Raw genomic sequence first — 56,615 nt, 5'->3', positions numbered from 1 at the left:
ATCCCCTCGCCGGTGGCGGACGAGATCCAGAGGATTTCTTCGACCTCGCCCTTCAACCCCTTGCGAAATTTCTTGAAAAGCTTCTCCCGTGCCTTTTCATCCAGAAGATCGCACTTGGTCAGCACCGCCCAGCAGGGCTTGGAGGCGAGGGTGGGCGAATAGGCGGCCAACTCCTCCTCGATCAGCCGGAAACGGGTCAGGGGATCCTCCTCGGCCAGGGGCGAGGTGTCCACCAGATGCACCAGAATCGGACAGCGTTCGATGTGACGCAGGAAGGCCCGTCCCAACCCCTTGCCGGACTCGGCACCCTCCACCAGACCAGGGATGTCGGCCACGACGAAACTGTTCTCCTCGCCGGCCCGTACCACGCCCAGATTGGGCACCAGGGTGGTGAAGGGGTAGTCGGCGATTTTGGGACGCGCCGCCGAGATCCGGGAGAGCAGGGTGGATTTGCCGGCGTTGGGCATGCCGACCAGACCCACGTCGGCCAGAAGCTTCAGCTCCAGCCACACCCAACGCTCCACGCCCGACTCGCCAGGCAGACACTGCCGGGGCGCGCGGTTGACCGAACTTTTGAAATGGACGTTGCCCAACCCGCCGCGACCGCCCGGCGCGATGACGAACCGCTGCCCGGCCCGCCACAGGTCGCAGATGACCGCGCCGTCGGCGTCGTCACGGGCCACGGTGCCGACCGGCACGCGCACCTCCAGATGGGGCGCGGAAGCGCCGGTACGACATTTGCCCATGCCGCCCGTGCCGCGCCTGGCCTTGAAATGCTGCTGATAACGAAAATCGATCAGGGTGTTCAAGTGAGGATCGGCCACGAGAACCACATCGCCGCCACGTCCGCCGTCGCCGCCGTCCGGACCGCCGAGGGGAATGAATTTTTCACGGCGAAACGAGGCGGAACCGTTGCCGCCGTCGCCGGAGCGGACAAAGATCTTGACCTCATCCAGAAAACGCATGTCGTCTACCCGACCGGGCCAAAAAGGAGGGTACGAAAAAAATGGGATGGAAGGGATCCTCTCACCCCGAACCATGGCACTCCCCCGCAGGAGTTCCACGCCAAACGAAATATGCCCCTGGTCGATCGCAAGGGATCAACCAGGGGCATCGGAACGCGAAGGAACGTTGCCGCGCATCACAAGCGTGGGTGATGCCGGCGGGAGTTGGTCACGCCGGCGGCCCGTCGCACCTGAAGGTCGCGGCGGGTGGGAATCAGGCGGCGGCCACGACGTGAACGTAACGACGATTGTTGCGCTCGGCGAAGGTCACGATCCCTTCCACCAGGGCGAAGAGGGTGAAATCGCGTCCCATGCCCACGCCATCGCCGGGATAGACCTCGGAACCGCGTTGGCGGATGAGGATGTTGCCCGGCACGACCTTCTGTCCGCCGTAGCGCTTGACGCCCAGTCGGCGTCCAATGGAATCGCGTCCGTTGCGGGTACTGCCGCCCGCTTTTTTATGTGCCATGAGTCGTCTCCCGAACTCGTCGATGAACAACCATCCCGCCGCGATGACTGTTTGGGCGGTGGTCAGTAACTTGTCATGATGGGGGAAAAAAACCTTGCCCCCGACCGTGGACCTCCCTTCGGGATTCCCACGGTCAATCAATCACGCCGTGATGTTGGTGATGCGCAGCTCGGTGAGCTGTTGGCGATGACCCTGGAGGCGGCGATAGTTCTTGCGGCGCTTTTTCTTGAAGACCAGGACCTTCTTGTCCTTCATCTGGCGCAGGATGGTGCCGGTAACCTGACCGCCGGCGGCCTCGCCACCGATTTTGATCTGGTCATCGACGGAGATCAACAGCACTTCGCCGACCTGGACCGAATCTCCCTCTTCACCGGGCAGTTTCTCGACGCGCACGACATCATTGACCGCCACCTTATATTGTTTTCCGCCCGTGCGGACCACTGCATACATGTCAACCACTCCTTGAATGTCTTTATGCCGTCGGACAACCTGCGAAACGTGCCTGGATGGGGGCCAGGATGCACAAGCCCCTCCACACCCCGGACTCCAGGGTGATCGGAAACTGTTTATTATCACTCTGGAGCGGAAAATGTCAACCCGAAATCACGTAACAGTTCCAACGTCTCGAAGAGGGGCAGCCCCACCACCCCGGAATAGGATCCGGAAACATGCGCCACCCATGCCGCGCCGAGCCCCTGAATGGCGTAGGCCCCGGCCTTGTCGAACGGTTCGCCGCTTTGGATATAGGCCAGGATCTCCACGTCGCTCAACCTCTTGAAACGCACGCGACTCTTCACGACCACGGCGTGTCCTCGTGGTCGGTCCGGAGAGCAGAGCGCGACCCCGGTCAACACCCGGTGCTCGCGACCGGAGAGACGGGTGAGCATGGCCATGGCATCGGCCTGGTCGCGGGGTTTGCCCATGATCTCATCTTCGAGCACTACGGCGGTATCCGCGCCGAGCACCAGATCCACCTCGCGGGTGACGCCGGCGCGGGCTTTTTCCAGGGCCATGCGCCGCACATAATCCACGGCGTGCTCATCGGCATGGCGCGATTCGTCCACGTCGGTGGGGTGAACCTCGGGGTCGAGCCCTACCTGGCGCAGCAACATCAGACGGCGCGCGGAGGCCGATGCCAGTCGCAAGCGCGTGCCGACCGGTTTCCAAAAGGATCCCGGCGTGTGGCTGGTTGCCTCACTTTCAAGATTATTTAACAAAAACCGCCTCCCGGTTGGTCAAGAACACTTGACGATTTTGCCCTCGCGACCCTATTGTGTGCAACCAGTTTTTCAACTTTCTCCAGAGACGGTCGCGCGCGGGACCGGCCCCGGTGTACTTTTCCGCGCCATACTGATGATAAAAACCTCACCATGAAACCCACCCCAGCCAATCTGCCGCCAGTCCTCAAACGCCTGGGCGAACTGATCGGACCGGATCTGGAACGGACCAACGCCATCATCCTGGAGCAACTGAACTCCCAGGTGGAGTTGATCCCCAAGTTGGGTGCGCACATCATCGAGAGTGGTGGCAAACGCCTGCGCCCCGTGCTGACGCTGTTGTCCGCCAAGCTGTTCGGCTATACCGGTCGCGACGATGCCCTGCTCGCCGCCGTGGTGGAGTTCATCCATACCGCCACCCTGCTCCACGACGACGTGGTGGACCGCTCCGATACCCGGCGTGGTCGCGCCACCGCCAATTCCGTGTGGGGCAGCAAGGCTCCGATCCTCGTGGGGGATTATCTTTTCTCGCGCTCCTTCCAGATTCTGGTCGCCCACGCCGATCTCAACGTGTTGCGCATCATCGCCGATGCCTGCGCCGTGATCTCCGAGGGGGAGGTCATGCAACTGGTGGCCACCAACGATCTGACCACCACCGAAGAGCACTATCTGGAGGTGGTGCGTCGCAAGACCGCCACGCTGTTCACCGCCGCCGCGCAGATCGGCGCGGTCCTCAACCACCGCTCCCGCGCCGAAGAGAATGCCCTGGCCGAATACGGCACACTCCTGGGAATCGCCTACCAGGTGGTGGACGACGCCCTGGACTACTCGGCCAGCAACGAGGCGCTCGGCAAGAATGTGGGCGATGATTTCCAGGAGGGGAAGATCACCCTGCCGGTGATCCACGCCTACCGGCAGGGCACCCCGGAGGAACGCGCCTTCTGGAGCGACTGCCTGGAAAAACGGGAGTTCCCGGAAGGGGCGTTGCAACGGGCCATTCAACTGGTGCGCGAGCGCGGTTCCCTGGACTATACCCTGGCGCGCGCCAAGACGTTCGCCGATGAGGCCAAGGCGCAACTCGCCATTCTGCCCGATACCCCGGAACGTGAGGCCATGGCCATGCTCGCCGATTTTTCTGTTGCACGCAGCTATTGACCTTTTCGAACGACTCTGTTAACATTATTGGATTGGTCGGCGTATCGGGGTGTGGCTCAGTCTGGTAGAGCACAGCGTTCGGGTCGCTGGGGTCGTGAGTTCGAATCTCGCCACCCCGACCAATCAAATCAAGGGGTTGGGTGAATTTCACCCGACCCCTTTTTTTTGTTGGGGCTTCCCAATGCCTGCCCGTCTTGATTGGCAATCCTCCATTGTGTATCCTCTGGCCAATAGGGTCGGGAGGAGGGGTGACGATGGCAAGAGCATGGGTGCTGCATCCAAACAAGGATGTGCCGTTGCTCATCATCAAGTTGATTGAAAAAAACAAGCCGGAATGACGATCCGTCAGGGGGCGTGCCATGGAGATCAGACACTATCCAGCCATCATGATTCCGGCGCGGTGGATCCGCTCAATCGCTCCATGGCCGCAACCCCGGTGGCGCGGATCGATCGCGCGGCCAGGGAGATCGGCATGAGCCGCTCCGGGTTTCTGGCCGAGTCGGCCAGACGCATGCTGGATGCCCGGATGTGAGCAACGATTCCCAGGAGACGCGGGGTCTGTCCGGGGACACGGGTGTCCAACCCGTGCCGAACCGTCGTCCGGATGGCTCCGGCAGACGCATCCTGATCATCCGCAAGGACAACATCGGCGATCTGGTCTGCACCACGCCGTTGATCGCGCGGTTGCGTCTCCAATACCCGGATGCCCATCTGGCGGCGCTGGTCACCGACTACAGCACCCCGGTGCTGTGGGGCAACCCGGATCTGGATGCGCTCCACGCCTACAAGAAGGCCAAGCATCGTCACACGGGGGAGAGTTGGCTGGGGGTCTATGCCCGACGCGCCGGCCTGTTCTGGAAACTGCGGCGTCAACGATTCGATCTCATCCTGCTGCCGGGTGGCCCCCATCCCAGCGCCCTGCGTGCCGCGCGCCTGCTCAACCCGGAGCGGATTCTGGTGCGTCACGAAACCCCGTTCGGGGCGCATGAGGTCGAATGCGTGTTGCGGCTGGCGCGTGGTCTGGGGATCGACGATGCGATCCCTCCCGCACCGACGCGCGTGGTTGCCGATCCGCACCATCTGGCCCGTCTCCCCCGCCTGCCCGAGGAGGGCACGCCCCTGATCGGCGTTCACATCAGCGCCCGCAAGCCACCGCAACGCTGGCCGTGGGAGCGGTTTGCCGTGTTGATCGGCTTGTTGCGACAGAGGGGGTTCCTGGTGGCGCTGTTCTGGTCGCCGGGGGCCGAGGACAATCCCCTCCATCCGGGGGATGACGACAAGGCCGGGCGGATTCTCGAGGCGGTCAACGACCCGCGGGTCATTCCCCATCCCACCCAGGCTCTGCCGGAGTTGATCGCCGGACTCTCCCGCTGTCGGGCGGTGATCTGTTCGGATGGCGGGGCGATGCATCTGGCCGCCGGGCTGGGCAAACCGATCGTCTGTTTCTTCGGCAACTCCGACGCCAGGCGTTGGCATCCCTGGGGGGTGACGTACCGGTTGCTGCAACCGGCGAGCGAGCGGGTCGAGGAGATCTCCGTGGACGAGGCCTGGGGCGCGTTCGAGGCGTTGCTGGAGGAGGGCGGATGAGCGCGCCGCCCGAGCCAAACCGGGATCCGGGCGGGATCCTGCTCATCAAGTCGCGCCACATCGGGGACGTGCTGCTGATGGCCCCGCTGATCGCCACCCTGAAGCGGCGTCACCCGTCAAGTCGCATCGCCGCGCTCGTCAAACGCGAATGCGTGCCGATGCTCGAGGGCCATCCGGATCTGCACGCGGTCGTGACCTTCCCGGAGAAACGGCCCGGTCAGGGCCGGTTGCCGTTGCTCATCCGCCAGATCCGCGCCTGGTGGCGGTTGTGGCGCGGTCCCTGGGAGTTGGCCATCAACACCACCGAAGGGGATCGGGGGATCCTGAACGCCTTTTTCTCGGGCGCGAAAAGACGCATCGGCTTCATCAATGCCCGCGGGGAGAAGGCCTGGCGGTTGCGACTGCTCACCGATCCCGTGCCGTTTCGAGGCGGCAAGCGGCACATGGTGATCCACAATCTCGATCTGGCCGGCGAGGGGATCCAGGATCGGGTGGTGCGCCTGGTGGCCTCGCCTGACGAGGAGCAATCCGCCCTGGCCAAGCTGAAAGCCACGGGATGGGATGAAATGCGCCCTCTGGTGCAGATCCACCCCACCTCGCGCTGGAGTTTCAAATGCTGGACCGACTCCGGCATGGCCCAGGCCGCGGATTTCATCCATCATTCGGGACGCATGCCACTGTTCACCTGCGGACCGGGTGCCGAGGAGCGCGGGCGGCTGGATGCCATCCTGGCCTTGTGCCGGGAGCCGTATCTGGATCTCGGGGGCAAACTGACCCTCAAGGAGTTGGCGGTGATCAGCCGGTCGTGTTGTCTCTATTTCGGGGTCGATACCGCGCCCATGCACATGGCCGCCAGTCAGGACACCCCGGTGATCGCCCTGTTCGGACCGACCGGGGTGTACGACTGGGGCCCCTGGCCGAATGGCTGGGATGGGGAGGATACTCCCTATCCGGAACTCAAGGGGGTACAGTCGAGCGCGCCCCATCTGGTGATCCAGAAGGATTGGCCGTGCGTTCCGTGCGGCAAGGCCGGCTGCGAGGGGAGCAAACGCAGCCGCTGCCTGGAGGAGCTTGATTTCGCCACCGAGGTGCGACCGTGGCTGGCGAAACGATTACCCGCCGGGGATCCGTTCCCCTGACCGGTCCCCACTCGGTTGCCTCCGGTCGCGCAGGAAAAACACCGCCGTATCCCCGTCCAGGACCAGATTCAGCTCTTTGACCAGCGCATCGATGGCGCGTCGCATCGGCCTGGTGAAGGGGGAGTGGATCCCCCCGTCGCCTTCGGGCCACGCCTTGCGCGGTATGTCGCGTTGTTGATACTCGCTGCCGATGATCCCCTCGGCGCCGGAGTCGCAATAGAGGTGGAAGATCTCGAAGCCGTGTTTTTCCGCCAGCAGGTGGATGCTGCGCATGGTGTGCAGATAGAGATGACGCGGCGCGTCCCAGGAGGCCCAGTGGACGCCGTAGCGACGGTGGGGGTAGGAGTTGGAGAGCGGAATGCGCAACAGCACCCCCCCTCCGGGGTTGAGCCGACCCCGGATCGCCTTCATGGCCGCGTGTTGATCCGGCATGTGCTCCAGGGAGTGGTGCAACATGATCAGCTCAAAGGTGCGTTCCACCTGATCCAGAGGTTTGGCGATGATGCGCACCCCGTTGCCGTGATCCAACGGCGCGGGCAGGAACGGATCCACCCCGGTCAGATCGGTGAACCCCTCGCGACGCAGCTTCAGCAACAGTCCCCCCGACCCGCATCCGACATCGACGATGGAACTCTCCAGCGTCAGACCGAACGGGCGCAGCCAGTCGAAGTAGCCCGGTCTGCGGCTCACCAGCGCGATGGCCGCGCCCAAAGGGTCCGACTGGCCCAGGTAGTGGCGGGTGCGTCGGGCGCGCAGGCCGGCGGCGAAGGGGGAGAGTTTCTTGTCCCTGGCCTTCTTGAACGACGAGTACTCCGGACCGTAATGACGCGCCAGATCATCCGGAACCCGCGCGATCTGCAACAGTCCACATCGACCACAGGTGAAATACTCGAACGGCTCACGCTGTCCGAACATCATCTCGAAAACCAAGTGATGGGCATGGTCCTGGTCGTTCTGGCAGAGATGGCAATTCATGGTGGCTCCAGTGGTTGGCCTCGGTATGGATCCGGAAGGGGTCAGGGGATGAGGGCCTTGAGAAAGTTTTTGGCCACGCGTCGTTTCTGGCTGGTCAACATGGCGTTGCGCCACAGTGTCGCGTAAACACCCCGACGCAGCAGGTCGCGCCGACTCGCCTGGCGTACCCGGTGGCTGGACATGCGGTCGATCTTGTGGAACATCGACAGCCCGTCGTCCACCAGTTGCCAGCGGATCAGGTCGGCCAGTTCCCGATCCGAGACGCCTGCCGCCACCTGATCGAGAATTCGCGCGTTGGTGTCGTAGCTGGACACCGAGGATTGCAACTGCCGATCGGTGTTGTACATTTGGAGATTTCGCTTCCATTGTCGATAGAAGTAGCCCGGCTCATCCAAAAAACCGATCCGTTCGGCCACCAGCAGGAAACGGGTGGTCCAGACCACATCTTCGTGGCTGATTCCCAGGGTGAAGCGCAGGCCGATCGCCTCGATCAACCGGCGTCGATAGACCTGCATGCAGACCATGTGCAGCATCGACCGGCATTGCAGACGCCCGCGCATCCACGCCGAGCCGGTCATCATTCCGGTGGGCAGAGGGTCGGCATAGAGCGCATGGTCGGGTTGACGCCCTTCGAAGTGGTAGGTGGCGTTGCCGATAATCGCGTCCGCGTCGAACTGCTCGGCCAACAGGCGCATGCGGGTGTAGTAGCCCGGTTGCACGAAATCGTCCGAGTCGCAAAAGGCGACGTACGTCCCGCGCGCCTGATCCAGGGCGTTGTTGCGCGCCCCGGAGAGCCCCTGGTTGCTCTGGTGGATGGCCCTGAACCAGGGGTGGGCGAGACAGAAGGCGTCCAGCATGGCCGCACTTTCGTCCGTGGAGCCGTCATCGACCAACAGGATCTCGGTGCGTGACGGATCCTCGCCGAGCAGGGATTCCAGGCAGATGGTCAAGAAGCGGGCGGTATTGTAAACCGGTACGATGATGGTCAAAGGGATCATGAATCTACCGGTTTATGTTTGATCGTCATTCCGGATGAACTGGACGGGTGGAGGCGGCGTGATCGGAGCCACGCTGACCATTGAATCACGTTAAATCTGCTCAGCCATCCCCATACACCGTGGCGCGGATGCGCGTCAAGAGTTGATGCCCAGAAGTTCCCGGATTTCCCGCCAGGCCGCCGCCACCGGGATTTCGCCCAGGGAGTGACTGGCGTCGCAGTGTCCGTCGCGGGGGTGCAGGGTGAGGAACCGACAGCGCGGATGGTCGAGGGGGCCGGTCATCTCCGGGCCGGAGAGACAGTGATAGAAGAGCACCATCGGGATGTCGAAGGCGCTCATCAGATGGGTCGGACCGGTATCCACCCCGATGTAGAGATCCAGACAGGACATCATCGCCCCGGTGGCGCGCAGGGAGAGTCGTCCGCTCAGATCCTGGCCGGCATCGCCCAGGCTGGCCACCAGGGGTTGGTTGTGGGTCCGGTCGTCCGGCCCGCCGAAGACCAGGAACCGGGCCTGGGGTATCTGGTGTCGGATCTGCTGGCAAAGGGCGATGAAATGACCCAGAGGCCAGTCCCGGTAGGGCTTGGTGGGGAAGCTGCGGGGCTGGATGCCGATGAGCGGACCATGGGTCCGCAGGGGAGCCAGTCGTCGTTCGGCCTCCAACCGCTCCTTCAGCGTGACCCCGTAGGCGATGCGCGGGTTGGTGGTGGTCACCCCGAGCGGTTCGGCGTGATGGGTCAGTTGCCAGATGGCATGCTCGCTCTGGAAGGGAGGCGGTTCGATGAGATGAGCCAGGCGTCGGTTCAGCGCCGGATCGGCCTGACGAAAGGCGATGGTCTGGCTGGCCAGACGCAATCCGAGTTTGACCAGTGCGGCGTCGAATCCGTAAACCAGGCTATAATCGTAGACCGGTTTGTGAAACCACCCCCGCATCCAGGCGGTTCTCGGGGTCACGCCACGGACGTGACGGACAAAGGGGAGATGGGCGAAGATCTCGGCCCGTTTCGGATGGGCCAGAATGTCCAGGATGGCGCCGGGGAACTGCTCGGCCAGGGCGCGCAGGGTGGGCGTGACGAAGAGCGAATCGCCGATTCGCGAGACCTGGATGACGAGAAAGGAGGGCGGCGCCTGCATGACGGCCTCAGGAAGAGAGGGGATCGATGGTGGGTTCCGCCTTCCCGTCGCGGGGACGGGGCTTGATGAAGCGGGCCGGGGAGCCGGCGTAGATGCCGCCGGGCGGCAGATCCTGGGTCACGGTGCTGCCCGCGCCCACCACCGCGTCGTCGCCAATGGTCACGCCGGGCAGAACCGTGACCCCGGCGCCGAGCCAGCAGTGACGACCGATGGTGACCGGTCGGTGGAACTGGGTGTCGAAGGCCGCGAAACCGCGTTTGGCCACGTCGTGATTGGCGGTCACGATCAGGCAGTTGGCGCCGATCATGGTGAAGGCGCCGATTTCGATGCGGGCGTGGGCTTGCAGCATGCAGTTGACGTTGATGCGCACATGATCGCCGAGCGCGACGTTTTCCGGTCGCTCCACGAACAGGCCGGGAAAGATCCGCACATCGTGGCCCACCTCGCCCAGGCGGGCTTGGAAATGGCGCGTGCGACCGCGTTCCAGCCAGTCGAGAATGCGTGCGGCCAGCATGGCCTTGAAGGCGCGTGCGGTCATGGCGTCGGTGGGACGGGTGGCGCGAGGGATCTGGTATACCACCACCAGAGCAGCCTGGCCGGAATGCGGCGCCAGAAACGACGGCGCTTCTGATAGGGGTGATGGAGCATGTGACACTGGTTGCACGGCGCGATGGCGCCCATGCCGCCCGTCTGGGTGAGGTGGCGCAACCGCTGCATGGCCGGGCTGTTCCAGGCCGAGGTGATGGTGTCGCCGGCGGCCAGATCGCCGATGATGTTGTGTCCTTCCGGATCCAGACAGCAGGCGTGGACCTTGCCATCGAAGGAGATCACCAGCCGATGGTAGATCTCGTGACACGGCGAGGTGCCGGATAGCCGCATCGTTTCGAACCGCGACTCCGTGGAGGCGCCGGCGAAGCTGTGCAGAAAGCGCACGTCCAGGCGCACGTCGAAGCCGTCGAACAGTTGGCGATACTCCGGGGTGTTGACGCAGGGCTTGTCGGGCGCGAAGGGGATGATCTCCTGGAGAATCACCTGGGGTCGGCTGGCTCCCCGCTCCTGGCGCAGGGTGAGGAAGCGGCGGATGTTGCCGAGCACCCGATCGAAATCGCTGCGAATGCGCATGCGGTTGTAAAGATCCCGATCCGCGGTGTCGAAGCTGAAACAGATCTCCGACAGGGGGGTCGCGAGGATCCGATGCGCCATCTCCTCGTCGAGACGCTTGGCGTTGGTGTGGATGATCACCGGAACACCGGTCTGCTCGGCCTTGTGGATCATTTCGGGCAACTGCTGGTGGAGCAGGGATTCGCCGTAACAGAAGAGCTTGAGTTGGCGCGGCTTGAGCACCGCCACCTCGGCGATCACCCGTTCGAAGAGTTCCATGGACATGAAACCCCGTTGTCGTTCGCCCCAATGGCTTTGCGGGCAGAAGGTGCAGCGCAGATCGCAGATGTTGGTCGGATCGACGAAGATCTCCAGCGGTGCATAGGGGAGAACCAGGCCGCCGCGCCGTTTGGCTTCGGCGCACAGCCGACGACGCAGTTCCGGGCGGCTTTCGAGTCGGGTGGGAATGGTCCGCATGAAGGTCTGAATCCGCGTGCTGGCTGGCCATGGGTGGATTGAGCGGGCGTTCGATCCCGGCCAAACCTGCCGATGCGGGCCATGGAGGGAATCACCGGACAATCGGTTGGTTATCGCAATGGAGCATGATAGCGCGTTGCCCTCAAAATGCAATGAAAAGCCGTTGGCCCGACGCGCCCTTCACGCCGTGGATATTCGGTTGCCGGACGAATCGCCCCTTGACTTTGTGAGGGCGCATCGATTTGATTCGTGGGATCTGGTTGGGTTGGATTCTTTCAGGCGTGGGGTATACAGAGCATGCATCGATCAATGGAGGCGTGGATCCGCGCGGTGGGCGAGGAGAAGGCGCGGTTCGCCGCCCTGGTCGCCGGGATTCCCTATGAGAAAAAAGGGATTCTGTTTTCGGAGATGTTCTTTTTTCAGCTCGGCGCCCGCTCCGCGGGGGCGAAACGGATCCTGGAGTCGGGTCGCGCCAGGGGACAGAGCACGCTTGTGTTGTCGGTTTGTTTCCCGGAGGTGCCGATCTTGAGCATCGAGCACGATCCGAACTCGCCGGACGTGGCCGTGGCTGCGGCACGGCTGGCGGGACGTGATCATGTGCAACTGCTGTTCGGGGATGCCCGGCGGCGCATGCCGGAGTTGGCCGAGGCCGGGGATGTGGCGTTGATCGACGGTCCCAAGGGGTTTGCCGGGTTGCGTCTGGCGTTCCGGGTGCTGGCGACCGGCAAGGTGTCGATGGTGTTCATTCACGACGTGGGGGTGGGCACGCCGGATCGGGCCTGGCTGGAGCGGATCGCGCCGGAGGCGGTCTACAGCGATGATCCGGAGTTCGCGCGGCTCTGCCACGATCTGGACGGGGCGGCCCGTGACGATCTGCCCGAGGCCAACCGCTTCGAAACCACCTATCCCAGGCCGGGTTATGGCTTCACCTTGGCCTGTCTGCCCAGGATTCCAGTGGCGACGGCCTGGTGGCGGCTGGCGATGACCGCGATCTGGGGTGTGATTCACCGTCTGGCGGTGCGCAAGCTAACCTGACGCCGGGGCCTCCTCGTCCTGGAAGTGCATGGCATGCAGGCGGGCATATTCGCCATTTCTGGCCAGCAGCGCCTCGTGACTGCCCTCCTCGACGATGCGGGCGTCCTTCAATACGATGATCCGATCGGCGTTGCGGATGGTGGAGAGCCGATGGGCGATGATCAGCGTGGTGCGACCGCTCATGAGCCGCTCCAACGCCTCCTGCACCGCCCGTTCGCTTTCGGTATCCAGTGAGCTGGTCGCCTCGTCGAGAATCAGGATCGGCGCGTTCTTGAGCAGGGATCGGGCGATGGAGAGCCGCTGTCTCTGTCCGCCGGAGAGCCGTACCCCGCGATCGCCGATGTGGGTATCGAACCCCTGGGGCAACTGGCGGATGAACTCCAGGGCGTTGGCCGCCTCGGCCACCTGTTCGAGCCGCTCCTGGGTGTATTCGGAACGGCCATAGGTGATGTTGTTCTTGACGGTATCGTTGAACAGGATCACCTCCTGGGTGACCACCGAGATCTGATCGCGCAGGGAACGCATGGTCGCGGAGCGGATGTCGCGTCCGTCGATGGTGATCGCTCCTTGCGTGACGTCGAAGAAGCGCGGCAGCAGGTTCACGAGCGTGCTCTTGCCACTGCCGCTGCGTCCCACCAGGGCGATCTGCTCTCCGGCCCGCACCTTGAGAGTGATGTTTTCGAGTACGTTGGGCAACTCCGCGCCATAGGCAAAGGTCAGATTTTCGAAGGCCAGCTCGTTCTTGAGCAACGGCATCGGGGTGGCGTCGGGTTGATCCTGAATGGTCGCCTCGCGTTCCAGGGTGCCGAAGATGCGATCCATGGCCGCCATGCCCCGTTGCAGGGTGTTGTTGAGGTTGGAGATCGCCTTGATCGGATCGTAGGCCATGAGCATGGCGGTCAGGAAGGAGAAGAAGGTGCCGGTGGTGGTCTTGCCGTCGATCACCGCGCCGCCGCCGTAGAGGATCACCCCGCAGATCACCAGTCCGGAGATCATTTCGATGGAGGGTTTGGAGAGCGAATTGATCTTGAGGATGTCGAGATGGGTTCTCAACACCCGTTTGGTCAGTTGGCGGAACTGGGATTGTTCGTAACGTTCCATGCAGAACGATTTGATGATGCGCACCCCGGAGAAGGTCTCTTCGAGCTGGCTGACGATCGATTCATTGAGTTCCTGGGCGCGATGGGATTTGGTGCGGATTCGTTTGCCGAGGGAGTAGATCAGCAGCGCGGAGAAGGGAAAGCCGAGGATCGAGACCAGCGCCAAAACCGGATCGCGGTAGAAGAGCACCCCGACCAGCACGATGAGGGTCAGACCCTCGCGGATCATGCTGATCATGACGTTGGCGGTGGAGTCCTTGATGATGATCGGATCGTTGCTGATGCGGGAGATGAAGCTGCCGGAGCTGGCGGTGAGAAAGTAGTTCATCTCGAACCGGAGGCAGTGGTTGTAGAGCTGGCATTGCAATTTGCGGGCGATGCGTTGTCCGACCGCGCCCATGACGTAGCTGTTGGTGTAGGAGGCGATGCCGCGTACCAGAAAGACCGCGAGCACCAGCAGCGGCAGGGTATGGAACATGGCACGGTTCTGCTCGATGAAGATCTTGTCGAGGATGGGTTGCACCATGTAGGCGATGGCCCCTTCGGTGGCCGAGAGGACGATCATGCTGATGACAGCCGGGATCAGGGCGATGCGGTGCGGCCAGATGAGGCCGATCCAACGGCGCAGGAGTTGGCGATTTTTGCTGGCGTCGGGTGCGGATTGGGAGAACAGCGGAGGGGCCATGCGCGATTCCGGGGTGAGGGGTGGATGGGAGATCACGGATTCCATGCAATTTTCATGCTGAATCCAAAGGTGCGGGTGATGTTGTGGAGGAGAGGGGGGTTCCGTCATCGTGGGGGCCGGGGGCGGTCATCGCCCCCGGCGGAGGTTCGGAGGCAGCGCCTCCGAGGTGTTGTTTTTGACCCGAGCACGCTTTTCAAAAGAGCGATTTTTCGCGTTTTTATGCGAAGAATCGCGTCAGCGCGCGCCGTCTTTCGCACTCCCCGCCGTCGTCCGTCAGGGCGACGATGGGGAGTGCGTTTGCGTGACGGCAGGAGCGATCTTGCCCGCGCCGCTTGAATGGATCATCAAAGCTGGAGATCCCGCATGCGTATTCTACAAACCACGTTCACGATCCGCACCCAGGGGCAGGGGTTGTATGAGTTCACCGGAGAGGTTGCGCGCTGGTTGCAGGGCGAGCGGGCCTCCGCGGGCTTGCTGACGCTCTTTTGCCGGCACACGTCGGCGGGTCTGACGATTCAGGAGAACGCGGACCCGGATGTGTTGCACGATCTGGCATTTTTCTTCAAACGGTTGGTGCCCGAGGGGGCCAGCGGGTTCCGGCATGTGGACGAGGGGCCGGACGACATGCCCGCCCACATCCGCGCCACCCTGTCCGGCGTTTCCCTCACGATCCCGGTCTCCCAGGGTCGGATGGTGCTCGGAACGTGGCAGGGGATTTTCCTGTTCGAGCACCGCTCCCGCCCGCATCGCCGGGAGGTGGTGGGGTGTTGGATGGGGGAGTGAACGGGCTGGAACAGAGTGGGAAGATTCGGCGCACGGAACGGTGGATCGCTCGCGCGTGCCTCTGCGTCTACCCCTCCACCCACAACGGCAGGCCGGTGGTGGGGTCGAATCCCCGGCGCGGGGGGGTGCCGAGCAACTCCTGAATCAGCACCTCGGCGGCGAACAGGATCGTGCCTAGCGCCAGATGACCGCCAAAGGCCTGTCCGGAGTGGTCCGAGAGGGTGATGTGGACATGCACGAAGGGTTTCTCGTCCTTCAACGACACATTCCCCACCATCTGCACGATCTCCAACGGTTCTTCATAGGTCAGATAATCGTATGCGTGCCGGGTCTGGTCGTAAAATCCCAAACAGGCCCGCTTTACCGCGCCCACCCCCTCGATCCGTCCAACCTGGATCCCCTTGGCGCGGCAAAAGGCGTTCAACTCCGCCAACAGATCCCCATCGTGGGGGAGACGACCCAGCCAGATGGTTCCAGGTGTATAGGAGGTGTTCAATTTTTCACCTTTCGTGAAGGATGTGCGTGGATCATGGACTTCTCTGAACCGGCATGAAGCCTAAATTCTGGTTCCACGTTTCCAGATTCATGACTGCGCAGGCGGAAATCAAAGGTCTTTTCCAGGACTTCGGCGGAACGAGCGGAATCAACCTCTTTAACGCATCGGTTCGTGTTTGCAGGTGTTGTTTCGACATGACGCTCGAGCCAATCAGAACATAATAATGGATTGGTTTTTCTGATAAGTTTCCGGACGCCCATTCGTACAACCAGGTATCTCGATATTTTGTTTTCAGTTTATGATCTATTTCTCCGCTCATGAACTGTCTGATCCATTCAGGACTGTCTGGATTGTTCTGAACGGAATCAGGATCTTTGAATTCAATAAAGACAAGTCTGTCGGAAAGTTCCACGATAAAATCGACGGCTTTCATGCAATGGCTCAAACCATGGGATGGGCTGTCAAATTTTTTTCCGGAAACCCCTGCCGGGAGCGTGATTTGTAGATTCTTTTCCTGAAGGGTGGTCATGAATGGAGACCTCCCAACGTGATCTGGAGTTCGCGGTCGTAAAGCGCGTTGAATGTATCGGCGATGGCATTGTGATCTATATTGGCAATACACGTGCTGCTGCTCGATGAAACGGCGTCGGAACGGTCTCGGAACAGGGCATGAAAGAGAATCTGATCACTGGGACGTTTTCTGAGTTCGAATTCCTTGAGCAGAACATAATGATGCGATGTCAGCATCACCTGGACACCCTGGCGTTGCAATTCCAGAATGATTTCAACCAATTCTCCCATGATCGCCGGATTCAGATTGGCTTCGGGTTCGTCCCAGAACAAGACGGATCCGGATTGAAGGGTTCCATTTTGAATGAGCAGCCAGATCAATGCCAGTTTTCTCATGCCTTCGGACAGCAAGGGAAACTCCAGGTCGCCTTGTTGGTTTTTCAGAAAGAAATGTTCGTTTTTTGCAATGACTTTTCCATCGATGGCCTTCTGCAACGTGGTGAGAAGTTTTTGACGAGGGGGATCAATCGGTCCCATGAGTTTGGGCAGGAAGGCTCTTGAAATGATGTCGGCATAGATCTCCTCAAAAGAGAGTTCTCTTTTGGCGATCGTGGCCTGGAAGCCTGGGGCATGCGTCAGCATTTCCTTGACGGGAATATAGGCGCTTGATATTGCACTTTTTTTCCAGGAATCCTCATGGGTGGTGTTGACCGATTCCGGTTTGTTGGCATGATTGGAAAAATCGAAGATCAATCGCTTCCCGTCGTCCCGGGTGATCACGCCTTTGGTGACGATACTGCCAGCACGGCGACGTGCCAGCCGACCCATGCGGCCTTCATGCGGACTGAAAATATTGCGTAATTTAAGGGCAAAGCTCTTGTCGCGATCTTCTCCGGTTGTGATCGAACATGCGGCATAGAGCAATTTGAGGAGATGCGTCTTCCCGGTTCCATTGACGCCGATTAAGATATTGACGCCTGATGAAAGATCCAGATTGAGAGAATGAAAGGCTGTAAAGTTTTCCAATTCAACTTTGCTGATTATATTCATTTCATTCATTCCTCTAAAAATGGCCAGAAGATGACATCTTATATCATTTTTGTTTGCATTTCAATTTCAATGAATCCAAGATAACATTCTCACGGCGTCACTGTCCAGCATTGCTTTCTCAAGAAGCAGATTCTGGCCCGTGGGTGTCAGTGCGCCGTTGACGGATCCATAAGCGATTTGTTAACCTGAACGACGGGTTATGACCGTGGAACGGCCTTGACGGCGTTTTCACGGGTCAGGGGTGGGAGAAACTCCCGCCACCAAGCCTTAGAGGTTACCATTTCAAACGAAAATTGACCGGGTTTGCAACCCACGACAGGTAAGGATAGATCATGGCCAATTTCGGTCTGCCCGAGAAACAGGGGCTCTACGATCCCGCCCTCGAACACGACGCTTGTGGCGTTGGCTTCGTCGCCCGGATCAATGGCGGCAAGTCGCACGATGTGGTGCGCATGGGCTTGAGCGTCCTGGTGAATCTCACCCACCGGGGCGCCGTGGGCTCCGATCCGCTCACCGGTGACGGGGCCGGCATCCTGATCCAGATTCCGGATGCCTTCCTGCGCGCCCAGACCGCCAAGATCGGTATCACCCTCCCGCCGGAAGGGGATTATGGCGTCGGGATGATCTTTCTGCCCAAGGACAAGGGGATGACGATCTCCTGTCAGCGACTGGTGGAGCAGGCGATCACCGAGGAGGGGCAACTTTTCCTGGGATGGCGCACGGTGCCGGTCAGCCGTCAGGCGCGCATCGGCTATACCGCCAAGGGGTCCGAACCGGCCATCCGCCAGGTGTTCATCGGCGTGCGCAACCGCCCGGACAACGCGGATCCGATGTGGTTCGAACGCAAGCTCTACATCATTCGCCGGCGCGTCGAAAATGCGGTCCTGGGCTACGGTCAGGATGAGGTTAAATCTTTTTATATCAGTAGCTTTTCCAGTCGAACCTTGGTCTACAAGGGGATGTTCCTGGCCGATCAGGTGCGCGCCTACTACACCGATCTGTCGGATGCCTCGCTGGTGTCGGCCTTTGCCATGGTCCATCAGCGCTACTCCACCAACACCTTCCCCACCTGGGGGCTGGCCCATCCGTTCCGCATGATCAGCCACAACGGCGAGATCAACACCCTGCGTGGCAACATCAACTGGATGCGCGCCCGCGAGGCGGCCCTGTCGTCGGGTCTGTTCGGCGAGGATATCAAGAAACTCTTCCCCATCGTTCCTGAAGGGCTCTCCGACTCGGCGAGCTTCGACCGCGCCCTGGAGTTCCTGGTGATCAGCGGTCGCTCGTTGCCGCACGCGATGATGATGATGATTCCCGAGGCGTGGGAGAATCATCGTCACATGGATGAGGACCGCAAGGCCTTCTACCAGTACCACGGCGCCCTGATGGAGCCCTGGGACGGACCGGCGGCGGTGGCCTTCACCGATGGACGCTACATCGGCGCCACCCTCGATCGCAACGGTCTGCGTCCGGCGCGCTATCTGATCACCAAGGGCGGCCTGTGCGTCATGGCCTCCGAGGCCGGCACCATCACCTTCCCGCCCGAGGAGGAGGTGAAGATGGGTCGGCTGCAACCGGGTCGCATGTTCGTGATCGACATGCAGGAGGGGCGCATCATCGACGACGCCGAGATCAAGCAGACCATGGTCTCCCGTCAGCCCTACCGGCAGTGGATCGACGAGAACCTCACCCGTCTCGACACCCTGCCTGCGGGCGGATCCGAGGCCTCCGAGGCCGAGCCGTTGCGGGTGCGTCAGCGCATCTTCGGCTACACCGAGGAGGATCTGTCGGTCGTTCTCGGCCCCATGGGCGCCGACGGGCAGGAGCCGACCGGCTCCATGGGCAACGACGCGGCCCTGGCCGTGCTCTCCGACCGCCCGGTGCTTTTGTACAGCTACTTCAAGCAGCTCTTCGCCCAGGTGACCAATCCGGCCATCGATCCGATCCGCGAAGAGCTGGTGATGAGCCTTTTCACCCAGCTCGGTCCGACCGGCAACATGCTGGAGGAGTCCCCCCAGCATGTGGCGCGCATCTGGCTCGAGCAACCGATCCTGACCAACGCCGATCTGGAGAAGATCCGCGCGGTGGAGCGTCCCGGTCTCAAGGCGCGCACCATCTCCACCCTTTTCGCGGTGGAGGAGGGCGCCGAAGGGATGAAGGCCGCCTTGACCCGCCTGTTCGAGACGGTCTCCGCGGCGGTGGATCAGGGGGTGAGCCTGATTATCCTAAGCGATCGCGGGGTTTCCGCCGCGATGGCGCCGATTCCGGCGCTGCTGGCGGTGTCCGGCGTGCATCATCATCTGATCCGCTCCGGCACCCGCGGCGCGGCGAGCATCGTCATCGAGACCGGCGAGGCCCGCGAGGTGACCCATTGCGCCCTGCTGGCCGGCTACGGCGCCGGGGCGATCAATCCCTATCTGGCCTTCGAATCCCTGGAGGATCTGGTGGCGCGTGGCATCCTCGAGGCGCCCAAGGGGATCGGGTATCTCAAGGCCAACTACGTAAAGGCCATCGGCAAGGGGATGCTCAAGATCTTCTCCAAGATGGGCATCTCCACCCTGCGCAGCTACTGCGGCGCGCAGATTTTCGAGGCGATCGGCTTAAGCCGCCGCTTCCTGGAAAAACACTTCACTGGCACCTTCTCGCGTCTGGACGGCGTGGGGCTTCTGGAGGTGGCGCGCGAAACCCTGGAGCGCCACAGACGGGCCTTCACCAGCCACATGACCCTGACCAACAGCCTGGATATCGGCGGGGAGTACAAGTTCCGCCACGAGGGCGAGCGGCACATGTGGACCCCGGACACCATCGCCAAGCTCCAGCAATCGACCCGCACCAACGATTACCCGCTCTACAAGGAGTTCGCGACGCTGATCAACCAGCAGGATCGGGCCCATTGCACCCTGCGTGGTCTGTTCCAGCTCAAGGAGGCGGAAGAGCCCTTGCCGCTCGCCGAGGTCGAGCCGGCCTCCGAGATCGTCAAGCGGTTCGTGACCGGGGCCATGTCCTTCGGATCGATCTCGAAGGAGGCCCACGAAACCCTGGCCATCGCCATGAACCGCCTGGGCGGTCGTTCGAACACCGGCGAGGGGGGCGAGGATCCGGAGCGCTACAAACCGCGTCCCAACGGGGATCTGGCCCGGAGCGCCATCAAGCAGGTGGCCGCCGGTCGCTTCGGCGTCTCCAGCCACTACCTGGCCAACGCGGACGAGATGCAGATCAAGATCGCCCAGGGGGCCAAGCCTGGCGAGGGTGGTCAACTGCCGGGTCACAAGGTCACCGAGACCGTGGCCCGCATCCGCAACACCACGCCGGGGGTGATGCTGATCTCGCCGCCGCCCCATCACGACATCTACTCCATCGAGGATCTGGCCCAGCTGATCTTCGATCTCAAGAACGTCAATCCCCGCGCGCGGGTGTCGGTGAAACTGGTCTCCGAGGTGGGAGTCGGCACCGTGGCCGCGGGCGTGGCCAAGGGACACGCGGACATGATTCTCGTCTCCGGCGGCGACGGCGGCACCGGCGCCAGCCCGATGAGTTCGATCAAGCATGCCGGCGCCCCCTGGGAGCTGGGTCTGGCCGAGACCCAGCAGACCCTGGTGTTGAACGATCTGCGCGGTCGCGTGCGTCTCCAGACCGACGGGCAGTTGCGCACCGGTCGCGATGTGGTGGTGGCGGCGCTGCTCGGTGCCGAGGAGTTCGGTTTCGCCACCGCGCCGCTGGTGGTCTCCGGCTGCGTGATGATGCGCAAATGCCATCTGGACAGCTGCCCGGTCGGCGTGGCCACCCAGGATCTGGAGTTGCGCAAGAAGTTCACCGGTCGGCCCCAGCATCTGGTCAACTACTTCTACTTCGTGGCCAACGAGGCGCGCGAGATCATGGCGCGCATGGGCTTCAAATCCATCGACGAGATGATCGGCCAGTCCGATCACCTGCTGGTCAACGAGGCGGTCACCCACTGGAAGGCCAAGGGGCTCGATCTCCTGCCGCTGCTGGAAAAACCCGACGCTCCGTCGAACGTGGCCATCCGTTGTGTCCAGGCCCAGGATCACGGCATCGACAAGGTGCTCGATCACCAGTTGCTCGATCTGGCCTCGCGGGTTTTCGAGAGTCTGCGTCCCATCGAGATCCGGTTGCCGATCCAGAACACCGATCGCGCCGTGGGGGCGATGCTCGGCGGTGAGATCTCGCGCCTGTTCGGGGCCGAAGGGTTGCCGCGCGGCACCATCAAGTGCTATTTCGAGGGGGTGGCCGGCCAGAGCTTCGGCGCTTTCAACGTGCAAGGGGTGTCGCTTTATCTGGAGGGGGCGGCCAACGACTACGTGGGCAAGGGGATGTCCGGAGGTCGGATCGTCATCCGTCCCCATCCACGCTCTCCGCTGGTCGCCGAGGAGAACATCATCGCCGGCAACACCCTCCTCTACGGGGCCACGGGCGGCATCGTCCTGATGCGCGGCGTGGTGGGCGAACGGTTCGCGGTGCGCAACTCCGGCGCCCACGCCGTGGTCGAAGGGGTGGGGGATCACGGCTGCGAGTACATGACCGGCGGCGTGGTGGTGGTGCTTGGCGCGACCGGTCGCAACTTCGCGGCGGGCATGAGCGGTGGCATCGCCTATGTGCTCGATGAGTCGGGACGCTTCCCGTCGCTGTGCAACACCGCCATGGTGGGGCTGGAGCCGGTGACCGACGCCGAGGATCGGGAGGCTCTCAAGGAGTTGGTGGAGGAGCATGCGCGGTATACCGACAGCCAGGTGGCCGCGCGGTTGCTGAAGGATTGGGACACGGCCTTGGGACGGTTCGTCAAGGTGATGCCCCATGATTATCGGCGCGTGCTGGAGGAACAGAAAAAGCGGGAGCAAACGGGCAATGGGTAAGACCAAGGGTTTCATGGAAGTGGAGCGGGAGACGCCCAAGCCCCGTTCGGTCGCCGAGCGGATTCACGACTGGGATGAGCTGTATCAACCGTTTCCGGTCGAAAAGCTGCGGGATCAGGCGTCACGCTGCATGGATTGCGGCATTCCGTTCTGTCACAACGGCTGTGTGCTGCACAATCTGATCCCCTCCTGGAACGATTGGGTCTACCGGGGACGCTGGGAGGAGGCGGTGGATGCCATGCATCGCACCAACAACTTCCCGGAGTTCACCGGTCGGATCTGTCCGGCTCTCTGCGAGGCCTCCTGCGTGGTGGGGATCAACCGTGATCCGGTGACGATCCGCGAGATCGAGCGCACCGTGGCCGAGGAGGGTTTCGCGCGCGGGTTGATCAAACCCCAACCGCCCGCCGAACGGACCGGTCGCAAGGTGGCGGTGGTGGGATCCGGTCCGGCGGGCATGGCGGCGGCGCAACAACTGACCCGCGCCGGTCACGAGGTCACCCTGTTCGAGAAGAACGAGCGGGTCGGCGGACTGCTCCGTTTCGGGATTCCGGACTTCAAGCTGGAGAAACGGGTCATCGACCGGCGTCTGGAGCAGATGATAGCCGAGGGGTTGACGGTCCGCACCGGGGTGAACGTGGGGGTGGACATCACGGCGGAGCAACTGCGCGCCGATTTCGAGGCCGTGGTGTTGACCGGTGGCTCGGAGCAGCCGCGCGATCTGCCGGTGCCTGGTCGCGGTTTGCCGGGGATCCACTTCGCCATGGATTATCTGACCCAGCAGAACCGCCGGGTGGCCGGCGCGCACATTCCGCCCACCGATGCGATCTTTGCCATCGGCAAGCGGGTGGTGGTGATCGGGGGCGGCGACACCGGCGCCGACTGCGTGGGCACGGCGATCCGTCAGGGCGCGGCGAGCGTCACCCAGATCGAACTTCTGCCCCGTCCGCCCAAGGATCGTGCCCCGGAGACCCCCTGGCCCATGTGGCCGAACATGCTGCGCACCTCGACCTCCCATCTGGAGGGGTGCGAACGGATGTGGAGCATCCTGACCCGCGCCTTCGAGGCGGATGCCGGAGGCCATCTGCGCGGGATCCACTGCGTGAGGCTGCACTGGGTCGAGCAGGAGGATGGCGGACGCCCGAAGATGCAGGAGATCCCCGGATCCGAGTTTTTCCTGGAGGCCGAGCTGGTGTTGTTGGCCATGGGCTTTCTGCACCCGGTGAAGAGTGGACTTCTGGAGGGGTTGGGCGTGGCGCTCGACGGGCGCGGCAACGTGCGGGTGGATGGTCGGTTCATGACCAGCGTGCCCGGCGTGTTCGCGGCGGGGGATGTGGCCACCGGTCAATCGCTGGTGCTCAGGGCCATCGATGGCGGACGGCGCGCCGCCGTGGCCGTGGATGGATGGTTGCGGAACGGACCTTCGGTTCTGGCCTGATTCGGGCGGGGTGGACTTGACAAAAATCGTGCGTTTCTTTAGCATGGAATGCAAGAGTGGAAGCGTGTCGGTAACCTTCTTGCTGCGGAACTCCCAAAGGGAGGTTCACAGTCGGGGGGTGAGGGGGATCTCCCCCCATCATGCAAGTTTGGAAAAGAGACGCGAGGCAAGCCCCATGAATGGAATCCCGGTCGATCAGGACGATAAACTCGCGGTCTCGATGTCGGGCCTGGAGCAGCGCTGGAACGACATGGCGCGTACCATACGCGAACAGCGCGATCAGATCGTGGCGATGAACGGTCAGGCCGAAGCGCAAAAAGAGGCCATCGAGGATCTGGAAAGCCAGGTTCTCATGCTCCAGGAGCGGATCGATGCCCTGGAGGCGGAAAAGGTGCGCGTGATCGCTCGGATCGAGGGATTGTTGGGCCGGTACGAGGAGTAGGACGGCTTGAGGAGAAGAGGCTTTCGCGCCTCTTTCGGATTGGGTGGCCATGACCGCAACCCACGAAGTGCGCATTCAAGGACAGCTGTTCAAGCTGAAATCCCAGGCCAGCGGGGAGTATGTCCGCGAGCTTGCGCGCTACGTGAACGACATCATGGACCAGGTGGCACGGGAGTCGCATGTGGCATCCGTGGAGCGCACGGCCATCATGACCGCGCTCAAGATCGCGGATGAACATCTGCAACTCAAGCGGGCCATGGCCCAACAGACCGAAAGCGCGAATGAAAAGATCAGCGGCTTGATCGCGGCGAGCGATCTGCTGCTTAAAGGATGAATCCCATGCCAGCACCCCTGCGGTGTTCGTGAGGTGAACAACCTCCTGAGCCGATAACTTATGAACCTGGGAACCGAGCTCTGATTGTGGAGTGCCACCCCTACAGGGGGTTGCCAGAAACAATTATTCATGGGTCCACCTAAACAAAAGGGTTCAGAGAGTGTGATCCCACGGCACAGGCGGGGGCCCCTGGCATGATCGACGCGCACGAATGGCTAATTTGCATGATGGGGGGATTCCCCCTTCACCCTCAACCGTGTGGCTTCCTTGCGGGGGTTCCACGGTAAGAGCGCGCATTGAACCTTCCAAGGCCACGTTGCGTCAACGGCTGCGCGCCGAACGTAACGCCCTGTCCGAGGAGCGGATTCGCGATCTCTCGGCCAGCATCGCGCGTCGCGTCGTGGATGCCTCCTTTTTTGACGAGGCGCATACGATCGGGTTGTACCTTCCTTTTGACCACGAAGTCGATCCCACCCTTCTCATCCACGAGGCTGTTGGTTCCGGACGTCTGGTGTTTCTGCCGGTCGTCGATGGCGCGAACCGGGCCATGCGATTCGTCCCTTATCAACCGGGAGACCCGTTGCGAGTCGGCGCCTACGGGATTCGGGAGCCGGTCGCGTCACCGGATGGCGGGCAGGGGCTGGATACCCTGGATCTGGATCTGTTGTTTCAACCCCTGATCGGTTTCGACCGTGCGGGTGGTCGGTTGGGATTTGGCGGCGGGTATCATGATCGTGCCCTGGCCGCGCGCGGTGAAGCGACGCACCCGTTGTGCGTCGGATTGGCCTATGCATTCCAGGAGCTGCCGTTTTTACCCCGGGAACCCCACGACATCCCCATGGATTGGGTGGTCACGGAGCGGGAGGTGGTGGCATGCCGGGAGTATCGTTGACATCATGATGGGGGTGGACGTGACGGACGTTTCAACCGCGCCCACCTCTTGCGAAAGGTAAGTCGATGGAGATCGTGATGCTGTTGGTGGGCGTGGCGCTGGGCGCCGCGATTCCCTGGGCGATGATGCAGCAGTCGCGGCGTCAGCAGGCGAATGCCGTGCGCGAGCGCGAAGAGCGCATCGAGCGGATGACCCGCGCCGCCGAGGAGAAGATGGAACAGGCCGGTCGCGAGGCGAAACTGCTGGCCAAGAGCGAGCGGTTGCGGGTCGAGGAGGAGGTGAAGGAGCAGTTCCGCGAGCGCTCCGAGGAGTTGGAGAAGCTCAAACAGCGTTTCGACAAACGCGAGGAGCAGCTGGATCGCAAATTCGATCAGCTCGACCAGCGCGAACGGGAGGTGGATCGTCGCAGGAACCAGGTCGAACAGGAGCAACGTGCCCTGGACGGGCGCAAGGAGGCGTGTCAACGCCAGGAGGAGGCGATCGCCCAACGGCTGGAGGAGGTGGCCGGTCTGACCACCGAGCAGGCCAAGGAGCAGTTGGTGGGCGGTTTGCGGGAGGATGTGCGGCGCGAGGCGGCCAATTTCATGAAGCGTGCCGAGGATGAGGCCAAGGAGAGCGCCGATCGCAAGGCCCAGGAGATCATGGCCACCGCGATTCAGCGCCTGGCGGGTGAGTTCGTGGTGGATCGCACCGTGACCGTGGTGCCGATCGCCTCCGAGGAGACCAAGGGGCGGATCATCGGACGCGAGGGACGCAACATCCGCGCGCTGGAGGCGGCCACCGGATGCGATCTGATCATCGACGACACCCCGGAGGCGGTGGTGATCTCCGGATTCAATCCGGTGCGGCGTCAGGTGGCCCGTCAGGCCCTTGAGGAGTTGATCGCCGATGGACGCATCCATCCGGCCCGCATCGAGAGCGTGGTGCGCAAGGCGGAAAAGAACGTCAACAACGAGATTCGCGAGGCGGGCGAGCAGGCGATCTTCGAGTTGGGGCTCTCCGGCATCCATCCGGACATCGTGAAGATGGTGGGCACGCTCAAGTTCCGCACCTCCTACACCCAGAACGTTCTCTCCCATTCGGTGGAGGTGGCCCGTTTCGCTGGCATGATGGCCGAGGAGTTGGGGTTGGATTTCGCCCTGGCGCGGCGTTGCGGTCTGCTGCACGACATCGGCAAGGCCATGGATCACGAGATCCAGGGTTCCCACGCGGTGATCGGCGGCCAGTACGCCAAGAAGTACAAGGAGCACCCTCTGGTGGTCAACGCCATCTGGTCGCACCACTTCGACATCGAACCGATTTCGGTCTACGGTCCCTTGATCAACGCCGCCGATGCCCTCTCCGCGGCCCGTCCCGGCGCGCGGCGCGAGAATGTGGAAACTTACATCAAACGGCTGGAGATGCTCGAATCCCTGGCCATGGATTTCCCCGGCGTGGAGAAGGCCTTTGCCATCCAGGCCGGACGGGAGTTGCGGGTGATGGTGGCCTACGACCGGGTGAAGGACGAGGGGGCACTGACCCTGGCGAGCGAGATCGCCAACCGGGTCGAGAACGAAATGACCTATCCGGGTCAGATCCGCGTCACCGTGATTCGCGAGATGCGCGCCACCGCCGTGGCGCAGTGAGCGGTGAGAAGCTCCACCGCGTCACCGTGATGCGCGCGATGCGCGCCACCGCCGTGGCGCCGTGAGGGGCGCGGCGTTTGGGTTGGATGCTGGTCGGAGTGTGACAGCAGGGAACCGCGAGGACGGGGGGGTGGACCGGGTAGTGGGAGATGAAGTCATTACGGGATGTGCGCCTGACCCTTTTTTTTACCGCCGGCATGTCGCTGCGTGAGTGGGACCGGCTCGGGATGTTCGATCGCGAGGTGGCGTTGTATCTGGCCTTGCGCCCCCATCTGGGCGGAATTTCGTTCGTGACCCACGGTGACCGACGGGATTTGGGGTATCGGGAGCGGTTGCCGGGGATCGACGTGCAGTGCAACCGTCTGAACCTGCCCTGGCCGTGGTACTGGCGCTGGCTGGTCGGCGTGCCCGCCGCCTGGAAACGGGGCGTGGTGGTTTTCAAGAGCAATCAGATCCCTGGCGCGGATACCGGATTGGCCCTGGCCAGACGGTTCGGCAAGCCGTTCATCGCCCGGTGTGGCTATTTGCATTCGGGGGCGATGCGTTTGCGCCACGGGGAGGGATCTCCCGAGGCGGTTCGGGCGATCGAGCGGGAGGGTCGGGTGTTTCGCGCCGCCGACCGGGTGGTGGTGACCACTCCCCTGATGGCCGCGCAGGTGACCGGTCAGCACGGCGTGCCCGCGGAACGGGTGCGGGTGATCCCCAATTATGTGGATACGGACCGGTTTGTCCCGCAACCGGGTCCGAGAGGGGCGGAGGACGGCGCGAAGGTGCTGTTTTTGGGGCGTCTGGATGCGCAGAAGGATCCCTTCTTGTTGCTCGACGCCATGCACGGCGTCGATGCCACGCTCTGGATGGTGGGTGACGGGCCCTTGCGGGAGGCGTTGGCCAGCGAGATCGCGGCCCGTGGTCTGCGTGCCGAATTGTTGGGGACCCGACCGCACGCGGATTTGCCGGAGTTGATGAACCGGTCGGATCTATTCGTGCTCCCCTCGCCGCGGGAGGGTCATCCGAAGGCGTTGCTGGAGGCCATGGCCTGCGGCATGGCGGTGGTCGGTCGCGGCGACGCGCCGGGGGTGCGCGAGGCGATCCGCCACGAGGAGACCGGTCTGTTGTGCGATCCGACTCCGGAGGGGGTGCGGGCGGCGATCGTGCGTCTGCTCGCCGATGGTGACTTGAGGGCGCGTCTGGGGCGCAATGCCCGCGCCCATGCCCTGGAAACCTTCTCCTTGCGACGGGTCGTCGAGATGGAGTTGGCGCTGCTGAGCGAGATCCTCGCGATTCCCGTTGTTTAAGGTTTTTCCGTGATTTCCATTCGTTCCACGTCCGCCAGGGTGATGCGTCGGCCATCCAGGGTGTCGAAGGAGCGTCCCTGGATCTTGTTGCGTTGCGCCTGATAGACCGTGGTGTGCATGGTCTGGACATGGATCACCCGCACATCGACCACTTGGCGGGCCTCGCGCCAGTCGTGATGGATGAACCAGCCGATCCAGATCACGGCGATGACGAGCAGGGTCAGGGAGGTGGTGCGCAGGGAGTCGCGACCGACGCGCTGGAAACGTCGCACCGCCGCGTGTTGGGGGGTGATGTTGAACGGTTCCGGCGGCAGGTTGCGTCGGGCGTGGAGCTTGCCCATCAGGTAGACGCCGACGAACATCAGGGCGGGAAACCAGAATTTCCAAAACATGATGGTGATTTTTCCTTGGGTCTTGAAGAGACGGTCGGGCTTGGCCAAACCGTCTCGGAGGGCGAAGGGAACTATTGCCGGTTTCCCGTAATCCAGAGTAACATGGAATCGTGAGGATATCGACCACGCTCGTTGAGGACCCAGGAGAGTCGGCGATGAAAGCCAAGGATATCATGGTGCGTGATGTGATCACCGCCCCCCCGGAGATGTCCGTGCGCGATCTGGCGCGTCTGCTCACCGAGAATCGCATCGGTGGGGTACCGATTGTCGAGGAGGGGCGCCTGTTGGGCATGGTGACCGAGGAGGAGTTGTTGTCTCAGGTCAAGACCATCCACCCGCCGCTCATGATCACCATCCTGGACGCGGTGATCCCCATTGCCGGGGAGTTCCGCTACGAGGAGGATCTGCGTCGCATGGCCGCCTCGACCGCGGGGGAGATCATGAGCATCGATCTGGAGGCGGTGGACGAGGAGACCGAACTGGCCGAGATCGCCACCCTGATCAGCGACCGGCATGTGGCGCTGGTTCCGGTGTTGCGGGGCGAGGCGCTGGTCGGGATCATCGGCAAGCGCGACGTCATTCGCGGCATGCTGGCGGATGATGCCGCGTGAGCGGAGCGGATGCGACCAGCTGGAGCGGTGAGAGCCGTTCCGAGGCCGAGACGGAAGCGTGGGGGCGGGAGTTGGGCGATTGTCTGGCCCCTGGGGTGGGGGTGTTGCTGCGCGGCGATCTGGGGTGCGGCAAGAGCGTCTTCGCGCGCGGGGTGTTGCGAGGCCTGGGCGTGGCGGATGACTACATCACCAGCCCCACCTTCACGCTGGTGAACGGCTACGACGAGGGACGCCTGCCGGTGGCCCATTTCGACCTCTACCGGCTCTCCGATCCCGAGGAGTTGGAGGGGATCGGGGTGGAGGAGTATGTGGACGGGCGCGGCGTGGTGCTGGTCGAGTGGCCGGAACGCGGCGAGGGTGTCGATTTCGGCGCGGTGCTGGAGGTGCTGCTGGAGGATCGCGCCGACGATCCGGAATTTCGGCGCGTCACCTTGCGCGCCTCGGAGGGTTTGAGTCGGAGCTGTCTGGATGGATTCGTCGCCAAACGGAGTGTGGGACGTGGCTGAGCGGGCTCGGGATTTCATCGCCGCCCATCTGGGGGAGGAGGCGACCGTCCACAAGGTGGCGGGCGATGCCTCGTTCCGGAGTTATTACCGGGTCGCCTCGGCGCGCGGACGCTACATCCTCATGGATGCGCCGCCGGACAAGGAGGACTCCGCGCCGTTCGTGGATATCGCCCGGTTTCTGCGCGGCCATGGGGTGCCGGTGCCGGAGGTGGTCGCCGAACGGCTCGACCGGGGGTATCTGCTGTTGGAGGATTTCGGCGATCAGACCTACCTGAAGGCTCTCGAAGCGGGCGAGTCGCCGGAGCGGCTCTATCGCGCGGCGGTGGAGACCTTGATCGGGATGCAGGACACCCCGGCGGATGGCCTCTGCGTGGCTCATGACCGTCCCTACGATCGGGCCATGCTGCGCCGGGAGTTGGCCCTGTTCACGGACTGGTACATCGAAGGGATCGTCAAAACCCCGATCATCCCCGAGGATCGCCTGGCCTTCGACCGGGTGTTCGACACCCTGCTCGATCGGGTGCTCGAGCAGCCCTGGACCCTGGTCCATCGGGATTATCACAGCCGCAACCTGATGTGGTGCGACGGACGGGTGGGGGTGCTGGATTTTCAGGACGCGGTGATGGGGCCGATCACCTATGATCTGGCCAGTCTGCTGCGCGACTGCTACATCGCCTTCGAGCGTCCGTTCCGCGAGGCGGTGATGGGGTGGTGGTTCGACGACCCGCGCATCCGCGCCCGTTACAGGGTGGACTGGCCGACCTTTCAGGCCGATTTCGAACGCATGGGGATCCAGCGCAATCTCAAGGCGATCGGCATCTTCGGACGGTTGTCGCTGCGCGATGGCAAGCATGGGTATCTCAACGACATTCCCCGCACCCTGGGGTATGTGCGAGAGACCCTTCCGGCCCATCCGGAGCTGGCCGAACTGGAACGGCTGATCGACCGCTACGCGCCGGGTTGAGACAGGGGGTGCGGGCATGCGGGCGATGATCCAGCCGCCGAACCAGGCCACGCCGTCGCGGGTGGGTCACGCGGGCATGCAGGCGATGATCCTGGCCGCCGGATACGGCAAGCGGTTGCGTCCCCTGACCGATACGCTTCCCAAACCGTTGGTGGAGATGGGCGGACGTCCGCTCCTCGACCACACCCTGACGCGCCTGGCCGGTCTCGGGATCCGCCGGGTGGTGATCAACGTGCATCACCTGGCGGACCGGATCGTCGATCACGTCGGGGATGGGGCGGTTTTTGGCCTGGAGGTGGTCTGGTCGCGCGAGGAGTCGCTGCTGGAGACCGGCGGCGGGATGCGCCAGGCCTTGTCTCATCTTGGCACCGAGCCGTTTCTGGCCGTGAATGGGGATGTGGCCTGGGATCTGGATCTGGCCTCCCTGGTCGTCGGGTTCGACGAGACGCGCATGGACGGACGGTTGGGACTGGTTCCCACCCTGGATGGCGGACGCGGGGATTTCGGCGTCGATCCGGTCGATGGCCGTTTGCGCCGCGCCGTGGACGGGGAGGCAGGATGGATCTACTCCGGGTTGCAGATGATTCGACCCGGCGCCCTGGAAAGGTATCCGATCGAACCGTTCTCCCTGAACCGTTTCTACGACGATGCCATCCGGTCTGGTCGGTTGTTCGGCGTGGTGCTGGAGGGGTTCTGGGCCGATATCGGCACACCGGAGCGGCTGGAACGAACCCGCGCGGCGTGGAAAAACCGCTTTGCAATCGGTCCGGGGTTGGCATATAAAGGGTAATGCTGTTGACTCTTTTTTCGGGTTGCGTCCAGAGGACGAAACCCGGTCGGGATGCGGGGGATCCGCCCCCCTTCATGGATATCCAACAAAAGGGAAGGATGACGATGGACTACAATCTGGCCCGGGTCAACATGGTCAAATCCCAGGCGGTGCCGAACATGGTGCTCGATGAGACGCTGCTCGCCGGCATGCTGCGGGTGTCGCGCGAGGCGTTCACCACTCCGGCCCACATGACGTTGGCCTACTCCGACATGCCGGTCGCCTGGAACGATTCGGGCCGACGCTCCCTCACCCCGTTGCAGACCGGCCAGATGATTCAGGCGTTGGCCCTCTCCGCCGGGGATCGGGTGCTGGTGATCGGGGCCGGCAGCGGCTACGAGAGCGCCCTGCTCGCCGCCATGGGCATGAAGGTGTTCGCCCTCGAATCCGATGCCGAGTTGGCGTCGCGCGGAGCCAGACTCACCGAGGGGACCGACGTTGCCTGGAGGGTCGCTCCCCTGGCCGACGGCTGGAGCGAGGCGGGTCGTTACGACGGCATCCTGATCTGTGGCGCGGTGGCGACGGTTCCCAACAAGATCGTCGGCCAGATGCAGCCGGACGGGGCGTTGACCGCGATCATGGGGTTGACCGGCGACGTGGTGATGCGGGGGGTGAAGATCTCGGGCGTGCCAGCCCGCGAGGAGGCGCTTTTCGATACCGTGGCCCCGATTCTGCCCGGTTTCGGCGATGGCGGGTTTCGGGTTTGAGGGGTTTCAACGTAAATCAGGGATGAGACGACCGTGAGTTTGATCGTACAAAAATACGGCGGGACCTCCGTTGGCACCATCCAACGGATCCGCAACGTGGCCGCGCGAGCGGTCGCGGCGCACCGCGCGGGACACCGCGTGGTGGTGACGGTATCGGCCATGGCGGGCGAGACCAATCGCCTGGTGGCCCTGGTGGAGGAACTTTCCGGCGGCGACTACAGCCAGCGGGAGTACGACGTGGTGGTGGCCACCGGCGAACAGGTGTCGATCGGTCTGCTGGCCATCGCCATCGACTCCCTCGGCGTGCCGGCCCGCTCCTATCAGGGGTGGCAGGTGCGTCTGGTGACCGACAGCGTGCATGCCAAGGCGCGCATCCTGGACGTGGAGGCGGCCAACATCCAAGCCGATCTCGACGCGGGCCGCATCGTGGTGGTGGCCGGCTTCCAGGGCGTGGACGAGCATGGCGCGGTGACCACCCTGGGGCGCGGGGGTTCGGACACCTCGGCGGTGGCGATCGCCGCCGGTCTGAAGGCCGACTTCTGTGACATCTACACCGACGTGGACGGGGTGTACACCACCGATCCGCGCGTGGTGCCCAAGGCGCGCAAGCTGGATCGCATCTCCTACGACGAGATGCTGGAGATGGCCTCGCTGGGGGCCAAGGTATTGCAGACCCGCTCCGTGGAGCTGGCCAAGAAGTACAAGGTCCCCGTGCGGGTGCTCTCTTCCCTGGAGGAAGGGACTGGAACTCTGTTGACCGAAGAGGATGATGACATGGAACAAGTCGTGGTTTCCGCCATTGCGTTCAATCGGGATGAGGCCAAGATCACGGTCCTGGGCGTGCCCGACAAGCCCGGCATCGCCGCGTTGATCTTCGGCACCCTGGCCGACGCCAACATCAACGTGGACATGATTCTCCAGAATATCTCGGTTTCGAGCGGCGAAACCGACCTGACCTTCACCGTGCCCAAGGGGGATTTTCGCCAGGCGATGGAGGTGCTGAAGGATCCCGTGGCCTCGATCGGCGCCCGCGATCTGGTGGGCGATCCGGACATCGCCAAGGTGTCGGTGGTGGGGGTGGGCATGCGTTCTCATTCGGGGGTGGCGCAACGGATGTTCAAGGCGCTGAGCGCCGAGGGGATCAACATCCGCATGATCTCCACCTCGGAGATCAAGATCTCGGTGGTGATCGACGAGAAGTACATGGAACTCGCGGTGCGTGCCCTGCACGCGGCATTCGAACTGGACAAGGACGCCGGAGATCGTGTCGGAAAGTGATCCGCATCAATCGGGTCGGGGGCGGGTGACCGCCCCGGCCAGGCTGTCCGGCAAGGGCGGCGGCAAGGGCGTGGGCGAGATGATCGCCATCTACGACACCACGCTGCGTGACGGCTCGCAGAGCGAGTCGGTGCAATTTTCGGTCGAGGACAAGCTGCGCATCGCCCGGCGTCTGGATCTGCTGGGTGTGGATTACATCGAGGGCGGCTGGCCGGGGGCCAATCCCAAGGATGAGGCCTTTTTCGCCCGTGCCAAGGATTTGAAACTGGAGCGGAGCCGGTTGGTGGCGTTCGGTTCGACGCGGCGCGCGAAGGTGAAGGCCGAAGATGACACGGTTCTCAACGCTCTGCTGGCCGCCGGGACCGGGGTGATCACCATCTTCGGCAAGTCGTGGCCGTTGCATGTCACCCGCGCCCTGGGGATCGCGCCGGCAGAGAACCTGGATCTGATTTTCGATTCGATTCGCCATCTCAAGGCACGGACCGATCAGGTCTTCTTCGATGCCGAGCACTTTTTCGATGGTTTCAAGGCCGATCCGGATTATGCCGTCAAGGCGCTGATGGCGGCGCGGGATGGCGGGGCCGACGGTCTGATCCTGTGCGACACCAACGGCGGTTCCCTGCCGGGGGAGATCGCCGCCATCATGAGACAGATCGCCCTGCCGGACGCCCGGTTGGGGATCCACTGCCACAACGATGGCGGGCTGGCGGTGGCCAACACCCTGGCTGCGGTCGAGTGCGGGGCCACCCAGGTGCAAGGCACGATCAACGGCCTGGGCGAACGGTGCGGCAATGCCGATCTGACCACCGTGGTGGCCAACCTGTTGCTCAAGATGGGACGTCACGCCCGTCTGGGGGTCGAGGGTCTGCCGCGTCTGACCGGGGTGAGCCGTTTCGTGGACGAGATGTGCAACCGTTCGCCACAGAAGAACCAACCCTTCGTGGGCGCGTCGGCCTTTGCCCACAAGGCCGGGGTGCATGTGGCGGCGATCCTCAAGGATCCGGTCACCTACGAACACATCGATCCGGAGCAGGTCGGCAACGAACGACGCATCCTGGTTTCGGAACAGGCCGGACGCAGCAATCTGGTCCACAAGTTCCGCGAAATGGGCATCCTGGACGTGGATCCCAACGATCCGCGTTTGCAGGGTCTGCTCAACGAACTCAAGGAGTTGGAGTTCCGCGGCTACCAGTTCGACGCCGCCGAGGCCTCCTTCGAACTTCGGGTGCGCAAGGCGCTGGGGCAGTTGCCGGAGTACTTCCGCGAGCAGGGGTTCCGGGTGATCGACAACCGCATGGTGCGCGATGACGGCGCGTGGATCATGGGAGCCGAGGCCACGGTCAAGCTGGTGGTGGGCGGGCAACCGGTCCACTTCGTCGGCGAGGGCAATGGTCCGGTGGATGCCCTGTACACCGTGTTGCGGCGCGCGCTGGAGTGGCACTATCCGGCCATCAACACCGTGACCCTGGTCGATTACAAGGTGCGCATCCTGCCCCAGGCGCTGGGCGGACGCGCCGGGACCGGTTCCATGGTGCGGGTGTTGATCGAATGGCGCGACGAAGAGCGTTCCTGGGGCACGGTCGGCGTGTCGGAACACATCATCGCCGCCTCCTATGCCGCCATCATGGATGCCTTGATCTTCAAGCTCTACAAGGATGGCGCGACCCCGGCGGTATGACCGGGCAGTGGTGTGAATGGTTTTTGGAATCCCGCAAGCACGCAAGAAGGGTGAAACATGAAAAAAATCGAAGCGATCATCAAACCTTTCAAGCTGGATGACGTCAAGGAGGCTCTCTCCGAGGTGGGAATCCAGGGGATCACCGTCACCGAGGTGCGCGGTTTCGGTCGGCAGAAGGGCCACACCGAACTCTATCGCGGGGCGGAATACGTGGTGGATTTTCTGCCGAAGCTCAAGGTCGAAGTGGTTCTGGACGACGATCGGGTGGATCAGGCGGTCGAGGCGATCGAACGGGCGGCCCGGACCGGTCGGATCGGCGATGGCAAGATCTTCGTCACGCCCGTCGAGCGGGTGGTGCGCATCCGGACCGGCGAACGCGATGCCAACGCCCTGTAAGCGATGAAGGGAGGGCGGGAACTCGGCACCCATTTCCAGCCTGGCGAGGTCATCTTTCGTCAGGGCGATCCCGCGCGTTGCATGTACGTGATCCAGAAGGGGCGGGTGGAGATCGTCATGGAGTCGGAGTTCGGGCCACGTCACCTGAACTCCTTGAAGGATGGGGACATCTTCGGCGAGATCTCGCTGTTTGCCGAAAAGGCCCGCATCGCCACGGCGCGCGCCGTCACCGAGGTGCGCGCCCTGCAACTCGACGAGAAGACCTTTCTCTCCCGGTTGCATCAGGACCCCTCCCTGGCGTTCCGGCTGATCCGCAAGCTGGCGCAGCGCATCCACGAGCAGGATCACGAACTGATGCGTGATCACGCCGACGAGATGGAGATCTGCCCGGTCAGCGGCTTCACCAGTTACATCGATCTGGCCACCTTCCTGGAAACCGAGGTCAAACGGGCCAGACGACTCAAACAGACCATGGCCTTCGCGATCCTGGTGGTGGACGACTACGCCGGGATCGTGGAGAAGCGCGAGGAGGAGGTCGGCGAACAGGTGTCGCGGCGTCTCTCCGAGGTGATCCGCGAACATGTCCGTCGCACCGACGTGGCGGGGCGCTTCGGTGCGGATCGGTTTGGCATGCTGCTCTACGAGGCCGATGGCGCCTCGGCGGTGCATGTGTGCGAAAAGGTGCGCGCAGCCTTTGCCGCTCAGCCGTTCGAGGCGGCGGATGGGCCTTTCCATGCCACCGTGACCTGCGGGGTGGCGATTTTCCCGGAGCATCAACAGTCCGCTCAGCTGAATCAGGCGGCCTATCGGGCGTTCATGAAAGGGAAGACGCGCGGAGGCGATGGGGTGATGCTCGCGGAACCGGGGATGGTGGAGCGGTCGCGGGCCTGATCAAAAAAACACCAGGGGTGGCGATCGATGAAACTCGCGGATCAGTCGCGCGTGGCCGTGGTCGGGGGTGGACCGGCGGGATCGATGGCCGCCTATTTTCTGATGGAGATCGCCACGCGGGTTGGTTTGCGCCTGAACGTGGATTTGTACGAGCCACGCAACTTCTCCCGGCATGGTCCGTCGGGGTGCAACATGTGCGCCGGCGTGGTCTCCGAATCCCTGGTGCAGACCCTGGCCGCCGAGGGGATCAACCTGCCGCCGATCGTGGTGCAGCGCGGCATCGACTCCTATGTGCTGCACACCAGTGATCAGCCGCCGGTGGCGATCGCCACGCCGGTGGACGAACTGCGCATCGCCACGGTCTACCGGGGGGGTGGGCCGCGCGCGCCGGAGGGCGAACAGAAGTGGATCAGCTTCGACGGCTATCTGTTGGAGATGGCCCGCGAGAAGGGGGTCCGGGTTCTGTCGCGGCGGGTGGCGGAGTTGGCCATGGATGCCCAGGGACGCCCACTGGTCGGGGTGGGCAATGGCGAATTCGAGACCTACGACCTGCTGATCGGTGCCGTGGGGGTCAACACCGGGGCGATGAAGCTCTTCGAGGGGCTGGGCATCGCCTTTCAACAGCCGCCGGTCAAGCGCGGCTTCGTCTCAGAGATCCATCTGGGCGTGGAGACGGTGCAGAAGTATCTGGGCAACTCCATGCACATCTTTCTTTTGGATATCCCGAAACTCAAATTCGCCGCCGTGATCCCCAAGGTCGAGTACGCCACCATCTGTCTGTTGGGCGAGGATATCGACAAGGAGTTGGCGGAACGGTTCATGAACGATCCGGAGACCCGGAGCTGTTTTCCCCCGGAGCTGGATTGGCGGATCGGGGAGAAGGTGGCCTGCGGCATGGGTCAGGCGTGTCAGTGCGGGCCGAAACTCAACGTCGGGGCCGCGATCAATCCCTTTGGCGATCGGGTGGTGCTGGTCGGGGATGCGGCGATCTCGCGTCTTTACAAGGATGGGATCGGCGCGGCCTACATCACCGCCAAGGCGGCGGTGGTCACCGCGCTCTTTTTCGGGGTGTCGGCCAATGACTTCCGACGCCGCTACCAACCGGTGGTGGATGGGATCGCCAGGGACAACCGGATCGGGACGTTGATCTTCTGGATCACGGTGTTCTATCAGAAATGGCTCTTTTTGCGGCGTGGCATGGTGCGAATGGTGCGTGGCGAGAGGGCGTTGCCAGGAGAACGACGGGACATGAGCCGGGTTTTGTGGGACACTTTTACCGGCAGCGCCACCTATCGGGAGATCCTGATGCGTGCGTTGACCCCTCGTTTCGTGTTCCGGCTGTTGCATGCGACGTTGACGAGCGCCCTCTCGCGGACGATGGGCGGCGGGATGCGGGACGATCCATCCCGTCCATCATCCGGGTGAAGGCCTCTTGTGCATGGTCGTGGCGGGGAAACGCGGGAACTCTTTCGACTTTCGGTTAATCATGGTGTATGATTGACCGATTGCATCAGAATGGGTTCTGTCTGAACATCGTGGCACACCCGTCCGGGGGCCACGCCAGGAGGGGCGAGGGGGTTCTCTCCCCAGGATGCACCATTCGTATCGCGGATGAAGAGCGAGGCCCATGATCGATCTGTCTGAAAAGAGAATGAACCGCCCCATGGGTGGTGATGGTCGTCAGAATGCCCGGCTGCTCAAAATCCTTCTGGAGAACAGTGCCGATGGTGTGCTGCTGTTGGATCGACGCGGCGTGATCCAGGGGGTCAACGATGCCTGCGCCTTGTTGACCGGTTATACGACACGCGAGTTGAAACACCGCCATGTCCGGCGTTTCTGGAAGCACGAAGGGGTCGGCGATCAACTGACCACCATCGGAGATGCCTTGTGGTTCCGGGGATACTGGATCGGTCACATCACCCTGCCGGTCAAACGGGGTGGAACGGCTCGGTTCTCACTCAAGGTCATGGCCGTTCTGCCGGATCAGGGACCGGTGCGCACCATCGTCGCGCAACTCGGCAGAATCGACGGTGGCGCGGCGGGGTCCGCCTTTTTGTCCGATCCCATGTTCGAGCATGGTTCCGAACGTCCCTTGTCAACGGAGTCGTCCGACTCCACCTGGGATCCCTTGACCGGCCTGCCCAACCTGGCGCTGTTTCAGGACCGCCTGCGTCAGGCCCTGTCCCAGGCCGCGCGTCGTCAGCACGCGGTGGGTCTGATCTTCCTGGATCTGGACAATTTCGCCGTGATCAACGACTCGCTGGGCCGGGAACGTGGCGACGAGGCGTTGCGGGAGGTGGCCCGTCGTCTGGCCCGGTGTCTGCGGACCAGCGACAGCGTGGCGCGCATCGGTTCGGACGAGTTCGCCCTGCTTCTGATCGACATCGACGATGTGACCGCTGCGGTGCGCAATGTCAGCGTGGTGGCGCGCAAGCTCCATGAGATCCTGGATGAGCCGATCGTCATGGGCAGCACGGAGTTGCGGGTGTCGGCGGCCATGGGGATCACCCTCTCCCCCCAGGATGGCCACGAGGCTTCCCAGTTGTTGAAAAACGCCGCCACCGCTCTGTCACACGCCCGTCGTCGGGGCCGCAACAACTATCAGTTCTTTTCCCAGGAGATGACCGAAACCGCCAAGCGCCGTTTCGCGATGGAGACCAGTTTGCGTCATGCCATCGAACGGGAGGAGTTGGTGCTCTATTACCAACCCCAGGTGGATCTGGATACCGGCCTGGTGGTGGGCGCCGAGGCCCTGGTGCGTTGGAAACATCCGGAACGGGGTCTGGTCTCCCCCTTGGAGTTCATCCCCGTGGCCGAGGAGACCGGCTTGATCCTGCCGATCGGCGAATGGGTGCTGCGTACCGCCTGTCGGCAGTTGGCCGACTGGGGCCGGATGGGGCTGCCGATGATTCGCGTTGGGGTGAATCTGTCGGCCTTGCAGTTCCAGCGACAGGATCTGGTGAAGATCGTCGATTCGTGTCTCAAGGAGACCGGCATCGATCCGCAGTGTCTGGATCTGGAGATCACCGAAAGCGCCATCATGGAGGATGTGCAGAAGGCGGTGGATGTGCTCAACCGCATCAGCGCCATGGGGGTCAAGCTCTCCATCGACGACTTTGGCACCGGCTACTCGTCGTTGAGCCAGCTGCGCCATTTTCCCTTCAAGACCTTGAAGATCGATCGCTCCTTCATCCGTTCCATCGAGAACAATCCAGGTGACGCCGCGATCGTCAGCGCCATCATCGCCATGGCGCACAGTCTGCATCAGACCGTGATCGTCGAGGGGCTCGAGACCGATGCCCAGCTGGAGATCATGCGCAATCTGAACTGCAACGAAATGCAGGGGTATCTGTTCAGCGCGCCCACCTCTGCCGAGGCTTTCACCGAAATGTTGCGGCGTGGCGCGTCGCTGTCGCCCAAGGAGGGGGTGTGAACGGTTTTTTTCCCCATCCGAGAGTTCCCCGCGAGTGGATGCGCAAGCTGACACCCGAGGAGGTCAATCAACTGCCGGTGCGGCGCTGGGATGGTCCGATCCGTCTGATCCGCGACGACGCCGAGGCCGAGGAGGCCGCCGTCCTTCTGGCGCGCGAGTCGGTGCTCGGGTTCGATACCGAAACCCGTCCGTCGTTTCGCAAGGGCGAGAACTATTTTCCGGCCCTGGTACAACTGGCGGGGGCCGAGACGGTCTATCTGTTCCAGCTCAAGGGGATGGAGCGTTTCGACGCCTTGTCCGCCATTTTGAGCGATCCGGCCAGGCGCAAGGTAGGGGTGGGGCTTGATTACGACGTGCGTGCCTTGCAGACGCTCTTTTCGTTTCAACCGCGCGGATTCATCGATGTCGGCGAGGTGGCCCGGCGTGCGGCGATCGCCAGTCAGGGGTTGCGCGGTTTGGCCGCGCATTTGTTCGGCATGCGTATCTCCAAGCGGGCCCAGTGTTCCAACTGGGAGAATCCGGAACTCAAGCCGTTCCAGCTGGTTTATGCAGCCACGGATGCCTGGATCAGCCGGGAGATTTATTTGCGCATGCACGAAACCGGGGTTTTCTCTTCGCCGTTGGCACCGGTTGGGTGATCGGCTGGCGGGGGTGGGGTGGATTCAGGACACCCATCATTGCAGGGGACGGGAGACCGCAAGGTCCCCGGCTCAAGTGCGGAGACGGAGTTTCCGAGTTTTGGCTTTTGATTTCAGTTTTTCAAACCGCACCCATTAAGGGATGCGTCGTTCCATGATCAAGGGTCCAGGGGATGATCCCCCTGGTGGGATCCCAGGGCAAAGCCCTTGGGACGTTGCTTTTGACTTGAGCGCGCTCTTCTCTAAAGAAGCCTTTTTCGCGTCTTTGGCGAAACGATCCCGCGAACATGGTCTGGAAAGCAGACCGACGAGGGGCACCCTTGATCCACTAGGCGTCATTGATCCCTGGACCCTGCCAGTTGGGGACATGAAGGGTTGGCGATGGGTGTGTCTGGTACGGCGTGAATGGCGCAGGGTGCGTTTGATGCGACGTGAATGGCGCGGGGTGCGGAATCAGTGGACCGTGACCCGAGAGAACTTGCCGGGCTTGGTCTGGGTCGGCCAATCGTCGGTCTGGATCACCTCGTCGGTGAGCAGACGTCTGGCGCGGTGATGGATCTCATCCCACATCAGGGTGAGCTTGCCAAGTTGGGCCACCATCAGATCGGTATCGGAGGTGGGTGGGAGCGCCTCGGTGGTGGTTTCGTCGGTGTCCCGGATCGAGGCGATGCCAATCAGCAGCGAACGACGGGCTTGGGCGGCGATGTGAGCGATTTTCTCCAGGGAGTGTGAATCCAGGTGGGTGAGATCGGCTTCAAACAGTCGCAAATCCATGATTCGTCTCCGGGTGCCACGCGATGTCCGACACGAGGGTGCTGGGGCGGATGGTCCACGCTGGCCATCATTCTATCTCACTATAATCTAAATTGCGTTTAAACGCCATGAAAAATGCGCACGGGATTCCTTCTTGGTTGCGAAAATCCTCCCCGGTTGGTTCATTCTTGTCTATCTTTTTGATTCTATTGTTTTCATCCTTTATGGTTCCGGCAACGCTCCTCCAGGCGGAGGAGCGTGTCCCCTTTGGCGGTCCGGTGCTGCGGGTGGAGAGCGGCATGCATGCCGGCTTGGCGCGGCGCATCGATTCCGATGCCGAAGGGCGTTATCTGGTGTCGGTTTCGGATGACAAGACCCTCAAGATCTGGTCGATCGGGGATGGCCGGTTGCAATCCACCCTGCGGGTGCCGATCGGCCTTGGCAACGAGGGGTCCCTGCATGCCGTGGCCTTCTCGCCCGATGGCCGGACCGTGGCGGTCACCGGTCAGACCGGTCCGGAGTGGGACGATGGCTATTGCATCTACCTGATCGACGTGCAGGGTGGAGAGATCCGGCGGCGCATCGTCAATCTTCCGGAGGCGGTGACCCACATGGCCTTTTCTCCCAACGGGGTGTTTCTGGCCGCCGTGTTCGGGGAACGTGCTGGTTTGCAGGTGTTCACCATTCCGGACGGAACCCGGATCCATGCGAGTGAACCCTATCAGGCGCCGGCCAACTGGGTCGATTTCGCCCCGGATGGTCGCATGGTGGTCAGTTCCTACGATGGCGCCTTGCGCATGTACGATGCCAATTTTCGTCCCAGCGTGGCCAAGCAGTTGGCCAAGGGCGGCAAACCCCATGGGGTGGCTTTTTCGCCGGATGGCAAGAAAATCGCCGTGGGCTTTCGCGATCGGGCCACGGTGGCGGTGTTGTCCGCGGATGATCTCACGTTGAGCTACCTTCCGGATGTCTCCGGCGTGGTCGGGAATCTCTGGACGGTCGGCTGGTCCGCGGATGGGACCCGTCTGCTGGGCGCGGGAAGCCATGCGGGGCGGGGGAAGTCGCTGATCCGCTGGTGGAGCCATGGCGGGTTGCCGGATGGCAACGGGCGCGGCGAGTATGTGGATCTGCCCGCCTCGAATGGCAATGTGATGCAGATTCTGCCCCTCAAGAGTGGTGGCGTGGCCTTCACCGCCGCGGATCCGGCGTTGGGAGTGTTGGACGGGCAAGGGTTCGCGGTTTTCACCCGCGAGCGCGCTATCGCCAATTTCCAGGGCGGTGCCAGACGTCTGCTGGTTTCGGATCGGGGCAACGTGGTGGAGTTCGACTACGACCCCTCGGGGAGCAATCGGGGACGGTTCACGGTGGACAAGCTGTTGTTGCAGACCGCTCCGACTCCGGGAGCCGGTTTGCACGAGCCCCTGGTCGCCACGGACGAGGTGAACGTGACCGGTTGGTGGGGAGATGGGACCAAGGTGACCTTCAATGGCATGGAGTTGTCGATGTCGGAGAAGGAGATCTCCTGTTCGTTGGGCATCGACGCCAAGAACCGCTTCTTTGCGCTCGGAAGCTCTTTTTCCCTGCGGCTTTATCTCCGTTCCGGGCAGTTGCGCTGGCAGGTGCATACGCCGGGTCCGGTGTGGGCGGTGAATGTCTCGGGTAACGGGCAATGGGTGATCGCGGCCCTCGGCGACGGGACGATCCGTTGGTATGACGCCATGCGTGGCGAGGAGAGCATGGCGTTGTTCGTCTCCAAGGATCAGCAGCGCTGGGCGGTGTGGTCGGCACGGAACTTTTTTGCCGTTTCTCCGGGCGCTTCGAGCCTGATTGGCTGGCACGTCAACCGTGGCAAGGGGCAATTGGCGGAATTTTATCCAGCCGGCCAGTTTCCGCAGTATCAGAATCCCGAGTTTTTCAAGACGTTATTTCAACAGTGATGTGGTTGTGTTGTTTGGCATGGAACCTGCAAGGATTGTCTGCAAAGATTAAGGCGTGTTCAGAACCTCTTTCGCTCTTGATGGATGCAGTCCCGGAGGCAAACCATGAAATACGTGGTGGAACTTTTCGATGGCAAACGGATTCGCGGCCTGTTGATGGATCGGCAACGCAAGGATGAACTGCTGGCCGCCCTCGACCACATCGACCCGGCGTTGGGGATGGTGGTGCTGGAGATCACTCCGCAACCGCTCTGGAAAGCCGAGCGGGAGGTGGAACAGAGCCGTCGGCGCACGATCGGCTGGATGGATCCGGCCCGTACCGTGCCGGTGGACCGCATGATGGCGTGAGCGGTGGGGCCGGCGCAAGGAATCTGGGGCTGCCCGCCCCAGGCCCCGGCGCAAGGAATCTGGGGCTGCCCGCCCCAGGCCCCGGCGCAAGGAATCTGGGGCTGCCCGCCCCAGGCCCCGGTTCCCCTTCCACGCGCCAGCAGGTCGGTCGCTCTTACACCGCCTGCATCGCCTTGAGCAGCGGTTGCACGTCCCCCAGATGCATGTCCCCCATCGGGTAGAGCATTTGCTCCTCCTTGATGTTGTGCTGACGCATCAACACCATCAACGTGCTGGCGCCCCGGGTCACCCCGGAAACATCCCCGCTGGCGACCGCCTGTCCCATCTGACCGATTACCCCCAGCATCTGCCGATGCTCCATGCGCATCACCATGGTCGGACCCTGGGTCATGCCGGTGGCCTGCTCGAAGGCCGGGAAGAACCGCTTTTCCTCCATGTCGAAATGGTGCACCATGGCGACCTGGAAGGCGGCGAACCGTTGCCGGGTCGTCTCCAGATCCCCGGCCTGGGCGGCGTTTTCCATCTCGGCATAAAGCTCGTCGCACCGTTCGTGGTCAAATCCCATGAATTCGCCAATCCCGCGCATCCGGCCACCCGGCACTCGACGCACCGTCACGCGCCACCGCTCCGGACCGTTCTCCAGAGGCAACCAGTCGAACTTCCCCCAGTTGGAAGCCTGAAAGGGCTCCAGCAGGGTTGCCAACGACGCGTCACCGATCAACTCCAGGGCGTCCCCCTCGGTCAGGGAGGCGAAACTGGCGCTCAAACGCTCCAGACGCGTCGCGTCATCCATGCCCGTCAGATTCAATACCGTATTGTTCATGGTGTGTCCTTGTTTGTAAACTGGCATGATGGGGGGAGGACCCCCTCGCCCCCCGGACCATGAGCATCCCTTTCGGGAGTTTCACGGTAACTTAGCATGATGGGGGGAGAACCCCCTCACCCCCCGTACCATGGGATCTCCCTTCGGGAGTTCCATGGTAAACCTGTGCGGCGGTCCAGGCCTGCGACCGCCCCCTTCACCACCCCGTTGCGCGTTTGAACCCTTGATCGCGCCTGTGTCGCGGAATGAAGATAAACCTTCGTGGTCATGACGGCCTTGACATTCATCAATCCTGGCGCAACGATCGCGAAAAAATATCATTCTCGCATCCATTCCTATACATCGAAGAGACCACCCATGCTCACGCGCCACCGCTCCGGACCGTTCTCCAGAGGCAACCAGTCGAACTTCCCCCAGTTGGAAGCCTGAAAGGGCTCCAGCAGGGTTGCCAACGACGCGTCACCGATCAACTCCAGGGCGTCCCCCTCGGTCAGGGAGGCGAAACTGGCGCTCAAACGCTCCAGACGCGTCGCGTCATCCATGCCCGTCAGATTCAATACCGTATTGTTCATGGTGTGTCCTTGTTTGTAAACTGGCATGATGGGGGGAGGACCCCCTCGCCCCCCGGACCATGAGCATCCCTTTCGGGAGTTTCACGGTAACTTAGCATGATGGGGGGAGAACCCCCTCACCCCCCGTACCATGGGATCTCCCTTCGGGAGTTCCATGGTAAACCTGTGCGGCGGTCCAGGCCTGCGACCGCCCCCTTCACCACCCCGTTGCGCGTTTGAACCCTTGATCGCGCCTGTGTCGCGGAATGAAGATAAACCTTCGTGGTCATGACGGCCTTGACATTCATCAATCCTGGCGCAACGATCGCGAAAAAATATCATTCTCGCATCCATTCCTATACATCGAAGAGACCACCCATGCTACCCACCGCCGGACTGCGCATCGATCAGGCCCCTCCCATGAGCCTGCCGTTTCGTTTCTTTGCCACCGCGCCGCTGTTTCTCATGCTCGCCGGCGCGGGGATGATCCATTGGGGCGGCGAACTTTTCATCGCGCCGCTCATGCCGATCAGCGTGGCCACCTTGCATCTGCTGCTGCTCGGTTGGATGGTGATGATCGTTTGCGGGGCGATGATCCAGATGATTCCGGTTCTGGCCGGCATCCCGGTACCCTGGCCCGGAACCATCCCTTGGGTCCATGGCGGATTGATCGTGGGTACCCTCGCGCTTGCTCTGGGTCTGGCCAGCGAACCGATGGTGCCGGGTGTGCTTGTTTTCGCGGCAGTCGTTCTGCTCATGGCCTTGGGCGGATTTCTTGTACCCATTGCCGCCGCGTTGGTCAAGGCTCCGGCGAAACATCCCACGGTCAACGGCATGCGGTTGGCCATGGCGTGCCTGGTCGGAACCACGTTGTTCGGGGTGATTTTTCTGGTGGAACATGCCTTTGGATTCATCGACCTCGACCGGCGCATCCTGGTGGGGATCCACCTTGCCTGGGGACTGCTCGGCGGCATGGGGGTGCTGATCCTCGGGGTTTCCTTTCAGGTGCTGCCGATGTTCTACATGACCCCGGCCTTTCCCGCCCAGGAGTCACACCGCATCCTGATCGGCCTGGCCATCTCCCTGCTGCTGCTTCCCGTGGCACTGGTCGTCGCCGGCGTGGACGCCATCTGGGTTTGGATCGCCGCCTTGCCGGGTCTGGCTGGTTTGATCCAATATGCCATCACCATCCGGACCATGCTGCGCGAGAGAAAACGCAAACGGGTCGATCCCACCCTGCGCCTGTGGCTGTTCGGGTTTGGGTGCGCCGTGGTCGCGCTTGTCCTGCTCGCGGCATGGCCCGCCACCGAGGAGGGGGGGTGGCGGTTTCTTTTTGCCACCCTTTTTGTGTTGGGTTGGGTGACTCCTGTCATGATCGGCATGCTGCATAAGATTGTGCCGTTTCTGGTTTGGTTCCATCGTTTCAGTTCGCTGGCCGGACTGGTCGAGATCCCGATGATGGACGATCTCACACCGGAGCGGGTCGTCGATGTTCAGGTGGGACTGGTGATCGGTTCGGTGGTGGCGTTGCTGGTGGGGATTCCGACCGGGTGGGAATCTCTGCTGGTGCTGGCCGGGATCGGCTGGATCGCGGTGGGGGGGGTTCAGCTGTATGCGTTGTGGTTCGCTTTGCGCATCAAGCCGCCCGAAGCGCCGGTCATGCCGGATTTCGCCAGTTTCTTCAAGGATATGCCTGTCGCTCCCACACCGGGGAACACCATGCCCGAAAGGTGAGCCACGACAGGATTCGGGATCGATCCCCTTTTGGGGAAAGGGGTGGATCAGACTTGATCGGTTGTTGACGAAGTGCGTGGAAATAACCTTGCTTCGTGCTATGGTAGGCTTGTTGGGTCGTTGGTTCCACACGTTTTGGGATTGAGCGACGGAGACTGAGATGAGCGATACCCTGTTCGGGAGCGCCTGGAGCGGATTGCCGAGTTCAAGGCGTTCTTTCCGCGCTACGCCGATTGTCGGGCCTGTGGCGCCGTGGCGGCCATGGTGATCGATGAGAATGTGCGCCGTTTCGCCATTCACCAGGGGTTGTTCGTGATCGAGCAGGCGGGTGAGACCCTGCGCATGGCCAACGAGGCGTATTTCGTGCCGCGCTGCTGGTCGCAATCGTGCGTGTCTTTTCGTGGCCCGCGCGGAGCGATACCATCATGCCTCCCCCACCCGCAGCGGTGTCCGGCGCGCCCCCCAGGTGCCCGGAGTTTCTTGAAAACGGCCTGGAATGGCCATGCCGCACTGTTGGCAGTTCCCTTCGGGGGTGACTCCCCAGCGTCCCAGTTGATAGCCGCGCCGTTCGATCAGAAGCTCCCCGCAACGGGGACACCAGGTGCTTCCGCCGCGCCAGTCGTTGACGTTGCCGGTGAAGGCGAAACGGATGCCGTTTTCCAGGGCGATGCGGCGTGCCTTGAGCAGGGTTTCGAGCGGGGTGCGCGCCAGGTCGCGCATCTGCCAGTCCGGATGGAAGGCGGTGAAGTGGATCGGCACCTCGGGTCCCATCTCCTCGGCCACCCAGTTGGTCAGGGCATGGAGTTCCGCGTCTGAATCGTTTTGACCCGGAATCAGCAAGGTGGTCAACTCCACCCAGACGTTTGTCTCCCGCGCCAGGTGTTTCAATACGTCGAGGACCGGTTGCAGGTGCCCGCCGGTCAGTTTCCGGTAGAACGTCTCGGAGAAGGATTTGAGATCCACGTTGGCCGCGTCCATGTGCGAGAAGAACCAGGCCGCCGGTTCCGGCTCCATGTAGCCGGCGGTGACCGCCACCGAACGGACGCCGAGCGCCCGGCAGGCCAGGGCGGTATCCACCGCGTATTCCGCGAAGATCACCGGATCGTTGTAGGTATAGGCCACGCTCAGGCAACCGGCGCGGGCGGCGGCGGTCGCGATCATCTCCGGGGTGGCCTTCTCGGCGATGCGCTCCATGTGTCGGGATTTGCTGATGTCCCAGTTCTGACAGAACTTGCAGGCCAGGTTGCATCCGGCGGTGCCAAAGGAGAGGATCGAGGTGCCTGGATAAAAATGGTTCAACGGTTTTTTTTCGATCGGATCCACGCAAAAGCCGCTGGAGCGGCCATGGGTGGTCAGCACCAGCCGATCGGACTCGCGGGCGCGCACGAAACAGAAGCCCCGTTGTCCTTCGGACAGCTCGCAGTGACGCGGGCAGAGTTCGCAGACGATCTTGTCGTTCTCCAGAGTGCGCCAGAAGCGGGTGGGTGTCATGGCGGTTCGGTTCCGTGCGATCCTTGACTTGGCATTGAGGGGGAGAACCCCTGCACCTTCTTAACTCTGGACCTCCCCGACGGGAGTTCCAGGGCAGGAGGGCGTGGGTGGCATCATCATACCCGAGGAAGCATTGAATTCCTATTCCATCTGTGGCTTAATAGACATGGCCTGCGCGGTTGTTATGCATGTCGCGGGGGGGTTCGACGAACTTTCAACGTCCAAGGAGTGATGCATGGAAAAAGCCATTGATATCATCAAGCAGGCCCTGCGTAACGAGCTTCACGCTTCCGCGTTTTTCGCCAAGGCGGCAGAGTTGACGAAGGATGACGAGTCCAGGATGCTGTTCCTGGAACTCGGCGGCATGGAAGACGATCACGCCGCCGCTCTCGTGAATCGGTTGAAAAATGCCCCGTGCGCCAAGGACATGGATCTGCCGGCCTTGTTGAAGCAACTGGAAAACTCTCCCGAACCGGTTCTGCCCGCCGCCGAGATGACGATCATCGAGAACGGCGATCCCCGTGCGGTGTTGCGTCTGGCCATCGACCTGGAAAATCGTGCCATGCAGACTTATGCCCGCCTGGCCGAAGAGAGCACCGATCTGGAGGTCAAGAGCTACTGCCTGGATCTGGCCAAGGAAGAGGTGAGCCATGCGACGGCCTTGACCAAGCTCCTGCGCAGCCTCGACATGGACGAGGATGACCGTCCGGGATTGTGAATCGCGGAGGGGTTGTCAAGAAAAATGCGAAACCGCACCCAGTTTGGAAGGTGTCGTTTTGACCGTCGAAAAAAAGAGAGCGTCTGGGAGATTCCCATCCCAGGGTTTTGCTGTTGATTTTAGGGCGCTCTACAAAGAAGCATGTTTCGCGTCTCTTGCAATGCGCCGCGCGCAGCTTTACATGAGCGTCGTTTCCGTTTGTTGGAAACGACGCTCATGGTTGGCTCGGCAGCCTTGAGGAAAACGACGCATCCCATGATGGTTGCGGTCGAGAAGCCGGGGAGGAGACTCTCCGGCTTTTTCTTTGGTTCCGTTCGGGTGCATCCCGGTGGGTGGGTTATTTTCCGGGCCGGTAGGGCGGATGGTAATCCAACACCAGCCGGCTCTCCCCGGCGGGCAGTTCGATCCCCTGAAAGGCGTGATCCACCGGTCGGATCGTTCCGGGCGTTCCGTTGATCGTCACCCGCCAGTAGGGGTCGTGGGCGTTGGTGATGAGGAGCCATCCCGCGCCGTGGCTGGTGGCGGTGATCTCCAGATGATCCGGCGTGTAGCGGGTGAAGCGCGCCTCGCCCTGGGCAAGGGGGCGGAAGGTTTCAGACCACTCCGGAAAATCGCGCCGCTCCATGAAAAGAGTCGTGGCCAACTCCTGGAGGGTGGCCCGCTCCATGGCATCGAGCAGAGTGGATCCATCCTCGAACAGCCGTGCCCGTTCCGGCACGATCAGTCGAGGCAGGGCCGCGCGATTCTCGTAGACGTAATAGGCGTTGTGGGGGATCGATCCGGTCAACGTCATCCAGACCTTCTCCCGCAGCCGTTTCTCCTCCCACGTCCGGCCCTGGGCCAACTCCTCGCGCGGATCGTGCCATGGCGCCAGCGATGGATGTTGCAATGGCCATTGGGAGATCAGAAAGCGGGCATTGGCCAGGGAGAGCAGTTCGATGTTGAACCAGTCGTTTACCTGGAGCGTGGCGCGCTCGGCGAAGCGCGGTTCCGGGCGCATGAAGAGGTAATACCATTTGATGGTGCGTTCCCGTTGTTCCGGATGGGCGGCGAGGGATTTGGCGATCACCCGGCGCCAGAATTGGTGGTAGCGGGCCGAATGGAGCCGGTAGTACCCATCCACGCTTTCGAGGCCGTAGGCATGGAGTTGTGCCGGGTAGATCCGGTCCCCGGAGGCGCTGGCGACGGTTGGCGGCCAGGTGCCGACGCTGCCGACCCGGAAGGGTGTGGTGGCGTGGTCGCCGAGCGCGCCGAGTTTTTTCAGCACCGGATTCTGGAACTGTACCGCGAAGTTGTCCGTGGAGAACCGGTGCAGGAGTTTGCGGGTGGTGTCGCTCCAGCTGATCAGGGGGAGGAGCAGGGCGAGCGCGGTGATGGTCGTGATTCCGATGCGACCGGCTTTGGGGAGGGTTGCGTTGTTCTGGCGTGCCAAATGGAGCCCGGCCCCACCCAGAAGCGGACCTAGAAAGATGGTGAACTGATTGAAATCAAGAAGGTTACCCCGTCCCGGCGAGATCCACTCTTGCCACATGCATTGCAGCCAGAAACCGAACTCGGAGCCGATTGCAACGATCATGTGCAGCGCGAAGAGTCGCCAGGCCCAGGTGGCCCGGCCCTTGGCGATCAGCATGCCGATCGCAAAAAGGCCCAGATAGAGGCCGTTCTGAGGGAAGAGACGCCAGCCGATGACATCCCACACCTGGTGGAACATGTCGGCGAGGGAGGGGATCGGGATGGGTCCGGTCAACGGATCCATGCCTCGGGAGGTCACCGGGCTGTAGGCGAGCAGGGCGAGCAGTTGCGGGGTCTCGCCCAAGGTGATGCCGAGGGCGAACAGGGTGCAGGGAGCCCAGATTGCCGCGGTCCGCCGGCCTCGCACGATCCGGAACCAGAACGGCAAACCCACGAGAATGAAGAAGGTGTAGAGAACCGATTGGGCCACCAGGGCGGTGAAGAGTCCCAGCAGCAGAGCCAGCGGGAGGGGGCGCCAACCAGGCCGGGCGAGAATGTTTTCGAACAGCAGCAAGGTCATGGCAATGGCTGGCAGGCCGAGGGCATCGAGCAGTCGGATGTCCTGGACCCCCCAGAGATACAGGGAGAAGGCCAATCCCGAGAAGGTGGCGGCGACGGGATCGAAGCGGAGTATCTCGCGGCAGAGGCGAAAGGTGAAGTAGCCGGCCAGAAACCGTTGCAACCACATCACCAGACCGTGGACCGCCCAGGCCGGCAGCAGGAGATAGGGGAGGCCGTCGATGAGAAAGCTGTCCACATTGGGGTGGATCAGGGAGGGCATGCCCGTGCTGAACTTGGGTTGCCAGTAGGTGATCCCGTGGGTGAGCAGATCGCGGGCCGCGGCGATTCTCAAGGGTATGTTGAAATCGGCGTTGTCCTGGATGCGCAGGTAGGAGTAGGGGCCCAGGATCCAATAGATGGCCGAGATCAGCAGGGACCAGGCCAGCCAGAAGAGGAGTCGGCGGGGCGGATGTTCGGGCTGGTTGGCGTCGGCAGAGGTGAGGCGTTGAAACATCGCACGGATCCGGAGCGGTCAAGAGCACGCGGGGCGGGTTGGTCCTTATGCCCGGATTGGTCAGAGGGGGTCCACGGCAAGGGACGGGCGAAAATTATCCGCCATTCGATCACGTTAATGATTCAATCCGCCAGAGTCAAGTTCAAACGGCATTTTACCATGGAACTCCCGAAGGGAGGGCCATGGTACGGGGGGTGAGGGGGTTCTCCCCCATCATGCAAGTTCCCATGGAACTCCCGAAGGGAGGGCCATGGTACGGGGGGTGAGGGGGTTCTCCCGCCAACATGGTTAAGCTCGGCAAGCGGTCGCCAGGTTGATCAACGCGCTGACCCGCCATGCGTCATCATCGCTTGCACGGGTTGGTCGTGGTGCTCCATGCGATGGGATATGGCCTTCCGCGGGCATTGGGACTATACTCGACGCGATCAAGATCGCCTCGCGAAACGGTGACGAGGTTGGCTCGAGCGATGGGTGGCGGGATGACGATGGCGGGAAACGCGAAGAGTGTGGAGAAAAAACGCGCGGAGAGGGCCAGGGAGTTGATCCGGGATCTGGTCATGCCCTCGCGTCCGGATCTGTTGCTGGAGGCGATGCGCGCCCAATCCGGCTTTGCACCCGATCCGATGGCCGTGACCGCCTTGATCCTCGAGGATGTGGCCTTGGCGGCGGCGGTGTTGCGCGCGGCCAACCAGGAGCTGGAAGGGTGGAAACGCCGGGTCGCCTCCATCGAGGGGGCGGTGGCCTTGTTGGGCTTCGACCGGGTGCGGGCCATCGTCTCCGAGCAGTTCCTGAGCGCCTCCCTGGTGGCTCGCGAGGGGCCCATGCAGAGCCTGCGTCTGCGTGCCGTGGCTTCGGGTCGTTTGGCCGCCCGTCTGGCGCGCCGTCTCCCCGAGGTGGCGCCCAACTGTCTGAATGGCTATCTTCCCGCCGTGGCGCCCGACGAGGCCTATACCGCCGGATTGCTGCATGACTGTGGACTGATCGCCATGCTGCGTGCCTATCCGGATTATGCTCTTTTTTGCCGGCAGACCCATGGGCAAGGGGCGGTTGATCTGGTGGCCGCCGAGAATGCCCGCTACGGCACCAACCATACCCTGACCGGTTATTGGCTGCTACGCTCCTGGAAGGTTCCGGAGTCGCTTTGTGATCTGGTGGGCGTGCATCACCGGGTGGACGATTTCAACCGCCCCGGTCGCAAGGCCAGCGAACGCCGTTTGTTGGTCCTGCGGGCCATTCTGCATCTGGCCGCCTCGGTGTGCGGCGGGGATACTCCGTCGGCGTGGCTGGTCGCGCAAGAGCCCATCGCGACCTTTTTCGGGTTGGAAACCAGCCAGTTGGAACGGTTGCGCGCCGCCGAGGGGGGCGATTGAGTGCGCAAGTTCCATGATTGGCTTGGATTTTTGTTTAGAAGTATGTTCTAATACGCATCGACAGTCGCATGGGCTGCAATCATCGCATCCATGAGCGGCTGTTTGGTGATTCCATGCATGGAATCACCAAACCTGCACAAGTCGAAAGAACGATTCGTGCTTTTTAAAATTGCTGCGCAATTTGGCGGGCCATCCATGGCGCGCGTCGGCTGTTTGGCATTGGCCAAACAGCCTCTGAGGAACATCTGACTCTTGATTGGAGGATGTCATGGCACAAAAAAAGAAAGTCAAGAAGAGAGAGCCGAACAAATCCGAAGCCAAACAGTCCGCGGTTCTCCAGGATCCGCGCGTCGATGCGCTGGAAAAACGGATTGCCAGCCTGGAAAAACAGGTGAATCAGAAAATGGATCAGCTGGCCGAGCGCAACTCCGCCCTGCTGCGCAAAACCACCGAACAGATGCGTCAACTGTCCGATCGTCAGGCGGCTCTGCTGCGCATGACCACGGAGCGTGAAGCGCAACTGTCCGAGCGCAACTCGGCCCTGCTGCGCAAGGTCACCGAGCAGATGGATCAACTCGCGGAGCGCAATGCCGCCATCCTGCGCAAACTCAACGCTCCCGCCGAAAAGGCCAAAGCCGCGGACAAATGATCCGCATCTGAGTCCTGGAGCGTTTTTTTCCGGGGGGCGAAACATTGTCGGTTCGTTGTCGCGCGATCGTCAAGGCGTGGATTGTCGTCCACCCCGAGCGCGATGCACGACTCGTTCGTATCCAAGGGGAGAGGGGCATGTTGCGAGAGGGGTGGTTTGGATTGACGCGGTTGCGTCTTGTGGCGGGCATTTTATTGGTGATGGGGATGGCCGGTTGCGCGGCGACTCCCGAGCCGGTTCCTCCGACCGGCAAGGAGATGGTCGAGGCAACGACTGTCGCGCCACAACCCCAGGTTCATGTCGCGGAAGTGGCCAAGCCGCCGGTTGAGGTGTCGCCGGGCATGTCCGCGGCAGGCAAAAACTGTCCGTGCTGCAAAAAGAGCTGCGTGGCGGCGGATATGAAAGACGGTCAATGCGCCAAATGCGCCAAGTCCGCCAGGAAGTGCGATTTGAGCGCCAAGAAGGCCCTGTCGTGCGACAAGAAGCGTGATGCTTGCGCCAAGATGAAACAAGGCAAAAAATCCTGCAAGCCGGGCGCCATGGCGGGCAAGGGGTGTGACAAATGCCCCATCCCGGCCAAGTGCGATCACGAGGCCATGAAGGATGGCTGCTGCGCCAAGTGCGGCACGGATGTGCAGAGCGGCAAGAAGTGCGAACTGCCGGCCATGATGCCTGGGATGATGGACCACCAGCATCACTGATGACGCGCCCGCGCCGGCGGCTGGTTTGGTGTTGATGACGCGCCCGCGCCGGCGGCTGGTTTGGCGTTGATGACGCGCCCGCGCCGGCGGCTGGTTTGGTGTTGGCCGTGTGTTGTGCAGGTGGACGGGATCGATCGGCGCCGGAAAAGGTGACGATCGATCCCGTTTTTACCGTTTATGTTTGGGATCCGGGAAGGGATCCTGTCGGGATGAGAACCGGACATCAGAAGGGATGCCATGATCATGGATGCCAGGCGGGTGAATGACGGGAGCAGGCAGGTGCGACCCGGATTGTCGTTCGAGTTTTTTCCTCCACGTCAGCCCGAGGGGGAAAAACTGTTTTGGAACACGCTCGAAACGTTGATTCCCCACCGTCCGGATTTCGTTTCCATCACCTGCGGGGCAGGCGGAAGCCGTCAGAGCGGGAGTGGTGAGCTGGTGCGTCAGGTGCATGAACGCACCGGTTTGCACACCGTGGCCCATCTGACCTGCGTGGGAGCCAGTCGGGCCGAACTGACCGAAATGTTGCGATTCTATCAGGGATGCGGCATTCCGTCGATCCTGGCCTTGCGCGGGGATCCGCCGCGCGGGGAACCAGAGGGCGCTTTCGAGCGCGGCGCGTTTCGTCATGCCGAGCCGTTCGTGGCCTTCATCCGCGAGTATTTCCCCGAGTTCCGTCTGGGTGTGGCCGCCTATCCCGAGGGCCACCCCGAGACCCCGGACAAAGCGCGGGATGAGCTGCATTTCCGGCGCAAGGTCGAGGCGGGTGCCGATTTCGCGGTCACCCAGTTCTTCTTCGAAAACGAGGTCTATTTCCGCTTTGTCGCGTCGTGTCGCGAGAAAGGGGTGAATGTTCCGATCCATCCCGGCATCATGCCTGTTACGGATTATAAGCAGATCAAGCGGTTATCCGAGCTGTGCGGATCAGCCCTGCCGGCTTGGCTCACCTCGCGTTACGAGGCGATTCGGGATGATCCGGAGGCGATGTTGCGCACCGGCGTGGAGATCGCGGTGGCCCAGTGTCGGGATCTGTTGTTGCGAGGCGCGCCGGGATTGCACTTCTTCACGCTCAATCAGTCGTTGGCGGTACCGAGGATTCTCGATGCGTTGTCTGAGGAGTTCTATGCCGGGTAGGTTGTTCGCGCCCAACGGATCACTCGGGAGAACGTAGGCCGGGTGACCCGTTGGGCACGAGTTTTTTGTAAACCGGCTCACTTTTTGAAGTGAACCGGTTTATTTTTGTTTGCTTTTGTCCGTCTCAGGCGGGTTCAACAAGGTCTGTGCCGCCTTGGCCAGGTTTTCCGCCTGGAGCGGGGTCAGTTCCAGGGATACCGGGCGTCCTGGCGGGCTGATCCAGGTGTGTTTTTCATCTTTGTGCAGAGGATGGATCCGTGTCTGTTCTCCGGTGCCGAGGGTGATGGTCAGCCAGGCCGGGCCTTGGCGTCGCGCATCTCCGCGGTGGGCATCCTGGGTCAACATCTCTTCGAGGGTGCTCCATTCCGGGTTGGGCCATTTCCCCTCCTTTTTCTCCGCTTCCAGAGACTTGCCCTCACTTTCCAGTTTCATGCCGTTGATTTCCAATTTGCTTGCCACCGGGCGCATGGCCACCAGATCCATGGGGTTCTTGTCCAGTTCTTCGATGATGTATCTGGGCAAGGACAGTCCATCCGGCTCACCGGGACGCATGGCCAGATTTTCTGTCTCGTTCTTGTAAACCGGTATATGTTCTGTTTCGCCGTTGGTGGTGGTTAACGCGATGAGCCAGTCCGGGTCGCCGTTGGGTGTGGTTTTGCGGAACTGGGTACCGGATGAGCTGGTCAGAGCAAAGCTCCAGGCGCGCAATCGGTTGTCATCGGCCCGATCGACGAGTGGCACCTTCAGATCCCAGCGATCTTCGTTGCTTTTGGTGACCGTGATGTCGCCCTGGGCTTTCCGTTTGACCGTGATGGAGGTCAGATCGACGGCCTGGGTTTTGGCCAGGTGTTTGTCGCGGAGCATGTCGTTTTTTTGCAGGAGTTTGGTCAACTCCTTGTCATCGATCATCACCACCGGCCCTTTTTCGCCCAGGGCGAGGTAGCGTTTTTTGGTCGAGGCGGGTGCGGTTCCGCCGATCAGGATCAATCGTTCGGCATGGGCGTCCTGGACCTTGAGGCGTGCCAGGGGGGTTGTCAGGCCGAAGGCGGAGGCATCGGTGATGGTATCGGTGATTTTTTTCTCATAGGATTTGGAGAGGATTTCCAACAGTCCTTGTACGGCTTCGTTGTTGGTGCGCAGCCGGGCGGGTCCGGTGATTTGCCAGCCATTGTTCTCTTTGGCGATGGTGAACGTTTCGCCTGTGTTGTCGCGGAACTCCAGGGTGGTGACGGTTTCGGCGCGGATGGGGCTGATGGCGCGGGACTCCTGGTCTGCCCGCTCCTTGGCGGTTTCCTTGGAGTCGGCCCACCAGAGGCCGCCGCCGGCCAGGCCAAGAATGATCAACAGAACCAGATTGTTGCGCCAGCCTTGGGACATGGGTGCCTCGTGAAGCGTCAAGAGTGGTTGTTGGATGTGCAAGTGCAAGTGCAAGTGTTACGGGGGACCGGGGGCGATTATCGTCCCCGGCGGGGGCGGGGCAGAGCCCCGCGAAGTTGATTTTGTTTTGTCTTTTGTCTTTATGTCTTTCGCGCGCTTTTCACGATAAGCTTTTTTTCGCGTTTTTTGCGAAAAAAAGCGCAAGCGCGCGCCGTCCTATGTGCCATGGATCGTTGCCGCCTTTTGGCAACGATCCATGGCGAATGGCTCACGAAGACAAGCCGCCTCCGGCGGTCTGCCTGGAGGAGAGAACCGCCTCCGGCGGTCTGCCTGGAGGAGAGAACCGCCTCCGGCGGTCTGCCTGGAG

The 56,615-nt window shown here is 62.3% G+C and carries 53 protein-coding genes, 1 tRNA gene and 1 other RNA gene (1 of these 55 running past the window's edge); 35 read left to right on the top strand and 20 right to left on the bottom strand.

The features are described 5' to 3' along the window. The 4 genes from obgE to ACV4UY_RS00260 form a co-directional block, all read right to left on the bottom strand. Window positions 1-965: the 5' portion of a GTPase ObgE gene (obgE, locus tag ACV4UY_RS00275; RefSeq protein ID WP_491605672.1), read on the bottom strand. The gene continues 193 nt to the left of window position 1, outside the view; only the first 965 of its 1,158 coding nucleotides appear in the window; it begins with the start codon at window positions 963-965; its stop codon lies beyond the left edge, outside the window. A 253-nt stretch (window positions 966-1,218) separates the two neighbouring features. Further along, window positions 1,219-1,473, bottom strand: coding sequence for a 50S ribosomal protein L27 (rpmA, locus tag ACV4UY_RS00270; protein WP_491605671.1), 255 nt, complete (start codon window positions 1,471-1,473; stop codon window positions 1,219-1,221). Window positions 1,474-1,614: 141 nt separating this feature from the next. Then, window positions 1,615-1,923, bottom strand: coding sequence for a 50S ribosomal protein L21 (rplU, locus tag ACV4UY_RS00265; protein WP_491605670.1), 309 nt, complete (start codon window positions 1,921-1,923; stop codon window positions 1,615-1,617). A gap of 122 nt (window positions 1,924-2,045) precedes the next feature. Further along, window positions 2,046-2,618, bottom strand: a complete 573-nt coding sequence (locus ACV4UY_RS00260) for a Maf family protein (RefSeq protein ID WP_491605669.1) — start codon at window positions 2,616-2,618, stop codon at window positions 2,046-2,048. A 225-nt stretch (window positions 2,619-2,843) separates the two neighbouring features. Between ACV4UY_RS00260 and ACV4UY_RS00255 the strand changes: the two genes are divergently transcribed. From ACV4UY_RS00255 to rfaQ, 5 genes are all read left to right on the top strand, one after another. Then, window positions 2,844-3,845 carry a polyprenyl synthetase family protein gene (locus tag ACV4UY_RS00255; protein WP_491605668.1) on the top strand — a complete coding sequence of 334 codons (1,002 nt, stop codon included), beginning with the start codon at window positions 2,844-2,846 and terminating at the stop codon, window positions 3,843-3,845. A 45-nt stretch (window positions 3,846-3,890) separates the two neighbouring features. Next, window positions 3,891-3,967: transfer RNA gene (locus ACV4UY_RS00250), tRNA-Pro, on the top strand. 212 nt (window positions 3,968-4,179) lie between these two features. Beyond that, on the top strand, window positions 4,180-4,377 hold the full coding sequence (locus ACV4UY_RS00245; protein ID WP_491605667.1) for a hypothetical protein: 198 nt from the start codon (window positions 4,180-4,182) through the stop codon (window positions 4,375-4,377). Continuing rightward, window positions 4,374-5,432 carry a glycosyltransferase family 9 protein gene (locus ACV4UY_RS00240; RefSeq protein WP_491605666.1) on the top strand — a complete coding sequence of 353 codons (1,059 nt, stop codon included), beginning with the start codon at window positions 4,374-4,376 and terminating at the stop codon, window positions 5,430-5,432. The genes ACV4UY_RS00245 and ACV4UY_RS00240 overlap by 4 nt, the downstream gene beginning before the upstream one ends. Continuing rightward, window positions 5,429-6,571, top strand: a complete 1,143-nt coding sequence (rfaQ, locus tag ACV4UY_RS00235; protein ID WP_491605665.1) for a putative lipopolysaccharide heptosyltransferase III — start codon at window positions 5,429-5,431, stop codon at window positions 6,569-6,571. Before ACV4UY_RS00240 ends, rfaQ begins: the two co-directional genes overlap by 4 nt. Here rfaQ and ACV4UY_RS00230 read toward each other — a convergent pair. The 5 genes from ACV4UY_RS00230 to ACV4UY_RS00210 all read right to left on the bottom strand — a co-directional run bounded on the left by ACV4UY_RS00230 (window position 6,545) and on the right by ACV4UY_RS00210 (window position 11,256). Further along, window positions 6,545-7,546, bottom strand: a complete 1,002-nt coding sequence (locus ACV4UY_RS00230; protein WP_491605664.1) for a class I SAM-dependent methyltransferase — start codon at window positions 7,544-7,546, stop codon at window positions 6,545-6,547. The two genes, rfaQ and ACV4UY_RS00230, sit on opposite strands and share 27 nt — an antisense overlap. Window positions 7,547-7,587: 41 nt before the next feature. Next, window positions 7,588-8,544: a glycosyltransferase gene (locus ACV4UY_RS00225; protein ID WP_491605663.1), complete on the bottom strand. Its 957-nt coding sequence runs from the start codon at window positions 8,542-8,544 to the stop codon at window positions 7,588-7,590. 135 nt (window positions 8,545-8,679) lie between these two features. Beyond that, window positions 8,680-9,678, bottom strand: a complete 999-nt coding sequence (locus ACV4UY_RS00220) for a glycosyltransferase family 9 protein (RefSeq protein ID WP_491605662.1) — start codon at window positions 9,676-9,678, stop codon at window positions 8,680-8,682. Between the two features lie 7 nt (window positions 9,679-9,685). Continuing rightward, on the bottom strand, window positions 9,686-10,216 hold the full coding sequence (locus tag ACV4UY_RS00215; protein ID WP_491605661.1) for an acyltransferase: 531 nt from the start codon (window positions 10,214-10,216) through the stop codon (window positions 9,686-9,688). After that, window positions 10,213-11,256, bottom strand: coding sequence for a radical SAM protein (locus ACV4UY_RS00210; protein ID WP_491605660.1), 1,044 nt, complete (start codon window positions 11,254-11,256; stop codon window positions 10,213-10,215). The genes ACV4UY_RS00215 and ACV4UY_RS00210 overlap by 4 nt, the downstream gene beginning before the upstream one ends. A 297-nt stretch (window positions 11,257-11,553) precedes the next feature. Here ACV4UY_RS00210 and ACV4UY_RS00205 point away from each other — a divergent pair, with 297 nt between their 5' ends. Next, window positions 11,554-12,291 (top strand): O-methyltransferase, encoded by a 738-nt coding sequence (locus tag ACV4UY_RS00205; protein WP_491605659.1) that lies wholly within the window; start codon window positions 11,554-11,556, stop codon window positions 12,289-12,291. Here the strand turns inward: ACV4UY_RS00205 and msbA are convergent. Further along, a complete protein-coding gene (msbA, locus tag ACV4UY_RS00200; RefSeq protein WP_491605658.1) occupies window positions 12,283-14,121 on the bottom strand; it encodes a lipid A export permease/ATP-binding protein MsbA in 1,839 nt (612 codons plus the stop codon). The genes ACV4UY_RS00205 and msbA overlap by 9 nt on opposite strands. Before the next feature lie 318 nt (window positions 14,122-14,439). On the opposite strand from msbA, the gene ACV4UY_RS00195 reads away from it, so the two are divergent. Continuing rightward, entirely contained in the window at window positions 14,440-14,859 is a 420-nt protein-coding gene (locus ACV4UY_RS00195) for a secondary thiamine-phosphate synthase enzyme YjbQ (protein ID WP_491605657.1), read from the top strand. 67 nt (window positions 14,860-14,926) lie between these two features. Here ACV4UY_RS00195 and ACV4UY_RS00190 read toward each other — a convergent pair whose 3' ends face one another. From ACV4UY_RS00190 to ACV4UY_RS00180, 3 genes are read right to left on the bottom strand one after another with little or no spacing between them, the layout of a single operon-like run. After that, a complete protein-coding gene (locus ACV4UY_RS00190) occupies window positions 14,927-15,355 on the bottom strand; it encodes a PPC domain-containing DNA-binding protein (RefSeq protein WP_491605656.1) in 429 nt (142 codons plus the stop codon). A 31-nt stretch (window positions 15,356-15,386) separates the two neighbouring features. After that, window positions 15,387-15,884 carry a hypothetical protein gene (locus ACV4UY_RS00185; protein ID WP_491605655.1) on the bottom strand — a complete coding sequence of 166 codons (498 nt, stop codon included), beginning with the start codon at window positions 15,882-15,884 and terminating at the stop codon, window positions 15,387-15,389. Further along, window positions 15,881-16,915 carry an AAA family ATPase gene (locus ACV4UY_RS00180; protein WP_491605654.1) on the bottom strand — a complete coding sequence of 345 codons (1,035 nt, stop codon included), beginning with the start codon at window positions 16,913-16,915 and terminating at the stop codon, window positions 15,881-15,883. Before ACV4UY_RS00180 ends, ACV4UY_RS00185 begins: the two co-directional genes overlap by 4 nt. Before the next feature lie 332 nt (window positions 16,916-17,247). Between ACV4UY_RS00180 and gltB the strand changes: the two genes are divergently transcribed. The 8 genes from gltB (at window position 17,248) to ACV4UY_RS00140 (ending at window position 27,812) form a co-directional block, all read left to right on the top strand. Then, on the top strand, window positions 17,248-21,786 hold the full coding sequence (gene gltB, locus ACV4UY_RS00175; protein ID WP_491605653.1) for a glutamate synthase large subunit: 4,539 nt from the start codon (window positions 17,248-17,250) through the stop codon (window positions 21,784-21,786). Next, window positions 21,779-23,224 (top strand): glutamate synthase subunit beta, encoded by a 1,446-nt coding sequence (locus tag ACV4UY_RS00170; protein ID WP_491605652.1) that lies wholly within the window; start codon window positions 21,779-21,781, stop codon window positions 23,222-23,224. Before gltB ends, ACV4UY_RS00170 begins: the two co-directional genes overlap by 8 nt. 175 nt (window positions 23,225-23,399) lie before the next feature. Continuing rightward, the gene (locus ACV4UY_RS00165; RefSeq protein WP_491605651.1) at window positions 23,400-23,666 is read left to right on the top strand and encodes a hypothetical protein; all 267 of its coding nucleotides are present in this window, start codon (window positions 23,400-23,402) and stop codon (window positions 23,664-23,666) included. Between the two features lie 49 nt (window positions 23,667-23,715). After that, a complete protein-coding gene (locus tag ACV4UY_RS00160; RefSeq protein ID WP_420905876.1) occupies window positions 23,716-24,000 on the top strand; it encodes a cell division protein ZapA in 285 nt (94 codons plus the stop codon). 11 nt (window positions 24,001-24,011) lie between these two features. After that, window positions 24,012-24,190, top strand: a non-coding RNA gene (gene ssrS, locus ACV4UY_RS00155) — 6S RNA. 21 nt (window positions 24,191-24,211) lie between these two features. Then, complete coding sequence (locus ACV4UY_RS00150) at window positions 24,212-24,892, top strand: 5-formyltetrahydrofolate cyclo-ligase (protein WP_491605650.1); 681 nt, start codon at window positions 24,212-24,214, stop codon at window positions 24,890-24,892. Window positions 24,893-24,957: 65 nt separating this feature from the next. Then, window positions 24,958-26,517: a ribonuclease Y gene (gene rny / locus ACV4UY_RS00145; protein ID WP_491605649.1), complete on the top strand. Its 1,560-nt coding sequence runs from the start codon at window positions 24,958-24,960 to the stop codon at window positions 26,515-26,517. A gap of 149 nt (window positions 26,518-26,666) precedes the next feature. Further along, window positions 26,667-27,812 carry a glycosyltransferase family 4 protein gene (locus tag ACV4UY_RS00140; protein WP_491605648.1) on the top strand — a complete coding sequence of 382 codons (1,146 nt, stop codon included), beginning with the start codon at window positions 26,667-26,669 and terminating at the stop codon, window positions 27,810-27,812. On the opposite strand, the gene ACV4UY_RS00135 is transcribed toward ACV4UY_RS00140, so the two are convergent. Continuing rightward, complete coding sequence (locus ACV4UY_RS00135; protein WP_491605647.1) at window positions 27,809-28,204, bottom strand: hypothetical protein; 396 nt, start codon at window positions 28,202-28,204, stop codon at window positions 27,809-27,811. The genes ACV4UY_RS00140 and ACV4UY_RS00135 overlap by 4 nt on opposite strands. A 155-nt stretch (window positions 28,205-28,359) precedes the next feature. On the opposite strand from ACV4UY_RS00135, the gene ACV4UY_RS00130 reads away from it, so the two are divergent. From ACV4UY_RS00130 to ACV4UY_RS00075, 12 genes are all read left to right on the top strand, one after another. Next, the gene (locus ACV4UY_RS00130; RefSeq protein ID WP_491605646.1) at window positions 28,360-28,815 is read left to right on the top strand and encodes a CBS domain-containing protein; all 456 of its coding nucleotides are present in this window, start codon (window positions 28,360-28,362) and stop codon (window positions 28,813-28,815) included. After that, window positions 28,812-29,321, top strand: a complete 510-nt coding sequence (gene tsaE, locus ACV4UY_RS00125) for a tRNA (adenosine(37)-N6)-threonylcarbamoyltransferase complex ATPase subunit type 1 TsaE (RefSeq protein ID WP_491605645.1) — start codon at window positions 28,812-28,814, stop codon at window positions 29,319-29,321. Before ACV4UY_RS00130 ends, tsaE begins: the two co-directional genes overlap by 4 nt. Beyond that, window positions 29,314-30,285: an aminoglycoside phosphotransferase family protein gene (locus tag ACV4UY_RS00120; protein ID WP_491605644.1), complete on the top strand. Its 972-nt coding sequence runs from the start codon at window positions 29,314-29,316 to the stop codon at window positions 30,283-30,285. The genes tsaE and ACV4UY_RS00120 overlap by 8 nt, the downstream gene beginning before the upstream one ends. 16 nt (window positions 30,286-30,301) lie before the next feature. Then, entirely contained in the window at window positions 30,302-31,075 is a 774-nt protein-coding gene (locus ACV4UY_RS00115) for a nucleotidyltransferase family protein (RefSeq protein WP_491605643.1), read from the top strand. 104 nt (window positions 31,076-31,179) lie between these two features. Continuing rightward, a complete protein-coding gene (locus ACV4UY_RS00110) occupies window positions 31,180-31,821 on the top strand; it encodes a protein-L-isoaspartate O-methyltransferase family protein (protein ID WP_491605642.1) in 642 nt (213 codons plus the stop codon). 33 nt (window positions 31,822-31,854) lie between these two features. Further along, window positions 31,855-33,099: an aspartate kinase gene (locus tag ACV4UY_RS00105; RefSeq protein WP_491605641.1), complete on the top strand. Its 1,245-nt coding sequence runs from the start codon at window positions 31,855-31,857 to the stop codon at window positions 33,097-33,099. 79 nt (window positions 33,100-33,178) lie between these two features. Next, window positions 33,179-34,777 carry a citramalate synthase gene (gene cimA / locus ACV4UY_RS00100; protein WP_491605773.1) on the top strand — a complete coding sequence of 533 codons (1,599 nt, stop codon included), beginning with the start codon at window positions 33,179-33,181 and terminating at the stop codon, window positions 34,775-34,777. 57 nt (window positions 34,778-34,834) lie between these two features. Then, window positions 34,835-35,173 carry a P-II family nitrogen regulator gene (locus ACV4UY_RS00095; protein WP_420905865.1) on the top strand — a complete coding sequence of 113 codons (339 nt, stop codon included), beginning with the start codon at window positions 34,835-34,837 and terminating at the stop codon, window positions 35,171-35,173. A 3-nt stretch (window positions 35,174-35,176) separates the two neighbouring features. Next, window positions 35,177-36,064, top strand: coding sequence for a cyclic nucleotide-binding domain-containing protein (locus ACV4UY_RS00090; RefSeq protein WP_491605640.1), 888 nt, complete (start codon window positions 35,177-35,179; stop codon window positions 36,062-36,064). 27 nt (window positions 36,065-36,091) lie between these two features. Further along, a complete protein-coding gene (locus tag ACV4UY_RS00085) occupies window positions 36,092-37,489 on the top strand; it encodes an NAD(P)/FAD-dependent oxidoreductase (protein WP_491605639.1) in 1,398 nt (465 codons plus the stop codon). 202 nt (window positions 37,490-37,691) lie between these two features. Continuing rightward, window positions 37,692-39,497: a sensor domain-containing protein gene (locus tag ACV4UY_RS00080; protein WP_491605638.1), complete on the top strand. Its 1,806-nt coding sequence runs from the start codon at window positions 37,692-37,694 to the stop codon at window positions 39,495-39,497. Further along, a complete protein-coding gene (locus ACV4UY_RS00075) occupies window positions 39,494-40,135 on the top strand; it encodes a 3'-5' exonuclease (RefSeq protein WP_491605637.1) in 642 nt (213 codons plus the stop codon). The genes ACV4UY_RS00080 and ACV4UY_RS00075 overlap by 4 nt, the downstream gene beginning before the upstream one ends. Before the next feature lie 453 nt (window positions 40,136-40,588). On the opposite strand, the gene ACV4UY_RS00070 is transcribed toward ACV4UY_RS00075, so the two are convergent. Continuing rightward, window positions 40,589-40,909, bottom strand: a complete 321-nt coding sequence (locus ACV4UY_RS00070; protein ID WP_491605636.1) for a hypothetical protein — start codon at window positions 40,907-40,909, stop codon at window positions 40,589-40,591. Between the two features lie 203 nt (window positions 40,910-41,112). Between ACV4UY_RS00070 and ACV4UY_RS00065 the strand changes: the two genes are divergently transcribed. Further along, a complete protein-coding gene (locus ACV4UY_RS00065; protein ID WP_491605635.1) occupies window positions 41,113-42,825 on the top strand; it encodes a WD40 repeat domain-containing protein in 1,713 nt (570 codons plus the stop codon). A gap of 105 nt (window positions 42,826-42,930) precedes the next feature. Beyond that, on the top strand, window positions 42,931-43,173 hold the full coding sequence (locus ACV4UY_RS00060) for a hypothetical protein (RefSeq protein ID WP_420905858.1): 243 nt from the start codon (window positions 42,931-42,933) through the stop codon (window positions 43,171-43,173). A 154-nt stretch (window positions 43,174-43,327) separates the two neighbouring features. Here ACV4UY_RS00060 and ACV4UY_RS00055 read toward each other — a convergent pair whose 3' ends face one another. Both ACV4UY_RS00055 and ACV4UY_RS00050 read right to left on the bottom strand, forming a co-directional pair. Beyond that, window positions 43,328-43,996 (bottom strand): hemerythrin domain-containing protein, encoded by a 669-nt coding sequence (locus tag ACV4UY_RS00055; RefSeq protein WP_491605634.1) that lies wholly within the window; start codon window positions 43,994-43,996, stop codon window positions 43,328-43,330. A gap of 335 nt (window positions 43,997-44,331) precedes the next feature. Next, on the bottom strand, window positions 44,332-44,568 hold the full coding sequence (locus ACV4UY_RS00050) for a DUF2249 domain-containing protein (protein WP_491605633.1): 237 nt from the start codon (window positions 44,566-44,568) through the stop codon (window positions 44,332-44,334). A 357-nt stretch (window positions 44,569-44,925) separates the two neighbouring features. Here ACV4UY_RS00050 and ACV4UY_RS00045 point away from each other — a divergent pair, with 357 nt between their 5' ends. Beyond that, entirely contained in the window at window positions 44,926-46,281 is a 1,356-nt protein-coding gene (locus tag ACV4UY_RS00045; protein WP_491605632.1) for a hypothetical protein, read from the top strand. A gap of 423 nt (window positions 46,282-46,704) precedes the next feature. Here ACV4UY_RS00045 and amrS read toward each other — a convergent pair whose 3' ends face one another. Beyond that, window positions 46,705-47,772, bottom strand: coding sequence for an AmmeMemoRadiSam system radical SAM enzyme (amrS, locus tag ACV4UY_RS00040; protein WP_491605631.1), 1,068 nt, complete (start codon window positions 47,770-47,772; stop codon window positions 46,705-46,707). A 235-nt stretch (window positions 47,773-48,007) separates the two neighbouring features. Between amrS and ACV4UY_RS00035 the strand changes: the two genes are divergently transcribed. Further along, window positions 48,008-48,490, top strand: a complete 483-nt coding sequence (locus ACV4UY_RS00035) for a ferritin-like domain-containing protein (protein WP_491605630.1) — start codon at window positions 48,008-48,010, stop codon at window positions 48,488-48,490. 337 nt (window positions 48,491-48,827) lie between these two features. On the opposite strand, the gene ACV4UY_RS00030 is transcribed toward ACV4UY_RS00035, so the two are convergent. Further along, a complete protein-coding gene (locus ACV4UY_RS00030) occupies window positions 48,828-51,017 on the bottom strand; it encodes a DUF6044 family protein (RefSeq protein WP_491605629.1) in 2,190 nt (729 codons plus the stop codon). Window positions 51,018-51,502: 485 nt separating this feature from the next. On the opposite strand from ACV4UY_RS00030, the gene ACV4UY_RS00025 reads away from it, so the two are divergent. The 4 genes from ACV4UY_RS00025 to metF all read left to right on the top strand — a co-directional run bounded on the left by ACV4UY_RS00025 (window position 51,503) and on the right by metF (window position 54,871). After that, entirely contained in the window at window positions 51,503-52,387 is an 885-nt protein-coding gene (locus ACV4UY_RS00025; RefSeq protein WP_491605628.1) for an HDOD domain-containing protein, read from the top strand. Window positions 52,388-52,655: 268 nt separating this feature from the next. Next, the gene (locus ACV4UY_RS00020) at window positions 52,656-53,036 is read left to right on the top strand and encodes a hypothetical protein (RefSeq protein ID WP_491605627.1); all 381 of its coding nucleotides are present in this window, start codon (window positions 52,656-52,658) and stop codon (window positions 53,034-53,036) included. Between the two features lie 137 nt (window positions 53,037-53,173). Then, window positions 53,174-53,737 carry a hypothetical protein gene (locus ACV4UY_RS00015; RefSeq protein WP_491605626.1) on the top strand — a complete coding sequence of 188 codons (564 nt, stop codon included), beginning with the start codon at window positions 53,174-53,176 and terminating at the stop codon, window positions 53,735-53,737. Window positions 53,738-53,974: 237 nt separating this feature from the next. After that, a complete protein-coding gene (gene metF, locus ACV4UY_RS00010) occupies window positions 53,975-54,871 on the top strand; it encodes a methylenetetrahydrofolate reductase [NAD(P)H] (protein WP_491605625.1) in 897 nt (298 codons plus the stop codon). Between the two features lie 99 nt (window positions 54,872-54,970). Here metF and ACV4UY_RS00005 read toward each other — a convergent pair whose 3' ends face one another. Beyond that, complete coding sequence (locus ACV4UY_RS00005; protein ID WP_491605624.1) at window positions 54,971-56,248, bottom strand: DUF4340 domain-containing protein; 1,278 nt, start codon at window positions 56,246-56,248, stop codon at window positions 54,971-54,973. Window positions 56,249-56,615 lie beyond the last annotated feature (367 nt).

Source organism: Candidatus Magnetaquiglobus sp. (assembly GCF_058402785.1).
This window is presented reverse-complemented; position numbering and strand designations above follow the sequence as displayed.

Coding starts and splice junctions, on each gene's coding strand:
- rpmA (WP_491605671.1), bottom strand. CDS start 1,473: ATGGCACATAAAAAAGCGGGCGGCAGTACCCGCAACGGACGCGATTCC.
- rplU (WP_491605670.1), bottom strand. CDS start 1,923: ATGTATGCAGTGGTCCGCACGGGCGGAAAACAATATAAGGTGGCGGTC.
- ACV4UY_RS00255 (WP_491605668.1), top strand. CDS start 2,844: ATGAAACCCACCCCAGCCAATCTGCCGCCAGTCCTCAAACGCCTGGGC.
- ACV4UY_RS00245 (WP_491605667.1), top strand. CDS start 4,180: ATGACGATCCGTCAGGGGGCGTGCCATGGAGATCAGACACTATCCAGC.
- rfaQ (WP_491605665.1), top strand. CDS start 5,429: ATGAGCGCGCCGCCCGAGCCAAACCGGGATCCGGGCGGGATCCTGCTC.
- ACV4UY_RS00230 (WP_491605664.1), bottom strand. CDS start 7,546: ATGAATTGCCATCTCTGCCAGAACGACCAGGACCATGCCCATCACTTG.
- ACV4UY_RS00225 (WP_491605663.1), bottom strand. CDS start 8,544: ATGATCCCTTTGACCATCATCGTACCGGTTTACAATACCGCCCGCTTC.
- ACV4UY_RS00220 (WP_491605662.1), bottom strand. CDS start 9,678: ATGCAGGCGCCGCCCTCCTTTCTCGTCATCCAGGTCTCGCGAATCGGC.
- ACV4UY_RS00215 (WP_491605661.1), bottom strand. CDS start 10,216: ATGACCGCACGCGCCTTCAAGGCCATGCTGGCCGCACGCATTCTCGAC.
- ACV4UY_RS00210 (WP_491605660.1), bottom strand. CDS start 11,256: ATGCGGACCATTCCCACCCGACTCGAAAGCCGCCCGGAACTGCGTCGT.
- ACV4UY_RS00205 (WP_491605659.1), top strand. CDS start 11,554: ATGCATCGATCAATGGAGGCGTGGATCCGCGCGGTGGGCGAGGAGAAG.
- msbA (WP_491605658.1), bottom strand. CDS start 14,121: ATGGAATCCGTGATCTCCCATCCACCCCTCACCCCGGAATCGCGCATG.
- ACV4UY_RS00195 (WP_491605657.1), top strand. CDS start 14,440: ATGCGTATTCTACAAACCACGTTCACGATCCGCACCCAGGGGCAGGGG.
- ACV4UY_RS00185 (WP_491605655.1), bottom strand. CDS start 15,884: ATGACCACCCTTCAGGAAAAGAATCTACAAATCACGCTCCCGGCAGGG.
- ACV4UY_RS00180 (WP_491605654.1), bottom strand. CDS start 16,915: ATGAATATAATCAGCAAAGTTGAATTGGAAAACTTTACAGCCTTTCAT.
- gltB (WP_491605653.1), top strand. CDS start 17,248: ATGGCCAATTTCGGTCTGCCCGAGAAACAGGGGCTCTACGATCCCGCC.
- ACV4UY_RS00170 (WP_491605652.1), top strand. CDS start 21,779: ATGGGTAAGACCAAGGGTTTCATGGAAGTGGAGCGGGAGACGCCCAAG.
- ACV4UY_RS00165 (WP_491605651.1), top strand. CDS start 23,400: ATGAATGGAATCCCGGTCGATCAGGACGATAAACTCGCGGTCTCGATG.
- ACV4UY_RS00160 (WP_420905876.1), top strand. CDS start 23,716: ATGACCGCAACCCACGAAGTGCGCATTCAAGGACAGCTGTTCAAGCTG.
- ACV4UY_RS00150 (WP_491605650.1), top strand. CDS start 24,212: ATGGCTAATTTGCATGATGGGGGGATTCCCCCTTCACCCTCAACCGTG.
- rny (WP_491605649.1), top strand. CDS start 24,958: ATGGAGATCGTGATGCTGTTGGTGGGCGTGGCGCTGGGCGCCGCGATT.
- ACV4UY_RS00140 (WP_491605648.1), top strand. CDS start 26,667: ATGAAGTCATTACGGGATGTGCGCCTGACCCTTTTTTTTACCGCCGGC.
- ACV4UY_RS00135 (WP_491605647.1), bottom strand. CDS start 28,204: ATGTTTTGGAAATTCTGGTTTCCCGCCCTGATGTTCGTCGGCGTCTAC.
- ACV4UY_RS00130 (WP_491605646.1), top strand. CDS start 28,360: ATGAAAGCCAAGGATATCATGGTGCGTGATGTGATCACCGCCCCCCCG.
- ACV4UY_RS00115 (WP_491605643.1), top strand. CDS start 30,302: ATGCGGGCGATGATCCAGCCGCCGAACCAGGCCACGCCGTCGCGGGTG.
- ACV4UY_RS00110 (WP_491605642.1), top strand. CDS start 31,180: ATGGACTACAATCTGGCCCGGGTCAACATGGTCAAATCCCAGGCGGTG.
- cimA (WP_491605773.1), top strand. CDS start 33,179: ATGATCGCCATCTACGACACCACGCTGCGTGACGGCTCGCAGAGCGAG.
- ACV4UY_RS00095 (WP_420905865.1), top strand. CDS start 34,835: ATGAAAAAAATCGAAGCGATCATCAAACCTTTCAAGCTGGATGACGTC.
- ACV4UY_RS00090 (WP_491605640.1), top strand. CDS start 35,177: ATGAAGGGAGGGCGGGAACTCGGCACCCATTTCCAGCCTGGCGAGGTC.
- ACV4UY_RS00085 (WP_491605639.1), top strand. CDS start 36,092: ATGAAACTCGCGGATCAGTCGCGCGTGGCCGTGGTCGGGGGTGGACCG.
- ACV4UY_RS00080 (WP_491605638.1), top strand. CDS start 37,692: ATGATCGATCTGTCTGAAAAGAGAATGAACCGCCCCATGGGTGGTGAT.
- ACV4UY_RS00070 (WP_491605636.1), bottom strand. CDS start 40,909: ATGGATTTGCGACTGTTTGAAGCCGATCTCACCCACCTGGATTCACAC.
- ACV4UY_RS00065 (WP_491605635.1), top strand. CDS start 41,113: ATGGTTCCGGCAACGCTCCTCCAGGCGGAGGAGCGTGTCCCCTTTGGC.
- ACV4UY_RS00060 (WP_420905858.1), top strand. CDS start 42,931: ATGAAATACGTGGTGGAACTTTTCGATGGCAAACGGATTCGCGGCCTG.
- ACV4UY_RS00055 (WP_491605634.1), bottom strand. CDS start 43,996: ATGAACAATACGGTATTGAATCTGACGGGCATGGATGACGCGACGCGT.
- ACV4UY_RS00050 (WP_491605633.1), bottom strand. CDS start 44,568: ATGAACAATACGGTATTGAATCTGACGGGCATGGATGACGCGACGCGT.
- ACV4UY_RS00045 (WP_491605632.1), top strand. CDS start 44,926: ATGCTACCCACCGCCGGACTGCGCATCGATCAGGCCCCTCCCATGAGC.
- amrS (WP_491605631.1), bottom strand. CDS start 47,772: ATGACACCCACCCGCTTCTGGCGCACTCTGGAGAACGACAAGATCGTC.
- ACV4UY_RS00035 (WP_491605630.1), top strand. CDS start 48,008: ATGGAAAAAGCCATTGATATCATCAAGCAGGCCCTGCGTAACGAGCTT.
- ACV4UY_RS00030 (WP_491605629.1), bottom strand. CDS start 51,017: ATGTTTCAACGCCTCACCTCTGCCGACGCCAACCAGCCCGAACATCCG.
- ACV4UY_RS00025 (WP_491605628.1), top strand. CDS start 51,503: ATGGCGGGAAACGCGAAGAGTGTGGAGAAAAAACGCGCGGAGAGGGCC.
- ACV4UY_RS00020 (WP_491605627.1), top strand. CDS start 52,656: ATGGCACAAAAAAAGAAAGTCAAGAAGAGAGAGCCGAACAAATCCGAA.
- ACV4UY_RS00015 (WP_491605626.1), top strand. CDS start 53,174: ATGTTGCGAGAGGGGTGGTTTGGATTGACGCGGTTGCGTCTTGTGGCG.
- metF (WP_491605625.1), top strand. CDS start 53,975: ATGATCATGGATGCCAGGCGGGTGAATGACGGGAGCAGGCAGGTGCGA.
- ACV4UY_RS00005 (WP_491605624.1), bottom strand. CDS start 56,248: ATGTCCCAAGGCTGGCGCAACAATCTGGTTCTGTTGATCATTCTTGGC.